Raw genomic sequence first — 56,774 nt, 5'->3', positions numbered from 1 at the left:
TGATCACCGGCGCGGCCGGTCAGCTGGGCCTCGATCTGCAGGCGGCACTCGCCGACCGCGAGGTCACGGCCCTCCGCCGTGCCGACCTCGACGTCACCGATCTGGATGCGGTGCTCGCCGCCGTCGCAGGTCATGACGTGGTCATCAACGCCGCTGCGTACACCAATGTGGATGCGGCGGAGACGAACGAGGACGACGCGTACGCGATCAACGCGACCGGCCCGCAGAACCTCGCCGTCGCAGCCAACCAGCACGGCGCCAAGCTGGTCACTGTCTCGACGGACTACGTGTTCGACGGCCACGGCACCGCTCCGTACGCCGAGGACGCCCCCCGCGACCCGATCAACGCGTACGGCCGCACGAAGGCCGCCGGCGAGGAGCTGGCGCTGGCCGCGCATCCGGATGGGACGTACGTGGTGCGCACCGCGTGGCTCTACGGAGCGGGCGGCGCGAACTTCGCCAAGACCATGGTGAAGCTCGCCGGAAGCCACGAGACCGTGAGCGTCGTCGAGGACCAGCTCGGCCAGCCGACCTGGACGGTCGACCTTGCAGCGCAGATCGTCGCCCTGCTCGACGCCGACGCCCCCGCGGGCGTCTACCACGGCACGAACGCGGGCGAGACGAGCTGGTACGGGTTCGCCAAGGCCGTCTTCAGCGAGGCCGGTTTGAACCCTGATAGGGTCACACCGACCGACAGCGCCGCGTTCGTCCGCCCCGCACCTCGGCCCTCGTATTCGGTGCTCGGTCACGAGGCATGGCGAGCCGCCGGCCTGGAACCCATGCGCGCATGGGACGTAGCACTGGCAGACGCAGCGCGTCACGGAGTTCTGGAGCAGCATGACAACCCTGAGAGTGGTCGTTGATGAGCTCATCGGCGACGCTCCCGGCGGGGCGCGCAGATACACCGAGGAGCTGACCAGGCAGCTCATCGCCACGGCTCCCGCCGGCTGCCAGGTGGAGGGCATCGTCCCCAACGTCTCCGACGAGATCCTCGACGACCTCCGGATGCGCCTGCCCGGCATCGCCGCGATCACCACGCTGCCGATGGGCAGGCGCGAGCTCACGATGGCCTGGCAGTCCGGCCTCAAGCTCGGCGGGGTCAGCGGCATGGTCCACGCCCCCAGCCTGCTCGCGCCGCTCCGCAAGCACGACAGGACGAACACCGGCGACCAGATCGCCGTGACCATCCACGACGTGCTGCCTTGGACGCATCCGGAGTCGCTCGGCTCCGCCGGCACGCTGTGGCACAAGGCGATGGCCAAGCGCGCCCGCAAGCACGCCGACGCGATCGTCGTTCCGACGCACGCCGTCGCGGACAGGCTCAGCGAGTTCATCGACTTCGGCGACAGGGTCCGCGTCATCGGCGGGGCGCCCGCCACCACGCTCAGGCTTCCCGCGGATGCGGACGAGCGCGCCGAGCGTCTCGGGCTTCCTGACCGGTATGCGCTCACGCTGGGCTCGATCATGCCTCGCAAGGGCGTCGCCCCGCTGATCAGGGCCGTCGCGCTTCCGGACGCCCAGGACATCCCGCTCATCATCGCCGGGCAGGACAGGTTCGGCGACGGCTCGGCCACCGGCGTCGCCGCCGCGGCCGGTCTGCCGGAGGACAGGGTCCGCGCCCTCGGCCACCTGGACGACGCCGACCTCGCCGTCGTGCTCGACCGCGCGACGCTGTTCGTCTTCCCGAGCCTCGCGGAGGGGTTCGGCCTGCCGATCGTCGAAGCGTTCAAGTTCGGCCTCCCCGTCATCCACTCCGACGATCCTGCCCTCGTCGAGGTGGCAGGTGGAGCCGGCGTCGTGATCGAGCGGCCGGAGACCCCGGACGATCCTGCGTACGCCGAGCGGATCGCAGCCGCCATCGGCCGCGTGCTCAACGACGACGAACTCCGCGCCAGACTCGGCATCCTCGGAACCGACCGCGCCCGCGCCTTCAGCTGGCGCGACTCGGCCGAGCGCGTCTGGCAGCTGCACGCCGACCTGTAGGCCGCCAGGCCCCGGCGCGCTCCGAGGGCTCACACAGCACCCGATTGCTATCCTGACCCGGTCATGTCTTCCTCTCCTCGCCGCCTCACGTCGCTCGACGGGCTTCGCGGTGTCGCCGCCCTGATCGTGGTCGCGCACCACATCAGCCTGCTGTATCAGCCGTTCGCGGCCACATACATGGGAGGGGACCTCCCCCCGGAGGGCTCGGTGGCCTGGTGGTTCAGCCATTCCCCGCTGAAGCTCATCACGGCGGGCCCGGAGGCCGTGATCATCTTCTTCGTGCTCAGCGGGTTCGTGCTCAGCCTTCCCGTGCTCAGGCCCAGGGAGTTCGACTGGATGTCCTACTTCCCCCGCAGGCTCGTGCGCATCGGCCTTCCCGTGCTGTGCTCACTCGTCCTGGCGGCCGGACTCGCGCTGCTCGTCCCCCAGGTGCCCCGTTTCGGCACGAGCACGTGGGTGGCCGCGACGAGCGTGCATCCGTTGAGCATCGAAGCGTTTCCTCGTCAACGTCGACCCGCTGATGGTGGATGTGTCGCTCAACAACCCGCTCTGGTCCATCTTCTGGGAGATGGCGTTCTCGATGTCCCTCGCCCTGTTCATCGGGCTTGCCGTGGTACTCAAGCGCTTCTGGCCCCTCGTCCTGGCCCTGGCCGTCGCCTCCACCTTCCTCGGGATCGACTCGCAGGCGCAGAGCTTCCGCTACCTGCCCGCGTTCTTCGTCGGCACACTGGCGGCGGTGCTGTTCCCGCGCATCCGGAAACTGGGGTCAGCCGTCTCCGCCTGGCGGCTGGGGCACCTCGTCTGGGCCGTCGCCTTCGTCGGCTCGCTCCTGCTGCTGATCGGCACCTGGCTGTTCCCTGCGCTGTCGCCGATCCCGGCGATGTGGCTCGCCGGATTCCAGCCGGTCGCCGCCGTGATCATCCTGATCGTCTGCCTGGAGTGGGCTCCCCTCGCCTGGCTGCTCTCGGTCGGGCCGCTGCGCTGGGCCGGGAAGATCTCCTTCAGCCTGTACCTCGTGCACGTGCCGATCATCCTGACCTTCTACTACCTGTTCCCGACGCTGTCGCTGCCCGTGGTCGCAGTGCTCGCCGTGGTGACGGCCATCGTCGTCTCCGCCGGGTTCTACTGGCTCGTCGAGAAGCGGTCGCACACCCTGTCGAAGCTCACCGGCGCGGCCGTCGCACGGGGGTTCGCGCACCGCGGGAGCAACGATGACGCTGCCGCGGAGGACGCCGCCGAGAAGCCGGCTGTGCCTCAGGTGGATGCGGCGCCCACCAGCGCGCGAGAACTGGCGTCAGACCCGCGCGCCTGACTCGGCCACGGCCTTCTTGTCGGCCGGCGCCTCCTCCGGCCCGAACCAGGCCCGGTAGCGCTCCGACGCCCACACCCCGACCGCGCGCGACCAGCCGTGGCTGCGCTTCTCGATCAGCCAGGTGAACCCGACGGCGACCAGCAGAGCCGCCGGGATCGCGAACAGCAGCGGGACATACCAGGCCTGACCGGCGAACAGGTAGGTGCTGAAGATCAGGATCGGCACGTGCACGAGGTACAGGCTGAACGAGATGGTCCCGGCGAACTGCAGACCACGGGACTCGAACAGCGCGCGCAGCGGCTTCCAGCCGATCGCGGCGACCACCAGTCCGGCGGCGGCCAGCGGCATCAGGCCCTTGAGCACGGCGACGAGCTCCGGCAGGTCGGCGACGCCGGGACCGAACAGCCACGGCGCAATCATCAGCGCGGCGCTGCCGAGCGTCATCGCCGCCCACGCCACGTGCCGGATCCGGCGCGCGTTCAGGCGCTCGGCGAAGATCCGCACCGAGTCCAGCCGAACGGCGATGACCGCTCCGACGAAGAACGCCGGGAGATACGAGAGGGCTCCCGCGTCGGTGCGCACGCCCAGCCAGGTGAGCAGCACCGCAGCGGCCAGGCCGCCGAGCCACCAGCGACGAACGGCGATGGCGGCGATGGCGAACACCGGGAGGGCGAGCGAGAAGATCAGCTCCCAGCGCAGCGACCACAGCGGGTTGTTGATCTGGCCGTCTCCGCCGAGCAGATCCATCGCCTTGACGATGTAGTCCCAGCTGAAGTTCGGCGTCGACGAGTTGCTCAGCCAGGTCCCTTTCGGCTGCGTGGTGACCTGCGGGATCGCGGCCACGAATCCGGCCGCGAGCAGCACCGACGCGATCACCGGCACCATCAGGCGCACGGCGCGGCGGGGGAAGTACGCGATCCAGTCGAACCCGCGCTTGCGGACCACGGGCAGCGTCACGACCAGCCCGGACAGGACGAAGAAGACGATCACGGACTCCCAGCCGGCGGTGAAGAGCTTCAGCGGGGTGTAGCTGATCCACCACATCGGCGAGCCGGACGGCGCCGTTCCCCCGCCGGGCGTGCCAGGAAAATTCGGGTTCGTGTACATGGCGTGGTGCAGCAGCACGACCAGTGCCGCCAGCCCTCGAAGTCCATCGAGAGAAGCCAGTCGCTCGCTCGTCTTTTTCGTCACCTTCACACCAGTACTCGACATAGGCGTGCCACGGTACCCAGTGCGCCTCAGCAGTTCCTGTGACCTGTTCAGGGGTCACCTGGGAGCTTGAGTCGACCTATTTGCCGGAGGGCGTCGGCGTGGTAGGGGCGAGCGCCTGCGTCACGAGGCCGTGGATCTGCGTGTAATCGGGATTCTGCGGGTCGATCGCCGGCGGCACCAGTTCGAGCTGCTTCACGGGCAGTGACTTGGTTTTCATACCCAGGTCGACGAAGTATCCGAGCATCGACTGCGGGATGTCGGTCTTCATCACCTGCGCGCCCGCCGCCGCGATGTTCTGGAACTTGCTCACCACGTTGACCGGGTTCACCTGTTTGAGAATCGCATCCTGCAGCTGGCGCTGCCTGGCCATGCGGTCGTAGTCGCTCGACCCGTGCCGCGCCCTGGCGTACCACTGCGCGTGATAACCGTCCATGTGGTGCATCCCCGGCTCAATCCACTCGGCGACGCCGTTGAGGTTCTCGTCTCCCCCGATCGGCACGCGCTCGGTGACGTCGATGTCGACGCCGCCGAGCGCGTCGACCAGGTCGGAGAAGCCCTGCATGTCGATGAGGACGTAGTACTGGATGGTCAGTCCGGTCGCGCCCTCCAGCGCATCCCGCATCGCTTCGATGCCCGGCTCACTGTTGTTCTTCTTCGCGTTCGGGTACAGCTCCGGCTTGTACAGTTCGACCTCGGTGTAGATCGAGTTGAGCTGGCAGACGTCGACGTCGCAGCGGTCCTCATAGCCGTAGCCGTCCGGGTAGAGCGTGCGCAGCGGCGACTTCGCCGAGAACGGCACGGGGTTGAGATCGCGCGGAAGACCGATGGTCACAGCCTGCCCGGTGTTCGCGTCGATGCTGACCACGGACATGCTGTCCGGCCGGAGGCCTTCGCGGTCGGGGCCCGCGTCGCCGCCGAGCAGCATGATGTTGTACCGACCGTTGACCGGCGGCTGCGACGGGCCGGCCGAGAAGATGTTGCCGAGGGCGCCCCGCGCCGACCCGGCGACCACGGAGGCGTACCCGGCTGTGCAGGTGAGCCCCACCAGCACGAGCACGGAGAAAGCGGCGATCCAGCCGCGCGCGTTCGGCCGCGCTTTGACCAGCCGCACCAGCCGCAGAGTGTCGAGGGTGAGCACGATCCACAGCACCGCGTACGCGACGAGCAGGATCTGCAGCACCAGCAGACTGCCGGTCTGGGTGAACAGCGTGTAGATCGTCGACGGCGAGATCAGATAGACGACGAGCGTCACGATGGCGAGCAGCCACAGCAACAGCGTGGCGACGATGCCGACGCGGCCGAGCGTCCTGCTTCCGGCGACGACCTGTGCAGAGCCGGGGAGCAGGACGTTCAACGCGACCAGCCACCACGCCCGCTTCGTCATGATCGGGGCGGACGACACATCCGGGTGCCTCAGCGGGGTCGCGATGCTCATAGTTTCGCTTGGAGTGCCCGGTTCTTCTCTTCGACGCTGGCCTCGAGGTCGGCGGCGAACGTCGAGAGGGCGGAGGTGAGCGCGTCGTCGGACGTCGCGAGGATCTTCACCGCGAGCAGGCCCGCGTTCCTCGCCCCGCCGATGGAGACGGTCGCGACGGGGACACCGGCCGGCATCTGCACGATCGAGAGCAGCGAGTCGAGTCCGTCCAGCCTGGCGAGCGGCACGGGCACGCCGACGACGGGCAGTGTCGTGACGGCGGCGAGCATCCCCGGCAGGTGGGCCGCGCCTCCTGCTCCGGCGATGATCACCTTCACGCCGCGCGACGCCGCACGCTTGCCGAAGTCGATCATCTTCTCCGGTGTGCGGTGTGCGGACACGACCTCGACCTCGTGGGCGACGCCGAACTCGGTGAGCAGCCGTGACGCTTCCTGCATCACCGACCAGTCGGAGTCCGACCCCATCACCACGGAGACGAGTGGGTTGGTGGAGGCTGCGGGCATGACCACCATGCTAGAGGCGCGTCGGCCGACCACACGGACGGCACGCCCCGCGAGGCGTCAGTCCGTGAAGAACGCCGCGGCGGCGCGGGCCTGGTACGCCACGTCGTCGAGGTCGTCCCCTCCGACCGTGACGTGGCCGACCTTGCGGCCGGGACGCGGCGCCTTCCCGTACCCGTGGAACTTGGCTGCAGGATGCGCGGCGAGCGCGGCCGGGTACCTGTCCTGCAGCGAACCCTCCGACGGCCCGCCCAGGATGTTGATCATCACCGACCAGTCGTCGCGGGTCTGCGTCGAGCCGAGCGGCAGGTCGAGCACCGCGCGCAGGTGCTGCTCGAACTGGCTGGTCACCGCCCCCTCGATCGACCAGTGCCCGCTGTTGTGCGGGCGCATCGCGAGCTCGTTGACCAGGATGCGGCCGTCTGTCGTCTCGAACAGCTCGACGGCGAGCACGCCGGTCACCCCGAGGCCGTCCGCGATGGTCCTGGCGATCTCGGCGGCCAGGTCCGCGGCACGACCGGCGGAGCCGGGCGCCGGGGCGATGACCTCGGCGCAGACGCCGTCGCGCTGCACCGTCTCGACCACGGGCCAGACGGCCATCTCACCGGATGGGCGGCGGGCGACGAGCTGCGCGAGCTCCCTGCTGAACGACACCAGCTCCTCGACCAGCAGCGCCCCTCCCCTGCCGTCCTCGGCGAGCGCGAGGAACCAGTCGTCCGCTTCCGCCGCCTCCGAGACGACGCGGACGCCCTTGCCGTCGTAGCCGCCCCTCGCGGTCTTGACCACCGCGCGACCGCCGTGGCCGGCGAGGAACGCGCCGAGCTCGTCAGCGGACTCGACGGCCGCCCAGTCGGGGACGGGCAGCCCGAGCTCACTGAGCTTCGCACGCATCTGCAGCTTGTCCTGCGCATAGAGCAGGGCGTCCGGGCCGGGGTGCACCTCGATGCCGCGCGACACCAGTTCGCGGAGGATCGCCGGCGGGACGTGCTCGTGGTCGAAGGTGACCACATCCACTGTCTCGGCGAAGGCGAGCACAGTGTCGAGGTCGCGGTAATCTCCGACGCCGGTCGCGGCGATCTCGGCGCTCATGCCCTCCGCCTCCTCCAGCACGCGGATGTCGATTCCGAGTTCGACCGCAGGCGGGACCATCATGCGGGCCAGCTGACCTCCACCGATAACGCCGACCGTGTTCTTGGCCATCTGATCGTCTCCTCGATACTCTTCAGGATGGGCGGGGGCAACTCCCAGATTGGGGATACCTTTCGCGCGTATGCTCACCAACGCACTCAACTATCTTCGCGCAGATCGGGTTGGACGTATGACGAGCGAGACACAGCCGGAACACCGGCAGTCGCGGCTTCTGCCGCAGCTGGCGAAGTTCGGCGCTGTCGGCGCCGTCGGCGTTCTCGTGAACCTCGCCGTGTTCAACGCGCTGCTGCTCACACCGATGTCCGCATCGCACTGGGGAGCGCTCGCTGCGACCGTCATCGCCAACGCTGTCGCCATCGCCACCAACTACGTCGGCAACCGGTATTGGGCGTTCGCAAAGGAGCGCAGATCGAACGTCGCCCGCGAAGGCGTCGAGTTCCTGATCGTGAGCATCTGCGGGCTCGTCATCCCCGTGCTCTGCGTCTACGTCTCCCGTGTCGTCCTCGGCTACGACAGCCGCCTGGCCGACAACATCGCGAACAACGTGGTCGGGCTCGCGCTCGGCACCGTGTTCCGCTTCGCGTTCTACCGCTGGTGGGTGTTCGCCCCGAACAGGACCCGTCAAGCGGCCGTTCAGCCCGAACCGGCACTCGCCCCGGCGGGTTCGCTACCGGGATCCCCAGACAGTGGTCTCGTCGGAGACTGACTCCGACTGCTGTCTGCGCACGGCGACCACGGTCTGCGAGTGGTCCATCAGGTCGTTCAGCGCACGCTGGACCGCGTCGGCCTTCGGCACGTCTTTGAGCACGACCGGACGCTCCAGGCCGGAGTTGATCCGCACATCCCCAGACCGGAATGCGCTCTGCAGCCAGTTGCGTTTGACCGTGACGTCGTAGCCTCTGCTGTGCAGCAGTTCCTGGCGCACGCGGACGAAGAAACCGTGGCGCAGGATGATGCGCCTGGTCGTGATCGTGTACCTGCGGCTCAGCCAGGAGGCGAGCGGAAGCAGGAACAGCAACAGGATGACCGCGGCCGCCGCCGACCAGAGCAGCACGATCTCCCACACCTCGCCGAACCGTCCGGCGAAGTATCCGAGTGCACCGCACGCGGCGATGAGGACGATGCTCGGCCAGAACATCGCCCGCGCGTTGGAGCGCAGACGCGCCACGATCTGCTCCGGAGGCGCGGCCGGCGCTCCGTCCTGTGGCGTGGTGTTGCTCATGTCCAATTAATACCTCAGGTGGGTCACGTCGCCGGCCGCGACAGCCGTGATCCCGGCATCCGACTCCACCAGAAGTCGTCCGTCGTCGTCGATGCCGACGGCCGTTCCGAGCAGGTCGTCCCCGGACGGCAGGATCACGCGAACCCGGCGACCAATGGTGTGGCACGCCTCCGCCACCTCGTCCCTGACGGCGCTCGCGACCGGATCGCCGCCCGCGGCACTGAACGCGCGGTAGAGGACGATGAGGTGGGTGAGGTACGACGAGAGAACCGCATCCACGTCGATATCGCGCGCGCCGGCGACGAGGAGGGACGTGGACGTGTCGGTGGGCAGCTCGTCGCGCGTCAGCGTGAGGTTGACGCCGGACCCGATCACGAGACCGGACAGGTCTGGCAGCAACTCGGTGAGGATGCCGCACACCTTGGCGCCGTCGATCAGCACGTCATTCGGCCATTTCACCTCGACATCGCCCTGAACCAGCGGCGAGAGCGCCCTGCTCATCGCGAGCCCGGCGATCAGCGGAAACCAGCCGAACGACTCCACCGGCAGGCCGCTCGGCTTCAGCAGGACGGAGATCGCGACGGCCTTGCCGGGCGGCGACACCCACACCCGCCCGAGCCGTCCGCGCCCACCGGTCTGGTTGTCGGTGAGGACGACCGAGAGGTCCGGCAGTTCGGCTGCGCGGGCGACGAGGACGTCGTTCGTCGACCCCGCCTCATCCAGGACGTCGACGACGGGGACGATTTCGCGACTGCGGCGGAGCTCCATTGCCCCAGTCTGCCAGCGCTCGGATCGCGACACCATCGGTTGCGAAAGCCAGTGATATCTGAGACTCTTTCTTCCACATATTAAACGAAGAAGAGGACGAAGATGTTCACCACGTTCACCGCAGCGAGGGCTGCTGCATCCGCAATGGTCGGATGCGCCATTGTCGTCGCGCAGATCAGCATTGCTGGTCCAGCATCAGCAGACGATGCCGGAAGCGAGCGACCTCTCACCGCGACCCGGGAGGACGTCGCTCTCGATCTGGCCACCTTCGAGGGCCCACTCGTCGTCGCAACCCCCTCCGGGGCAGAGGTCGTCGTGGATGTGAAAGCCGGACAGGCTTCCGTCATGGCCGAGACGATCCAGGCAGCAGACATCGACGGCACTCTGGACAGCCTGCCGATCAGGAGCAGTAGAGCCGGCTGCGGCCAGAAAGTGAGAAGCGTGGCCGGAATCGGCAACACGTACGCGACAAGCGTGCAGGGATGCGCAGTGATCGGTTATCCCGGCTATCGGCGGGAGTACGTCTGGGAGAACACCTCGGATGTCTACCTCTGCACACGAGCTCGCGGGTTTAACGCGGGCGTCGCCACCTGGTATTCGACGGGCTGCGGCGGTGGGGCGACATTCCTCGTGCCGTGGGGGAACACGCTTGCGTACACGCAGATGCAGGGCTCATCAATGTCCTGGGCGACAGGTGCCGCCTACGTCTGGCGCGCGTGACCATGAGCGAGCGACCGCGTCCCCGGACGATCCTCGTCACCGGCGTCGTCCTCACCATCGTCGGCGCCGTGCTCCAACTCGTTCTCCCGGCGCTCGGGTACTCCATCGCGAATGCGAGCGAATCGGCGCTCGGGATGGACCAGGACATCCTGCTGGCGTTCGACTTCGCCGTCCGCGCCATCGGGCTGATCGTCACACCGCTGGGCACAGCCCTCATCGGCGCGGGGATCGTCATGGCGCACGGCGACCGCATCGCTGCGGCTCGTCCAGCCCATGCGCATCCATCGGGCGATCACGACGAGACCGCACACGCTGCCGCCGAACTTTTGTAGGGTTTCCTCAACGGCATCGGCCAACTGCTGGCAGGTAGAGTGAACGGCGTGACCGACACAGAACCTGGACAGACGGCCGATCCGCACACCACAGCAGGCAAGCTCGCCGATCTCAAGGAGCGCTTCCACGAGGCCGTGACCGCGAGCGGTCAGTCCGCCATCGAGAAGCAGCACGCCAAGGGCAAGCTCACCGCACGCGAGCGCATCGACCTGCTGCTCGACCAGGGCTCGTTCGTGGAGTTCGACGAGTTCGTGCGGCACCGCACCCACGCGTTCGGCATGGAGAACAAGCGGCCGTACGGCGACGCGGTCGTCACCGGCGTCGGCACCATCCACGGCCGAAACGTCGCGGTGTTCAGCCAGGACTTCACCATCTTCGGCGGCTCGCTCGGCGAGGTCGCAGGCGAGAAGATCATCAAGGTGATGGACCACGCCCTCAAGACCGGCGTCCCGATGATCGGCATCCTCGACTCGGGCGGGGCACGCATCCAGGAGGGTGTCGTCGCGCTCGGCAAGTACGGCGAGATCTTCCGCCGCAACACCGCAGCATCCGGTGTCATCCCGCAGATCTCCATCGTCATGGGCCCGGCGGCCGGCGGCGCGGTGTACTCCCCCGCCCTCACCGACTTCGTCATCATGGTCGACAAGTCGAGCCACATGTTCGTCACCGGCCCCGACGTGATCAAGACGGTCACGGGCGAGGACGTCGGCTTCGAGGAGCTCGGCGGAGCGCTCACCCACAACAAGATCTCCGGCGTCTCGCACTACCTCGCGAGCGACGAGGAGGACGCCCTCGACTACGCCCGCACCCTGCTGAGCTACCTGCCGCAGAACAACCTGGCCGAGCTGCCGGTGTTCGCCGCTGAACCCGAGCTGGAGCAGACGGACGCCGACCGCAAGCTCAACACGATCATCCCGGATTCGCCCAACCAGCCGTACGACGTGAAGTCGATCATCGAAGGCGTCGTCGACGACGGGGAGTTCCTGGAGATCCAGCCGCTGTTCGCGCCGAACATCGTCATCGGGTTCGCGCGCGTCGAAGGCCGCTCTGTCGGAATCGTCGCCAACCAGCCGAACGCCATGGCAGGCACCCTCAACATCGACGCCGGTGAGAAGGCGTCCAGGTTCGTGCGCTTCTGCGATGCGTTCAGCATCCCGATCCTCACCCTGGTGGATGTGCCCGGTTACCTTCCTGGAACCGACCAGGAGTGGACGGGCGTGATCCGCCGCGGAGCCAAGCTGCTCTACGCGTACGCGGAGGCCACAGTGCCGCTCGTCACGATCATCACCCGCAAGGCGTACGGCGGCGCGTACATCGTCATGGGCTCCAAGCAGCTCGGCGCCGACATCAACCTGGCCTGGCCGACAGCCGAGATCGCCGTGATGGGCGGTCAGGGCGCGGTGAACATCCTGTACCGGGGCGAGATCAAGCGCGCGGAGGAGGCAGGCGAAGACGTCGCGGCCGTGCGCACCAAGCTGGCGAACGAGTACACGTACAACGTGGCCAGCCCGTTCCTCGCGGCGGAGCGCGGCGAGCTCGACGGCGTGATCGAGCCCGCAGCGACGCGTGTGTCCGTGATCAAGGCGCTGCGTGCCCTGCGCACGAAGCGCGCATCCATGCCGCCCAAGAAGCACGGGAACATTCCGCTGTGACCTTCGACGCCGAGAACATCCGGTTCGTCACGCGCGGCGTGACGCCGGAGGAGGTCGCCGCGGTGACGGCCGTGCTCACGGCCGCCGTCGCAGAGGCACAGGCGGCAGCACAGGATGCGCGCCCAGAGTCAGGGCCGGACGCCTGGGCACGCAGCCAGCGCGCGCTGCGCACACCGCTCTCGCCCGGCGCGGGCGCGTGGCGTTCGTTCAGCGGCTGAGCCGGGTGTACCCCAGCTCACGGCCCCCCGAGTGTGGGACAAGCCGCATTTCGGGGTGTCTGGCGACCATCGGGGACGGATTGTCCCCCATGTCCTCCAAAATGACGACTTTTGATCTGCTGTGAGAAGCACCACTATAGATAGTGCTAGGTGTCTCTCCTCGTGAGTCACACCGCCAATCACTCGCCGACTAGGGTAAGCGGGCGAGTGTTTTGGGGGCGAGTCAGGGCGATATTCGGGTTGTCGCCCTGACTCGGGGTTTGAATAGGGGCCGACAATTCGGGTGTCGGCCCCTTTCCCCATTTCTGCCGCAGGTCGGCCTTCTGCCGCCGGACCACTCGATGGGAAACGCGCGAGAGCAGGAAGCTCAGGCGAGACGCGAAGCGGCTGCTAGAGCTCGTGGATCGGGCGCGGGATCTCGAGCCAGAGGTCGACTTCGTCGTCCTCTGTGTCGGCGCCGAGTGCGTTCGCGTTGCCGTCGTCCGACATGCGGAGGCCCACCACCGTCACCGCCGTCTTGGACGAGCGGGGGACGGTGCGCACGATCAGCTTGTCCGTGGTCGTGCCACGGATCGCGTCCGCCAGTCGGCGCAGGACGCCGTCCAGGGCGTGCTGGTCGAGGTCGTCGATGCCGCCCTCGTCGAGCAGGCTGACGACGACGCCGCGACGACGCGCATCCATCACCTGGCGGCGCACGTCGTCGTTGAGCAGGCGGCGTCCGCGGATCTCGTCGCGGATCGCGCCCTCCAGGTAGCGGCACTCGCGCCGCTCCGCCTCAGTCAGATCGCCTCCGCGACGCACGATCTCCGCGAGCATGGGAGCCGCCACCCGGTAGGTCTGCCGGAGACGCAGCTGGCGCTCCATGACGTGCGCCTCCTGGGCGGCCTGCCACTCGGTCGCCTCGCGCTCCGCACGGGCGAACTGCAGTGCATCCCTGCCGGCTTTGGCGAGCGAGCCGGAGATGACGACGGCGACACCGACCCACACCACGGAGCCGATCACGCCGAGTCCGGCGAGCGCAGGGACGCCCGCCCAGACGATGGTCTGCACGGCCAGGTAGCCGACGCCCACCCACGCGGCGAACTGCTGCCTGCGCACAGCTGTGATCGTCATCAGCGTTCCGACCGCGGCGACGTACCAGGTGGCGTACCCGTTGTCTTTGGCCGGGTCGAGCTGGCTGGTGACCAGGATGGGGATGGCGACGCAGACTGCGAGGTCGAACGCGGCGAGCCAGAGCGGCATCTTGGTCGGGCTGGTCGGCCACAGGCTGATCACCGTCGCGACCGCATACAGGATCATCGCAGCGATGGGCGGGCCCGGGTTCACCGGCGTGGACAGCGACGACAGGGCGAGGAACAGGTGGTAGGCCGAGAAAAGCGCCCCCAGGCCGAGGAAGAGGAACCGGGGAAGGGTGATCACGCCCGCACCTCCGCATCCGACTCCGACGACGGCCACAGGATGGTCACGGTCGTGCCCTCACCGGGCGCCGACTCGATGCGCGCGTGGCCGCCCACCTTCGACAGACGCTCCCGGATGCTCACCCGCAGTCCGAGACGCTCGGCCGGCACGTCCGCCGCCGAGAAACCGCGCCCGGTGTCCGCCACGACGATGTGCACGGTGGCCTGCGGGCTGCCGCCGCGGATCGACAGCGTGCGCTGCACGTCTTTGTTGCCCGCGTGCTGCATGCTGTTGACCATCGCCTGCACGGTGGCTGAGTAGACGGCCTCGGCCACGTTCACCGGGAGCACATGCACCTCGACGTCGCGCACATCCAGCTCGAACGGGGAGGAGAACGCGTTCGCCGCGGTGAAGATGCGCTCGCTCAGGCGGTCGAGGCCGACCAGCGACTGGTCTTCCGGACTGGACGCCTCCGCGGCGTGCAGGTGGCCGATGGCGTCCGAGGCCATCCGCGCGGCGAGCTCCTTCGCCTCCGGCGTGCGTGCACTGGCGGCGGAGAGCAGAGTGGTCAGCACGCTGTCGTGCACGATCGCATCCACCTGGACGCGCTCGACCTCCGTGGCGTGCTGCCGGACGGCATTGGCGTATTTGGCGAGCGCCTGCGACTGCGCCGTGTCGACGGTGGAGGCGGCCTGCCGCAGCATCGCGATGATCACCAGGATCACGCCGCCCAGGATGATCGCGTACAGGGCGTCGAGACCGGCCAGCTCGGCGCCGACGCCGCCGCCGGCGGGGAGCGCACGCACGATGCCGTATGCGATCGGGGTGATGAACGTGTACGCGGTCGCCAGCCAGAGCGGGAACGCGACGGCGGCGAACGCCGTGAACACCGAGCAGAGGAACCAGACCCATGGCTTGTCCGCCGCGAACGAGTGCGAAGGCAGCGCGATCAGCGGCCACGTGACGATGGCGGCGAAGTAGACGACGGACAGCGTGGCCATCGCGGCCTTCACGAACCGCTGGACGATCGCGAGGAGCACGATGGCGGCGAGGCCGCCGAACACCACAATGATCTCGATCAGGCCCCACGGAGACCGTAGACCAGGAAGCTGGCCGAGCGCCGTCGGGATCGTCTGCAGGCCGAACACCAGCCCGAAGGCGGAGACACTGCGGCCTGCGATGCGCTCGAACCGCTCGCGGCTGATCGGATTGCGCGGTTGGGACGCCTCCGGAGGGGCGGTCCGCGGTGGCGCGCTAGTTGCGCTCATTGCCCGTGTCGGGGTCGAGCCCGGGCAGGATTCCGTCTTCGACGGCACGGCGGAGCAGATCGACCTTGGTCGGGGCGGGGCGACCGACCTCGACGTACTTGACCCGGATGCGGTCGAGGTACTCGCGGGCGGTCGAGTTGGCGATGCCGAGCTGAGCGGCGACCGCCTTGAGCGGCAGGCCGGATGCGTACAGGTGCAGCACATCCCGTTCGCGACGGCCGAGCTGGGCCTTGGCGAAGTCGCTGTCGGCGTCGATCGCGGTGGCCCACTCGAGGTTGTTGAGCACGTCGCCGCTCGCGACCGTCTTGATCGCGTTCATGACCGTGGTGGTCGGCGACGACTTGGGGATGACGCCCGCGGCTCCCGCGGCGAGCGCCTCGCGCACGCTGGCGACCCGGTCGGCGATGCTGTGGACCAGCACGGCAGCGCCGGTTGCCTGGGCGCGCTTGACGTTGTCCGTCACCTTCGAGCCGTCTCCGAGGGAGAGGTCGAGGACGACGACGTCGCACTCCTGCGCACCGAGCAGCGTCACGAACTCGTCGACGGTGGGCGCAGTGACCAGCACCTCGTAGCCGGCGTCCTGACAGGCCGCTTTGAGCCCAAGACGCACGGACTCGTGATCATCGACGATTGCCACCCGCACCATGCTGACCATCGTAGTGGGGCGCGGAGACGCTGACGTGCTCACGGCGCCAGCGTGGCGACGGCCTCGACGTGGTGCGTGTTCGGGAAGAGGTCGAAGGCGCGCAGCGTCCGCAGCGGGTATCCTCGCTCGGCGAACAGCGCGACATCGCGGGCGAGGGCCACGGGATCGCAGGCCACGTAGACGATCTGGGCGGGGGCCAGCGACGCGATCGCATCGACGACAGCGCGCCCCGCTCCGGAGCGCGGAGGGTCGAGGATGACGGTCGCAGCCCGCAGGCGCGCCCGTTCGATCGCCGATGCCTCCCCGGCGAGTCGCTGGACGAATCGTTCTACCCTGTCGGTGACAGTGGATGCGCCGAGCCAGTCGGCGAGGTTCTCCGCCGCGTTGTCCGTCGCCGCCTCGTCACTCTCCACCGAGGTGATGCGGAGCGTCGAGCCGAACCGGTCGCCGAGCGCAGCTGCGAGCAGCCCGACGCCTCCGTAGAGGTCGAGGTTGGCCGCGCGGGGGTCGAACAGCGCCTCATCGACGGCTGACTGCACGGCCTCGGTGAGCGTGGCGGCCGCCGCGCGGTGCACCTGCCAGAAGCCGCGCGCATCCAACTGGAACTCACGGTCGCCGACGATTTCGCGGATGGGGACGGGTCGCTGACGGGGGCGGACGATCCTCCTGCCGCGCTTCACGGGAGCCTCATTGACGAGGAGGTGCGCCGCGCCCGTCCCTGTCGCGACGACGTCGACGGACTCGGCGCCGGGGAAGGTCTGCCCGAACGGGGCCGTCTCGTCGACGAGGGCCGTCGCCAGCGGAAGGCTGGTGGCCGAGACGACGGTGTGCGAGCGGGCGGCGTACGGCCCGACAGCGCCGGAGCCGTCTACTTGCAGCCGCACGCGCGTGCGCCAGCCGGTGCCGTCCTCCGTCTCGCCCGCGACCGGCTCGACCACCACGTCGGTGTCGAGCTTCGCCATGCGCTGCATCGCGTCCGTGATCACCTGGCGCTTGAGCTCACGCTGGTGGTCCAGCCGGATGTGGCCGAACTCGGCGCCGCCCGCCCTGTTGCCGGGCTCCCGGTGGATGGACGCAGCCTCCCAGACGTGCTCCTGGCGCTCCGGGGCGGCGTCGAGCACCTCCAGGGTCTCCGCACGCCAGAAGCTGTCGTGCTTCCGATCGGTGATCCTGGCCCGGATGCGCTCCCCGGGAAGAGTGTCAGGCACGAAGACGACGCGGCCTTCGTGGCGTGCGACGAAGACGCCGCCGTGGGCGACGTTGGTAATGTCGAGGTCGACCTCATCGTTCTGGGGCATCCGTCGAGCATCCCACAGGAACCCATGCGCCTCTACTTGGCATCAACGTCCCCAGCCAGGCTCGCCCTGCTCCGTGCAGCGGGAATCGAGCCGATCGTCGTCCCGTCGCACGTCGACGAACCGGCCGCCGTCCTGGCGGCGGAGGCCGAGCACGGCCCACTGACCCCGGAGGCGATGGTCCACCTGCTCGCCAGGCTCAAGGCCGAAGCGGTGCGCGGCGACCTGCACGGCGAGCCGATCGACGGCTTCATTCTGGGTGGCGACTCCGCGTTCGAGCTCGACGGCGAGATCCACGGCAAGCCGCACCACCCCGAGACGGCGCGCACCAGATGGCTGGCGCAGCGCGGCAGGACGGGCCGGTTGTTCTCCGGCCACTGGCTGATCGACCACAGGAACGGCACGGAGAACCGGGCGCTCGGCAAGACTGCCGTCGCGTCCGTCACCTTCGCCGACGTGTCCGAGCAGGAGATCGACGCGTACATCGCGACGGGCGAACCGCTCGAGGTCGCCGGCGCCTTCACCATCGACAGCCTCGGCGGACCGTTCATCACCAGGGTCGACGGCGACCCGAGTACGGTGGTGGGGCTCTCCCTCTCCACCCTGAGGGGATTGTTCGTCGAACTCGGCGTCAACTGGCCCGACCTCTGGAACCGGCGACTGTAGCCACCCTCTCGTCTGACCCGACCATTTTTGTGGGGATCACCCAAAAGGCTCCCCCGCCTGAGCAATAGGCTAGGAAACTGTGCCACGTATCACCAAGGTCCTCATCGCCAACCGGGGCGAGATCGCCGTCCGGGTCGTCCGTGCAGCGAAAGACAGCGGTATCGCGTCGGTCGCGGTCTACGCCGACCAGGACCGCGACGCCATGCACGTCAAGCTCGCCGACGAGGCGTACGCGCTCGACGGCACGACCAGTGCAGAGACATACCTGGTCATCGACAAGCTGCTCTCCATCGCCCGCAGGTCCGGCGCAGACGCCGTGCACCCCGGATACGGCTTCCTCGCCGAGAACGCCGACTTCGCGCGAGCGGTCATCGCCGCCGGCCTGACCTGGATCGGCCCGTCCCCTGACGCGATCGAGCGCCTCGGCGACAAGGTCTCCGCCCGCCACGTGGCCGAGAAGGTGGGCGCGCCGCTCGCCCCCGGCACCCTGAACCCCGTCGCAGACGCGTCCGAGGTCCTCGACTTCGTCGACATCCACGGTCTGCCCGTCGCCATCAAGGCGGCGTTCGGCGGCGGCGGCCGCGGCCTCAAGGTCGCCCGCACCCGCGACGAGGTCGCCGAGCTGTTCGAGTCGGCGACCCGCGAGGCCATCGCGGCGTTCGGCCGCGGAGAGTGCTTCGTCGAGAAGTACCTCGACCAGCCACGGCACGTCGAGACCCAGTGCCTGGCGGACGCGTACGGCAACGTCGTCGTCGTCTCCACCCGCGACTGCTCGCTGCAGCGCCGGCATCAGAAGCTCGTCGAGGAGGCGCCTGCCCCCTTCCTCACCCAGACGCAGACCGACCAGCTCTACTCCGCCTCCAAGGCGATCCTCCAGGAGGTCGGCTACCAGGGCGCTGGCACCTGCGAGTTCCTGATCGGCAAAGACGGCACCGTCTCGTTCCTCGAGGTCAACACCCGCCTCCAGGTCGAGCACCCGGTGTCGGAAGAGGTCACCGGGATCGACCTGGTCCGCGAGCAGTTCCGCATCGCCGAGGGCGGCGAACTCGACTACGACGACCCCGTCGCCACCGGACACTCCTTCGAGTTCCGCATCAACGGCGAGGACGCCGGGCGCGGCTTCATCCCCTCCCCCGGCCCCGTGCACGTCTTCAAGGCGCCGGGCGGCCCCGGCGTGCGCGTCGACAGCGGCATCCAGGCCGGCGATGTCATCAGCGGCTCCTTCGACTCGATGCTCGCCAAGCTGATCGTCACCGGCGCGAACCGCGAGGAGGCGCTTGAGCGCTCCCGCCGCGCCCTCGACGAGTTCGAGGTCGCAGGACTTCCGACCGTGCTGCCGTTCCACCGCGCGATCGTCCGCGATCCGGCGTTCGCCCCGCAGGACGGCGAGCCGTTCTCCATCTACACACGCTGGATCGAGACCGACTGGCAGGGCGACATCGCCCCGTGGTCCGGCGAACTCGGCGACACGGCTCCCGCCGAACGCCGCAGCAGCGTTGTCGTCGAGGTCGAGGGCAAGCGCATCGAGGTCTCCCTCCCCGCGAAGCTCCTCTCCGGCGGCGCCGACACCGGCGCATCCACTCTGGCGCCCCGCCGCCGTGGTGGCGCGCACGCCGTCGACACGGCCACCGGAAACTCGGTGACGGCTCCGATGCAGGCCACCATCGTCAAGCTGGCGGTCGCCGACGGCGACGAGGTCGTCAAGGGCGACCTCGTGCTGGTCCTCGAAGCCATGAAGATGGAGCAGCCGCTCACCGCACACAAAGACGGCACCGTCGCCGGCATCAACGCCGCGGTCGGCGAGACCGTCTCGTCCGGGCACCTCCTGCTCAACATCGTCTGACGCCGAGCGCGAACGCCGACGTCAGAGTCGGCGTTCGCGTTCGCGCTCGCGCGAACGTCAGCGCGCCAGATCGCGGCGCCGGAATCCGGCGAAGCCGACCGCGACGAGGAACAGCGTCACCAGGCTGATCCAGAGCAACCCCCACCAGTCGGCGTCGCTGAGGGTGACGTTCGGGATGTGCCAGAACGGGCTGATCGCGAGGATCCAGTCCCACAGCTTGAACGTGGGACCGAGCAGCGTGAGCACGAACGAGATGAGCACGCCCGCCCAGGCCGCGATGCTGACCTGAGGCCGGGCGCCGACGACAGCGACGGAGACCGCAACAACGGTCCAGACCGCTGGCACCGTCGCAACCGCCTGCAGGACGGCGTTGCCGAAGTCGACGCCGATGTCGGCGGCCGAAGCGAGCGCGGCGATGACCAGCCCGGCGATGACGACGTACACAGCGGGCGACAGGAGGGCGAGGACCACGTTGCTGGCGAAGTAGCGCTGGCGGGTCACCTTTCCCGCCAGGACGGGCTCGACCCTGTCCTCCAGCTCCTCCGTGCGGAGTTTCAGCATGATCTGCACGCCAGGAATGGATGCGATGATGCCCACCAGGCTGAGGATCGTCACCAGGAACGCCGACACCAGCGCATCCGGAGTGGTTGCCCCGGCCGCGAGGATCTGCGTCACAGCGCTGTCACCGCTCAGGATGTCTGTGATCGACGTCGCGAAGTAGCCGAAGACGACCCCGAGTGCGAGGAACGCGATGGTCCAGGTGATGACGGGACCACGGTTCAGCCGGAGCACGAGCCGCCAGGTCGAGCGGTCCCGTCCGCGCGACGGACCGGGCCGCGGCGCGATCGCGCCGACGCCGAAGTCGCGGCGGGCCTGCAGGACGAACGCGACGCCGAGCAGGACGACGGTGAGCGCGAGCGCATACCAGAGCGGCCACCAGTGGTTCCCCGTGGCGGGATGCGTCTCGGTCATCCAGCCGAGCGGGTTGATCCAGACCGTCCACGACGGAGCTTTGACCGCGTACGCGAAGCCGCGCAGCATGAACAGGACCCCGAGCGTGCCGACCGCGATCGAGTTCGCCGTGCGGGCGTCCGAGCCCAGCTGAGCCGTGACGGCCGCGATGCCGGTGAACATCCAGCCGGTGGCCGTGAACGTCGCGCCGAGCAGCATCGACGACTCCCAGTCGCCGCCGCACAACGCGGTGACGACGCCCGCGACGACGCCGAGCAGCAACGATCCGATCAGAGCGAGCCCTGCGCCCGCGAGCAGACGGCTCGCCCGGCCGAGGACTCCGGAGGCGAGCAGTTCGGCCTGGCCGGAGTCCTCCTGCGCCCTCGTGGCTCGGGTCACAGCGAAGATCGCGCCGAGGGCGGCGAGGAACCCGCCGAGGGCGAGCGCCCGCCAGGCGGTGAAGCCGTCGGTGCTTGAGAGGTCGAAGGCCGGACCGAAGATCAGCCCGAGCGCCGGATTCGCCCCGACCGCCGCCGCGAGCCCTGCGCGATCCTGCTGGCTGGGGAAGATCAACGGGTACAACAGCACCGCCGATGCGGAAAGCACCGTGACGATGAGTATCCAGGGCGCGAAGCTCCGGCCGTCGTGTTTGACGGAGGTGCGCAGCAGGGGGGCAGTGCCGGCGAGAGCAGTGCTCATCGCGTGACCGCCGCATCCTGGTCGGCGTTCTCGTAGAGGCGCAGGAACAGTGACTCCAGCGACGGCGGCTCCACGGTCAGCGACGCGATTCCGAGCGGACTCAGGACGTTCATCGCCTCGCCGACCCTGTTCGAGTCGACCGTTCCGCTGAGCTTCGCGCCGTCGAGCTGCACATCGTGGAAGGTCGACAACTGCTGTTCCGTCGGCGCCGTGTTCAGCACAGCGTGGATGGACGTGCGGGTGTGCCCGCGCAGCTCGGCCAGGGTGCCGTTCTCGACGATGCGGCCGTCGCGGATGATGCTCAGCTGGTCGGCGAGCGACTCCACCTCGGCCAGGATGTGGCTGGAGAGCAGCACGGTCGCCCCGCGCTGCTTGGCCTCGCCGATGACCTCCTGGAACACGTTCTCCATCAGCGGGTCGAGCCCGCTGGTCGGCTCGTCCAGAATCAGCAGTTCGACATCCGAGGCGAGGGCGGCCACGATCGCCACCTTCTGCTTGTTGCCCTTGGAGTACTGCCGGCCGCGCTTGGTCGGGTCGAGCTCGAACCGGTCGAGCAGTTCGGCTCTGCGCTTCTCGTCCAGGCCGCCGCGGAGGGTGCCGAGCAGGTCGATCGCCTCTCCGCCGGTCATGCCCGGCCAGAGCGAGACGTCGCCGGGCACATACGCCAGCCGCCTGTGCAGGTCGACGACGTCTTTCCACGGGTCTCCGCCGAGCAGCCTGACGCCGCCGCCGTCCGCGCGCAGCAGCCCGAGCAGCACCCGGATGGTGGTCGACTTGCCCGCGCCGTTTGGGCCGAGGAACCCGTGGACCTCGCCCTTCCGAACGCTCATGTCGACGCCTTTCAGCGCCTGGAACCGTCCGTAGGACTTGGTCAGCCCCTCGATGTCGATCACCGCGTCAGCGTCCATCGGCCCGCACCTTCCTGTCGATGGCACCAGCGTAGCCTTAACTCCACACGTGGGGATATCCCCGGATGGAGAGTATTCTGGATACATGCCCGATGCCCCGACGACACGAAAGCGCCCGACCGGGCGGCGGGCCGGAGACAGCGGCACCAGAGACGCGATCCTCGACGCGGCCCGCGACCTGTTCGCGGAGCGCGGCTACGACGGAGCGTCCATCAGAGCCATCGCCACCGCCGCAGGGGTCGACCCAGCGCTCATCCGGCACTTCTTCACGGACAAGGACGGCCTCTTCGCTGCCATCGTCTCCGATCGCAGCAGCATCCCCGAGCGAATCACCGCGGCCATGCCCGGCGACCCGGGCAGGCTCGGAGAACGCATCACCGACACCTACCTCCGGATGTGGGAGGAGCCGGACACCCGCCCGATCCTCCTCTCCCTCGTCCGCTCCGCCGTGACGTCCGGCCGCGCAGGGGAGATGCTGATGGAGATCATGGGCGGGCGCCTGCGCAACGACCCGACGCTCGGCCCCATCGACGACCACCGGATGCGCGGCTTCACCATCGCCGCCGCCCACCTGTTCGGCGTCGCCGTCGCCAGGCACGTCCTCAAAATCGGGCCGATCGCCGACCTCTCCCACAGCACTCTCGTCGCCGAGGTGGCCCCGGCCATCCAGCGGTACATCGCCGGCGAACCCGGCGCGACCGAACAGAACAGCACCACCCCAACCAGAGAAGAGCAGCACCCATGAAGATCGCAATCCTCGGCACCGGACGCGTCGGCACCGCCCTCGGCAGCTCGTTCGCATCCGCCGGCCACGACGTCGTCTTCGGCTCGCGCACGCCCGGCGGAGACAAGAACGCCGTCTCGTACCGCGATGCCGCCGACGGCGCCGACGTGATCGTCACGGCCCTGCCGGGCACCGTCGTCGTCCAGACACTCGAAGAGGTCGGTGACGATGTCCTGAGCGGCGCCGTCGTGCTCGACGTCTCCAACGCCTTCACCCCGGAGTTCACGCTCGCATACCCGAACGACAGTGTCGGCCGGCTGATCCAGGAACGCTTCCCCGCCGCCAGGGTCGTCAAATCCCTGAGCACGATGAACACCTCGGTGATGACGAACCCCGCGGCGACGCCGGCCCCGACGACGGTGTTCGTCTCCGGCGACGACGACACGGCGAAGAACGTCGTCCGTACCCTGCTCGGCGACCTCGGCTGGGCGAAGGACTCGATCCTGGACCTCGGCGGCATCGCGACGGCCGTCGGCCCTGAGCACTACGGCCTGCTGTTCTTCGGCATCGTGACTGCGCTGCAGAATCCTACGTTCAACATCGCCGTCGTGCGCTGAGCCTCCGGTCAGGTGACGGGATCGCCCTTCAACTCGATGCTGATCTGGTCGGCGTCGAGGTTGGTCAGGGCACCGAGGAGGAGGTCGGCGCTGAACGCGCCGTCGTCGCGGGCGTCGAGGAGTGCAGTCCGCTGCGCCTCGATGCGAGCGAGTCTCGCCTTCTTCTGGGCGACGAACGCCTCGGGCGTCCGCTCCATCGGCGTCGGCAGCGGCACTGTCTCGGCCGCGTCTCTGAGCAGCGTCAGCAGGCGCAGCCGCTCTTCGCGTTCCAGCTCTGCGTCGACGGGCGCCGGCTTCACCAGGCGCACCACCCAGCCGAGCGTCCCGCCCTGGATGAGCAGCGACGCCGCCGCGACGATGAACGCGATCAGTACCAGCAGCGAGCGGCCAGGCGTCGTCCCCGGCAGCGTCTGGGCAGCCGCTACCGTGACGGCCCCGCGCATCCCGGCCCAGACGACGATCGAGCCCTCCCGCCAGCCGAGCGGCGCGGCCTTGAAGTAGTCGATGTCCGCGAGGGTGCGCCGCACCCTGGTCGCGAAGCGCCCGAGGTCGGCTGCCGTCATCGGGCGCCGACCCTTCGGCCCTCCCTCTCTGGTCAGCGGGGCGTCCTCCTCCGGAGCGTCCAGCCGGCCCTGGATGCTCTCGATGCGCGGCCGCATCTTCTCTCCCCGCCGCGCCCTCCGCGCCAGGATGCCCAGCAGCGGAGCGACGTACGCCGCGCGCACGAGGAGGGTGAGGATCAGCGCGCCGGCGCCGACGAGCAGTGACGGCACGACACCGGCGTGGTCGTTCTGCACGTCGCTGACGATCTTGAACAGTTCGAGCCCCATGACCAGGAAGACGAGGCCTTCGAGGACCAGCTCCACCGTGCGCCAGTTCTGGGCGTCTGACATCCGGTGCTGCGGCGAGAGCACGCGCGGCGCCCTCCTGCCGGTGATCAGCCCGGCGACGACCGCTGCGACCAGCCCGGAGGCGCCGAGCGCCTCCGCGGGGATGGACGCCAGGAACGGCACGGTGAACGAGAGCACGGTGTTGACCGTCGCGTCGGTGACCCTGGCTCGCACGATCAGGTTCAGTCGCCCGATCGCCCAGCCGATCACCAGGGCGACCGCCACCGAGTATGCGAACGAGCCGATGAACCCGCCGAGCGAGAACGACGCGGCGGCCGCGGCGACCGCGGTGCGCAGCAGCACCAGCGCGCTCGCGTCGTTGAGCAGGCTCTCGCCCTCCAAGATCGCCACGACCCTGGGCGAGACTCCCGAGCGTTTCACGATCGAGGTGGCGACCGCATCCGTCGGGCTGACGATCGCGCCGAGGGCGATGCCCCAGGCGATGCCGAGACCGGGAATGACCCAGGCGAAGAACAGGCCGAGGATGACGGCGCTCACGATCACCAGCAGCACGGAAAGACCGCCGATCGCGGTGAATTCGCGCCGGAACTCCATCGCGGGCATCGACACCGACGCCGAATACAGCAGCGGAGGCAGCACGCCCGCGATGATCCACTCCGGCTCGATCGTCAGCGGTGGGACGAACGGCAGGAAGCTGACCCCGATGCCGAGCACAACGAGCACCAGCGGTGCGGCGACGCCGAGCTTCGGCCCGAGTGTCGTCGCGCCGGCGATGGCCAGCAGCACCAAGACGATGACGAGGAGGATTTCCACCCCGCGACCATACCGCGACCCGGCGTCAGAGCACGATGTGCATTGCCCTGGCCGCGTCGGAGATCGACCCGGAGAGCGACGGGTACACCGTGAACGCGCGCGCCACCTGGTCGACCGTGAGGCGGTGCTCCACGGCGAGCGCGAGCGGGAAGATCAACTCGGACGCGCGCGGCGCCACGATCACGCCGCCGATCACCGTTCCGGAGCCGGTGCGCGCGAACAGCTTCACGAAGCCGTCCTTGATGCCCAGCATCTTGGCGCGGGGGTTCGACTTGAGCGGCAGCTTGTAGATGTCGCCCTGCGCGATGCCCTCCTCGATCTGCTTCTGGTTCCAGCCGACCGTCGCGATCTCGGGCTGGGTGAAGATGTTGGAGGTCACGTTGCGAAGCTCGAACGGGTTGACCGCATCCCCCATCGCATGGAACACGGCCGTGCGCCCCTGCATGGAGGCGACGGAGGCGAGCGGGAGCAGGTCGGAGCAGTCTCCTGCGGCGTAGATGTTCGGGATGGACGTGCGAGCGACCCTGTTGACGCGGATGTGCCCGGACTCGGTCAGCTGAACGCCGGCCTCTTCCAGTCCGATCCCGCGCGTGTTGGGCACGGAGCCGACCGCCATCAGGCAGTGGCTGCCCTCGACCGTCCTGCCGTCGGAGAGGGTGGCGACGACGCCGTTCTCGGTGCGCACGATCGATTCGGCGCGCGACTTGGAGAGCACCTGCATCCCGTTGCGCTTGAAGACGTTCTCGATGACCCGAGCTGCGTCGGCGTCCTCGCCCGGCAGCACCTGGTCGCGGCTGGAGATCAGCGTGACCTTGGAGCCGAGTGCCGTGTACGCCGAGGCGAACTCCGCGCCTGTCACACCGGAACCGACCACGATCAGGTGCTCCGGGATGCGGTCGAGGTCGTAGAGCTGCGTCCAGGTCAGGATGCGTTCGCCGTCCGGAACGGCCGACGGCAGGATGCGCGGGCTCGCGCCGACCGAGACGACGAACGTGTCGGCCTCGATCCTGTCGAAGTCCGTGCCTCTCTCTCGGGGGCTGTCGAGACGATGATCGCGCTCGACCCGTCGAGACGGCCTTCCCCGGTGACGATGCGGACACCGGCGCGCACGAGCTCGGCGCGCATGTCCTCGGACTGCTGCCGGGCGAGCCCCATCAGGCGCTTGTTGACGGCGGCGAGGTTCACGGCGACCTCCGGCCGCATCGGCTTGCCGGTCTCGCCCCTGCCGAAGAACTGCACGCCCAGATCGGCGGCCTCTCCGATGGCGTTCGCCGCCTCCGCCGTCGCGATCAGGCTCTTCGACGGCACGACGTCGGTGATCACTGCGGACCCGCCGACTCCCGTGCGCTCCACCAGGGTCACGTCGGCGCCGAGCTGGGCTCCGGCGAGGGCTGCTTCGTATCCGCCAGGCCCACCCCCGAGTATCGCGATCCTCTGCTTGCGCTCGAATTCATAGGCCATGACCTCTATTCTCTCGTATCCCGGCGCACGGATGCGCACCCTGCCTCTCCCTGTGCGCTGGCGGCTCGCTCAGTAGAGTTGGCTCATGCCTGAACCCATCACGAACCCGCTCGACGACCCGGCCACCGACCCGTTCGAGGTCGCACGGCAGGCGGCGGAGCAGCTCGCCGAGAAGACCGGCGTCGCCCAGCACGACATCGCCCTCACCCTGGGCAGCGGCTGGGGCAAGGCGGCCGACCTCATCGGTGAGACGACCGCCACCATCCCCGCCACCGAGATCATCGGATTCGGCAAGCCCGCCCTCGAAGGCCACGTCGGAACCCTGCGCTCCGTGCTGCTGCCGAACGGCAAGCGCGCGCTCGTCATCGGCGCCCGCACGCACTACTACGAGGGCCACGGCGTCCGCCGGGTCGTGCACAGCGTGCGCACCGCGGCCGCCACCGGCGTGAAGACGATGATCCTCACCAACGGCGCCGGCGGCATCAAGGAGCACTGGAAGCCGGGAACGCCGGTCCTGATCAGCGACCACCTCAACCTGACGGCGGACTCCCCGCTGGAAGGTGCGACGTTCATCGACCTCACCGACCTCTACTCGAAGCGCCTCCGCGAACTCGCGAAGACCATCGAACCGAGCCTCGACGAGGGCGTGTACACGCAGTTCCGCGGCCCGCACTACGAGACCCCGGCAGAGGTGCAGATGGCGAAGACCATCGGCGGCCACATCGTCGGCATGTCCACTGCACTGGAGGCCATCGCGGCCCGCCAGTCCGGCATGGAGATCCTGGGCATGTCGCTCATCACCAACCTGGCAGCCGGCATCCAGAAGACGCCGCTCAGCCACCAGGAGGTCATCGAGGCAGGACGCGAGGCCGAGCCGGTCATCAGCGCCCTTCTCGCCCAGATCGTGGAGGCCCTGTGAACGACGACCAGCGGAACGACCAGCAGCCGGACGACCTGATCGAGCGCGCCCAGGCCTGGATCGCTCAGGACCCCGACCCGGAGACGCGCGACGAGCTGAACGCCATCGTCCTGGCGGCGCAGTCCGGCTCCTCCGACGCGGTCTCCGACCTGCACGCCCGGTTCGACGCGCGGCTCGCGTTCGGCACGGCGGGCTTGCGCGGCGAGATCGCCGCCGGCCCCAACCGGATGAACCGAGTACTCGTCGCGCAGGCGGCCGCCGGGTTCGCGCGCTACCTGCTCGACTACGCCGACGGCACGGCGCCGTCCGTCGTCATCGGCTACGACGGCCGCAAGAACTCCGACATCTTCGCCCGCGACACCGCCGAACTGATGGCGGGTGCAGGGGTGCGCGCCGTCCTGCTCCCCCGCCTGCTTCCCACGCCCGTGCTCGCGTTCGCGGTCCGCCACCTCGACGTCAGCGCCGGCGTCATGGTCACCGCCAGCCACAACCCGCCGAACGACAACGGATACAAGGTGTACCTCGGCGGCGAGAACCACGGTTCGCAGATCGTCTCTCCCGTGGATGCGGAGATCGAGTCGCGCATCCTGGAGGTCGCTGCAGGCAGCGTCCTCGACCTCCCCCGGTCGGAGGCGTACGAGGTGGGCTCGGACGAGATCGAGCGTGCATACATCGATGCCACCGCGTCCGTCGCGGAGACGAGCGCGCCACGGGACGCGGTCAGCTACGTCTACACGGCCATGCACGGCGTCGGCTGGCGCACCGCGCGCGACGTCTTCGCCGCCGTCGGGTTCGCCGAGCCGACCGTCGTCGCAGCGCAGATCGACCCTGACCCCGCCTTCCCGACCGTCGCCTTCCCCAACCCGGAGGAGCCTGGGGCGATGGACCTGTCGTTCGAGGCGGCCCGCGCATCCGGTGCCGATCTGGTGATCGCGAACGACCCGGACGCCGACCGTCTTGCCGTCGCCATCCCGGAGGCGTCGAGCGAGGCCGGATACCGCCGCCTCAGCGGCAACGAGGTCGGCGCGATCCTCGGCTGGCGTGCCGCACGGCTCGCGGAGGCGTCTGCGGGCCCCGACCAGGCCGCGTTCGGCGCCCTGGCATGCTCGATCGTGTCGTCGCCCGCCCTCGCGGCCGTCGCGGAGCGCTACCACCTCGACTTCGCGAACACGCTCACCGGCTTCAAGTGGGTCTCACGCGCGCCCGGCCTGATCTACGGCTACGAAGAGGCCCTCGGCTACCTCGTGAACCCGGAGACCGTGCGGGACAAAGACGGCATCTCGGCCGCGACCGCGTTCCTCGACCTCGCCAACAGCCTCGCCGCCGACGGCAAGACCATCGCGGAGCACCTCGACGAGTTCGCCGAGACCTTCGGCTACTTCGCCTCGGACCAGATCTCGATCAGGGTCACCGACCTGTCGCAGATCGACCGCATCATGGCGAGCCTGCGCGAAACGCCGCCGGCGTCGCTCGGCGACGTGAAGGTGCGGCAGATCGACGACCTCAAGGACGGCTTCGCCGACCTGCCGCCGAGCGACGTGCTGCGCATCCTGCTCGCGGACGGCTCGCGCGTCATGGTGCGCCCGTCCGGCACGGAGCCGAAGCTCAAGATCTACATCGACGCGTCCTCCACCGACGGTTCTGTGGCCGAGCGACGCGCCGCCGCGACCGCGGCCGTCGCCGCCCTCGCCGACGCGATGCGCGCGCTCACCGCCTGACGAACGAGCCGTCCGACACGAACGAGTGGTCCCGAATTGCCGCAGGCGCACGCCGCCGCACGGCAATTCGGGACCACTCGTTCATTCGCCGAGCGCCTGGTCGGTCGTCAGCCGAGCGCCTCGTCGAGCTTCTGCTCCAGCTCGTCGAGGTCGAAGTAGTTGTCGACGACGACGATGTCCGCGTTGGTCTGACCGATCTTGCCGACCAGCTCCGGCGAGGTGAGGATGATCTGCGCGTTGGAGGCGGCCGTGGCGAGGCCGGCGATGTCGGAGGCGGTCACGTCCGCGTCGATGTCGAGGCGCTTCAGCACGCGCTCGGCGTTGACCTTCAGGATGCCGGAGGTGCCGATGCCCGCGCCGCAGATGGCGACGATCTTCATCAGGCGGCGCCCTGCTCGCTCGCGGCCATGATCCGCTGCACGGTGTCCGCATCCTGGGCTGCTGCCAGGGCCGGGATCGCCTCCGGATCGTTGAACACGTTCGCGAGCTGGGCGACCGAGGTGACGTGCGCGTCCGGCGACGAGACGGCGAGGCCGATGACCACGGAGACGGGGTCATTGTGCGGGTGCCCGAAGACGACAGGATCGGCCAGCGTGACGACCGAGAGGCCGTCTGCCAGCACATCCGGGCCCGGACGGGCGTGCGCGAGCGCGAGCCCTGGGGCGATCACGATGTACGCGCCGAACTCGTCGATGACCTGGATCATCCGCTCGGCGTAGCTGGGCTCTGTGGCGCCGGAGGCCGCGAGAGCCGCCCCTGCCAGTTCGACCGCTTCACGCCAGTCGGAGGCGTGGGCTCCGAGGAGTATGGCGGAATTCGGCAACGGTGGCAGAGGCATGGCTCAAGCGTAGCTGCCGGCGGGTTACGAACCCTCGAAACCTGCTGTGATGATGTCGGCGAGCTCTTCGCGTTCCTCAAGCGGCAGGAAGGCGGAGCCTGCGGCGTTCAGCTGGAACACCTCGAGGTCGGTGCGGTCGTAGGCGAACGCGTCGGCCAGGATGCTCAGCTCACGCGTCAGCGTCGTGCCGCTCATCAGGCGGTTGTCGGTGTTCACGGTCACCCGGAAGCCCAGCTGGTAGAGCAGGTCGAACGGGTGGTCGAGGATGTCCTCGCCCCACGCAGCGATGGCGCCGGTCTGCAGGTTGGAGGTCGGGCTCGTCTCGAGCGCGATCTCGCGGTCCTTCACCCACTGGGCGAGGTTGCCGAGGGTGACGTAGGTGTTCTCGTCGTCCTGGCGCTCGATCGTGATGTCTTCGGCGATTCGCACCCCGTGGCCGAGGCGCAGGGCGCGGCCGTCGATGAGGGCGCTCCGGATGCTCTCCAGGCCGTCCGCCTCACCGGCGTGCACGGTCGTGGGGAAGAACTGCGAGGCGAGGTAGTCGAACGCGTCGCGGTGGCGCGACGGCAGGAAGCCGGCCTCCGCTCCCGCGATGTCGAAGCCGACGACGCCGTTGTCCCTGTGGCGCACGGCGAGCTCGGCGATCTCCAGGCCGCGGTCGGCGTGACGCATCGCGGTGACGAGCTGGCCCACCCGGATGCGCTTGCCCGTCGCGCGCACGTCCTCGATGCCCTGCTCGATGCCGTCCTGGACCGCATCCACGGTCTCGTCGAGGCTGAGGCCACGGGTGAGGTGCTGCTCGGGCGCCCAGCGGATCTCGCCGTAGACGACGCCGTCCTCGCCGAGGTCCTGGACGAACTCGCGCGCGACGCGGCTGAGGCCTTCCGTGGTCTGCATGACGGCCGTGGTGAGGTCGAAGGTCTTCAGGTACTCGACCAGCGAGCCCGAGTTGGACTTCTCGCCGAACCAGCTGGCCAGCGCGCCGGCGTCGTCCGTCGGCAGTTCGAAGCCCGATCTCCGCGCCGAGCTCGATCACCGTGGCCGGACGCAGTCCGCCGTCGAGGTGGTCGTGCAACGACACCTTCGGCAACTCCTGGATGCTCGTGCCGTCGCTGAGCCTGTACCCGCCGTCTGCTTCTTTACTCATGTTCTTCAATCTATCTCAGCGATGGTCAGGAGATGCGGTCGGCGATGAGGGGGCCGCCGGTGAGGATGGGGTCTCCTGGGGCGCCGATGCGGTATGCGCCGTCGAGTGCTTCGAGCGCGCGCTCGAAGCGGGCGGGCTCGTCGGCGGAGAGCGTGAAGAGCGGGTCTCCGGCGCGGACCGTGTCGCCCGGCTTGGCGTGCAGGTCGACGCCCGCAGCGTGCTGCACCGGGTCCTGCTTACGGGCACGCCCGGCGCCGAGCCGCCACGCGGCGATGCCGAACGGCAGCGCCTGCTGCTCGACGAGCACGCCGTCTCGGTCGGCGACGACCGTGTGCGTCTCCTTCGCCACCGGCAGGGGCGCATCCGGGTCGCCGCCCTGGGCGCGGATGGTCTCGCGCCATTTGTCCATGGCGCGGCCGTCTGTGAGGGCCGCCTCGACATCCACGTCGGTCTTGCCCGCGAGCGCGAGCATCTCGCGCGCCAGCTCGACGGTCAGCTCGATGATGTCGGCCGGGCCGCCGCCCGCCAGCACCTCGACGGACTCGCGCACCTCGTTGGCGTTGCCGATGGCGAGGCCGAGCGGCACGTTCATGTTGGTCAGCAGCGCCGAGGTGGCGACGCCCGCGTCGCGACCGAGGTCGACCATCGTGCGGGCGAGCTCGCGCGACTTCTCGATGTCCTTGAGGAACGCGCCGGAGCCGAACTTCACATCGAGCACGAGCGCGCCGGTGCCCTCCGCGATCTTCTTGCTCATGATCGACGACGCGATCAGCGGGATGGCCTCGACCGTGCCCGTGATGTCGCGCAGGGCGTACAGCTTGCCGTCCGCCGGGGCGAGACCTGAGCCCGCCGCGCAGACCACGCCGCCCACATCCCGCAGCTGGTCGAACATCTCCTGGGTGGTCAGGTTGGCCCGCCAGCCCGGGATGCTCTCCAGCTTGTCGAGCGTGCCTCCCGTGTGCCCGAGCCCGCGCCCCGACAGCTGCGGCACCGCTGCGCCGAAGGTCGCGACGAGCGGCATCAGCGGAAGGGTGATCTTGTCGCCGACGCCGCCGGTGGAGTGCTTGTCGGTGGTCGGCTTGCCGAGGCCCTCGAAGCTCATCCGCTCTCCGGAGGCGATCATGGCCATCGTGAGGTCTTTGATCTCGCGGCGCGTCATCCCGTTCAGGAAGATCGCCATCGTCATCGCCGCCATCTGCTCGTCGCCGACGTATCCGCGCGTGTACGCGTCGATCAGCCAGTCGATCTGCGGCGTCGACAGCTCTCCGCTGTCGCGCTTGGTGTGGATGAGGTCGACGGCGTCGAACGCCTCGACCGTCCCTGCGATGTCGCTCATGTCTTCTTTCCTACTTCGTGTGCTCTGCGGCGTACTCGGTCAGCTGGCGAGGGCCGAACGCATCCGGGAGCACTTCGTCGATGGTGCGGAACCCGGAGACCGTCTCCAGCACCATGCCCTCTGCCGAGTGCTCGTAGAGCAGCTGACGGCACCGGCCGCACGGCATCAGGACGTTGCCGTCGCCGTCCACGCAGGTGAAGGCCACCAGGTGTCCGCCGCCCGACATGTGCAGCGACGAGACGAGCCCGCACTCTGCGCACAGCGTGACGCCGTAGCTGGCGTTCTCCACGTTGCAGCCGGACACGATCCTGCCGCCGTCGACCAGCGCTGCCGCGCCGACGGGGAAGCGCGAGTACGGGATGTACGCGTGCGTCATAGCCTCGCGGGCAGCGGTGCGGAGAGCATCCCAGTCGATGTCCCCGCCGATTTCCGACGGTCCGGTCATGATTTGATGTACGGTTTGCCGTCGGCGGCAGGAGCCCGCGAGATGCCGACCAGGCCGGCGACCGCGAAGATCGTCACGACGTACGGCAGCATCAGCATGAACTCGCTCGGCACCGGTGCGCCGATGATCCCGAGCGTGGTCTGCAGGTACGACGCGAAGCCGAACAGCAGGGCGGCGAGGGTGGCCCTGATCGGGTCCCAGCGGCCGAAGATGACGGCGGCCAGGGCGATGAAGCCCGCGCCGTTCGTCATCTCTTTGCCGAACGCTCCGACCGAGGCGAGCGTGAAGTACGCGCCACCGAGACCGGCGACGGCGCCCGCGAGGGAGACGTTCCAGAACCGGGTGCCGTTGACGTTGATGCCGACGGTGTCCGCTGCCTTCGGGTGCTCGCCGACGGCACGGACGCGCAGACCCCAGCGGGTCTTGAACAGCCCGAACCAGACCAGGAAGACCGCGATGTACATCAGGTAGACGATGATCGTCTGCTTGAACAGCACCGGGCCGATGACGGGGATCTCACTGAGCAGCGGGATCGGCAGGCGCTCGAATCGGGGCGGGTTGTTCAGCACCGGGATGTTGTTCGACAGCACGGTGGAGAACAGGAAGCTCGTGAGTCCAGTGACGAGCACGTTGAGAACGACACCGACGATCACCTGCTCCACCAGGTATTTGATCGCGAACGCGGCCAGCACGAACGACACCAGGACACCGGCGATCATCGCGGAGAGCATACCGATGATGAGCGCGGCGACGACCGGCAGATGCCAGACATGCTGGGCGACGGAGGCGATGAACGCCGATACGAAGGCGCCGGCGAGCAGCTGGCCCTCGATCGCGACGTTCACGACGCCGGCCCGCTCGGAGATGACGCCGCCGAGCGCGCCGAAAACGAGCGGCACGGAGAGGCTGACGCTGCCGAGCAGGAGGCCGGTGAACGGCACGGTGTGACCGGCCGCCGCCCAGGTGAGGAACCCGAACATGAACACCAGCGCGAAAACGATCGCGTACCAGATCGGCACCTTGCGACCGGAGGCGATGTAGAAATAGGACCCGACCGCCAGGAGCACGCAGAGGATGGCGCAGACGATGCTCGTCGCCTGCGTCGGCACCGTCAGGAGCGGGATGGCGAAGAAGTCGCCAGGGTCCGCGAAGCGGAAGCTGCTCTCGCCCTGCCTGGGCAGGAACACGAACAGCACAACGGCGAGCAGGGCGAACACTCCGAGGGAGATCGGTGCCTTCCAGCTCTTGATCTGGGTGCGCTCGAGGACGATCTGGTCACTCGACGGGATACCTGGCTGGGTCTCGGTGACGGTGCTCACTTTGCTGCCACCTCCTTGCTGACGATGGGAAGAGCGGACTTTTTGGACGGGACGCCCGGAGTGGGCAGCCGGAAGATCGCCCGCACAAGCGGCGGCGCCGCGATGAACAGCACGATGAGGGACTGCACGACGAGCACGATGTCGATCGGGATGTCGTTGGCCGCCTGCATCGCGAAGCTTCCGGCTTTCAGTGCGCCGAACAGCAGACCGGCGACGAACGTGCCCCACGGCCGGGAACGACCGAGCAGCGCGACGGTGATCGCGTCGAAGCCGATGCCCGCATCCAGGTCGGAGGTGATGCCCTGCGGGAAGGTGCCGAGCGCCTGGTTGACGCCGGCGAAGCCGACGAGACCACCGGCGATCAGCATGGCGACGAAGTAGACGTTCTTGACGTCGATGCCCGCGACACGCGCCGCGTTCGGGTTCTCACCGACCGCCTTGAACCGGAAGCCCATGGCCGACCTGTTGAGCAGCCACCACACGAAGACGGTCAGCGCGATGACGATGACGAACGCCCAGGTCAGGTTGTACTGGGTGCCGAAGAGCGGCGGCAGGATGGCGTTCGGCTTCACCGGCGGTGACTTCGGGTTGCTCGACCCCGGCATCTGGAACAGGCCGGGTGTGCGGAGGAAGTACGCGAGCAGGTAGAACGCGATGTAGTTCAGCATGATCGTGACGATCACCTCGTGGGCGCCCGTCCTGGCCTTCAGGAGGCCTGCGATACCGCCCCAGATCGCACCACCGGCGATACCGGCCACGATCGCGAGCAGCAGGTGCAGCACGGGGGGCAGGTTGAACGTCCAGCCGACCCATCCTGCGGCACCGGCGGCGATCAGCATCTGTCCGCGGCCACCGATGTTGAACATGCCGACGCGGAACGCGAGGGCGACACCGAGACCACCGGCGATCAGCGGCGTCGCGAATGTCAACGTCTCGGTCAATGGCCGGATGCCCGCCTCGAACGTCGGGCGGCGGAAGTTGTAGATCGACCCCTGGAACAGCGAGACGTATGCACTCGAAACCGAGTTCCAGATCGCCTGGAGCGTGTCTCCCGGGCGTGCGAAGAAGTACCCGGAGGCCTTCTGCACGTTCGGGTCGGTGATGGCGATCAGGATGGCGCCGATCACCAGGGCGATGACGACGGCGAGGATCGAGATGACGACGCTGCCGCCGGCGATGTCGCGCATGGCGACCTGCCAGCGCGAGGGCGGCTCGGCGCCGGTGGCCGGGGTGGGCTCCGGTCCCTTGGTGGGCTCGGGAGCCTGGGCGGTCTGGCTCATGCTGCGAGCTCCACATCCGCCGGCAGCTCGCCGGCCATCATGAGGCCGAGCACGGCACGCGAGGTGTTGCCCGGCACGATTCCTACGATTCCTCCGCGGTACATGACCGCGATCCGGTCGGCGAGCGCCGCGACCTCGTCGAGTTCGGTGGAGACGACGATGACGGGGATTCCCGCATCCCGCGTCGCCACGATGCGCTTGTGCACGAACTCGATGGACCCGACGTCGAGACCACGCGTCGGCTGAGCGGCGACGAACAGGCTGAGCTCGCGGCTCAGCTCGCGCGCAAGCACGACCTTCTGCGCGTTGCCGCCGGAGAGCTTGCCGACCTTCGTGTCAATGCCCTGGGCACGCACGTCGAACTCCTTGATCTTCTCCTCCGCGAACTCGGCACGGTAGCCGAGCTGAAGGTTGCCGCCCTTGACGAACGGTGCGCTGCTCGACCGGTCGAGCATCAGGTTCTCCGCGATGGTGAACTCGCCGACAAGTCCGTCCTCGTTGCGGTCCTCCGGGACGAATCCGACACCGGCGTCGAGCACGCGGCGGACGCTGTGACCCTGGATGTGCTTGCCGTCCAGTTCGATCGTGCCCTCGACACGCGGCTGCAAGCCGAGGATCGCCTCGGTGAGCTCGGTCTGGCCGTTGCCCTGCACGCCCGCGATCGCGAGGATCTCGCCCGCCTTCACGTCGAAGCTGACGTTGTTGACGACGAGCTGGCCGATCGGGTCGATCACCGACAGGTCGCGCACGATCAGTGCGGGGGCTCCGGGATGCGCGGGCTCCTTGTGCACGGTGAGTTCGACGGCGCGGCCGACCATCATCGATGCCATCTCGGTGTTCGTGGCGGTCGGCTCGGTCTCGCCGACGACCTTGCCGAGGCGGATGACCGTGATGCGGTCGGCGACCTCACGCACTTCGCGCAGCTTGTGGGTGATGAAGATGATGGCCGTGCCCTGCTCCTTGAGCTGGCGCATGATCGCCATCAGCTCGTCGGTCTCCTGCGGGGTGAGCACAGCGGTCGGCTCGTCGAACACGAGCACCTTGGCGTCGTGCGAGAGCGCCTTGATGATCTCGACACGCTGCTGGACGCCGACGGGCAGGTCTTCGACCAGCGCATCCGGATCGACGTCGAACCCGAAGCGGGCCGAGATGTCGCGCACACGGGCGCGGGCGGCGTTCAGGTCGAGGCGTCCGGCGAAACCGGTCTCCTCGTGACCGAGCATGACGTTCTCAGCGACCGTGAACACCGGGATGAGCATGAAGTGCTGGTGCACCATGCCGATGCCCGCCTTCATGGCGTCGCCGGGTCCGGCGAACTGCTGGACGGCGTCGTCCAGCAGGATCTCGCCCTCGTCGGCCTGGTAGAGGCCGTACAGGACGTTCATGAGGGTGGACTTGCCTGCGCCGTTCTCGCCGAGCAGACAGTGGATCTCGCCAGGTTCGACCGTGAGGTCGATGTGGTCGTTTGCGACCAGGGCACCGAACCGTTTGGTGATGCCGCGAAGTTCGAGCTTCATTCGGGTGGGGTTCCTTCTCTACTCGCCCGGGTGGAGCGATGACGCGCGGGAAAGGAGGATGGCCTCGATGCGCGTCTTCACCCTACCTTTTTGCACATATGTCAGTGTGTGCTCAGTTGAGCAGCTGTCACAAGGGCCAAAAGACCGGGGAGGCCAGCGCGAGCTGACCTCCCCGTTCGTGCACTGTCGCTTCTACTGCTTGGGCGACGACGGCGACTCGACCGTGATCGAGCCGTCGATGATGCCGGCCTTGATCTTGTCGAGCTCGCCCTGCAGCCCCTTGTCCACCTTCGACTCGAAGTTGTGGAAGGGGGCCAGCCCGACGCCGTCGTTCTTCAGCGTTCCGACGTACGGCGTGTTGGTGAACTTGCCGTTCGCGGCATCCTTGACCACCGAAGCGGTCGCGGTGTCGAGGCCCTTCATCACCGAGGTGAGCAGGATGTCCTTGACGCTCGGGTCGGAGATGAAGACGTCGGTGTCGACGCCGACCATCGCGATGTCCTTACCGGAGTCCTTGATCGCCTGCGCAGCCGACTGGTAGATCGGACCACCGACGGGCATGATCACGTCAGCGCCCTGGTCGATGATGCCCTGAGCCGTGGTCTTGGCCGTGTCGTTGGCGTCGAAGCCGCCGGTGAAGGCGCCGTTCTGAGCCTTGACATCCCAGCCGACGACCTTGACGTTCTTGCTCTTCTGCTGGTTGTAGTACGCGACGCCGTCCGCGAAGCCGTCCATGAAGATGGTGACCGTCGGGAACTGCATGCCACCGAAGGTGCCGACGATGCCGGACTTCGAGAAGCTCGCAGCCGCGTAGCCGCCGAGGAAGGCGGCCTGAGCGGTGTCGAAGATGATCGGGCGCACGTTCTTCGCCGTGATCTCGTTGTCGTCGACCGTGGCGAAGTTGATGTCCGGGTTGGCCTTGGCGGCCTTCTCCGTCGCGTCCTTCAGGTTGAACCCGACCGAGATGATCAGGTTGCAGTTCTGGTCGACCATGCTCTGGATGTTCGGGCTGTAGTCGTTCGCGTTCTTCGACTCGGCCTTCTTGTACTTGATGTTCAGGCTCTTCGTCGCGTTGACCATGCCGTTGTAGCTGGTCTCGTTGAACGACTTGTCGTCGAAGCCGCCGGCGTCGGAGACCATGCAGGGAAGGAAGTCGCTCTTCGCGGCTCCCGTGGTCGAAGTGTCCGACGGTGCAGCCGAACACGCGGCCAGCATCGACATGACGCCGACCGCTACCAGGCCGAGCACTCCGGCCTTACGGGCTGTGATTGTCAAGGTGGTGTCCTCCAAGATGCAGGCCTCCGCGGGTGAAGGAGGCCGTTTGCTGTTCACGTTACCGAATGTGACGAACGGCTCCGTTCGAAAAATCGGCTTCTTCATGTAAGCGTTACAAATGCACGCCTGTTTGGCACCTGCTCATTTGAGCAATCTGTCCCTCGCGTCTACCCCCTAAAACCGCCCCTACAACCACCCGCGCTTCTTGAACACGAAGTACAGCAGTCCGCTGAGGCCCAGCATGGCCAGGACCGCCATCGGATATCCGAACGTCCAGTCGAGCTCCGGCATGTGGGTGAAGTTCATCCCATACACACCGGCCACGAGCGACGGGGCGAACAGGATGGCCGCCCACGACGAGATGCGCTTGACCTCCTCGCCCTGCCGATGCGACGAGCGTGCGAGGTTCTCCATCTCCTCGTTCCTTCGCTCGGAGACCAGCGTGGAGTTCACCGTCAGGATGTCGCGCAGCAGCTGCCGGAAGCCGTCGACGCGCTCGTTGACGACCGTGAGGTGGTCGGCGACGTCGCGCAGGCCGCGCTGCAACTCCTGGGTCACGCCGTACTTCGACGATCCGTGCTCCAGCGCATCCATCACCGCTGTCAGTGGATGCGTCGCCCTCTGGAAGTCGATGACCTCGCGGGACAGCTCGTAGATGCGCCGCGACACCAGTGCGTCTCCGCCGAACACCTGCGTCTCGATCTCGTCGATGTCGTTGGCGAGCCCGGCGACGACCGGGCTGTACGCATCCACCACCGCGTCGATGATGGCGTAGAGGATGGCCTGGGTGCCGAGGGCGAGCAGCTCCGGCTCCCTCTCCATCCGCTGCCGCACATGGGAGAGGTCCGGCGACTCGCTGTGCCGGACGGTGATCACGAAGTTCGGCCCGACGAAGAGGTGCAGCTCTCCGAAGTCGACCTCCTCGGGGACGTCCAGGTAGTTGGCCGCTTTGAGCACGACGAACAGCACGGTGTCGTACCGCTCCAGCTTGGGACGCTGGTGGGCGACGATCGCGTCCTCGATGGCGAGCTGGTGCAGGCCGAACTCGTCGGCGAGCGACATCAGTTCATCGGCGCTCGGACGGTAGAGCCCGATCCAGGCGACGCCGTCCTCCGTCGCGTCGAGCGCGCGGTAGGTCTCGGAGAGGCTGCGGGGGGACGCCACCCGGTGGCCGTTGGAGTAGATGGCGCTGTCGACCATGCTCGCGCGGGTCTGGCGCGCAGGATTCTGCTCGGACGACGTGGACTCGGACGGAGGGTCCACCCGGCGGGAGCGGGAGACGAAGGGCATTGCGATGCCGCGTCGATTGGTGTTCGAGGCCATGAGTCACCTCCGAGGTGGTGCGTACGGGTGGACGGGCCATGCGCGCACGGCCACCTAACTGTACGCGCGCTGTCTGCCCGGGCGCTGGACCCGCGTGCGATGACCGGCGATCACGCTCTGGTAGTGCCCGACGAGCTCCGAGCAGATCGACTCCCAGCTCCTGCCGAGCACCGCGCGCCGACCGGCCTCGCCCATCCGGAGCCGCAACGGCGCGTCCGCCGCGAGCATCTTCACGGCGGCCCGCAGCCCCCTGTCGTCGGACGGGGGCACCAGCAGGCCGTCGACGCCGTGCTCCACCAGGTCGATCGGCCCTCCTGCCCTCGGCGCAACGACCGGGATCCCGGAGGCGTGCGCCTCCTGGATGGTCTGGCCGAACGTCTCCTCCGTGCCGGCGTGTACGAACATGTCAAAACTCGCATATGCCGCCGCGAGGTCGGCGCCGCCCAGCCTGCCCAGCCAGCTCACCGGCATCCCGCGCAGTTCGGAGGCGACCGATGCCCTGGACGGACCGTCCCCGACGATGGCGAGCTGCAGACCCGGTATGCCTTTGAGAGCACGGAGCCGTTCGACCTGCTTCTCCGGCGCGATGCGTCCGACGTACCCGACGACCAGTTCGCCGTCCGGCGAGAGCTGGTCGCGCAGCGCGATGGCGGGAGCGCTTCTGCGGTTATTGGGGTGGTAGCGCTCCAGGTCGACGCCGCGGCCCCAGCGGGCGAGACTGCGGACGCCCGCCGTCCGCAGGTCGAACTCGGAGGCCGCGGACGGCACGAGCGTGAGGTCGGCGCCGTCGTGCACCCAGCGCACGAACTTCCACGCGATCGCCGACGTCATGCCGAGGCCGTTGCGCCTGGCATATCCAGCGACGTCCGTCTGGTAGATCGCGACGGACGGAACGTCCAGCCTGTTCGACGCCGCGATGGCCTGCGCGCCGAGAAGGAACGGAGAGGCCGCGTGGAGCACATCCGGCTCGAACTTGGCCAGGATGCGCTGCACCTGCGGACTCGGAAGCCCCACCGGGAACTGCCGGTACGCGACCGACGGCACCTGGTGGATGCGGAAACCGGCGTACTCGGCGGGTGCGCCGGCGTCCGGGCACACCACGATCGCCTCGTGGCCGTGCGCCGCCAGATGGTCGAGGACCATCCGGACGCTGGTGGTGACCCCGTTGACTGTGGGGAGGAAGCTCTCGCTGACCACCGCTACGCGCATACCGCCAGGCTAGGCAGCCGCGATGACACGGGCGTGAACAGCCGGTGTCCTGGAGCGCTCGGTAGTCTTTCGGCATGGCACACACCACCAGCGCGCTCGACCGCTTCTACGCGGTGATCCCGGCGGGCGGCATCGGGTCCCGGCTCTGGCCGCTCTCCCGTGCGGACGCACCCAAGTTCCTGCACGACCTCACCGGCTCCGGCCAGACGCTGCTGCGCGACACCTGGGACAGGCTCGCCCCGCTCTCCGGCGAGCAGCGGATCATGGTCGTCACCGGCCGCGCCCACCGGGCGGCCGTCGAGACGCAGCTGCCGACCCTCGCCGACCACAACGTGGTCCTCGAGTCCGAGCCGCGCGACTCCACCGCCGCGATCGGCCTGGCCGCCGCCATCCTGGAGCGCAGGGAGCCCGGAGTGATCATCGGCTCGTTCGCCGCCGACCACGTCATCAAGAACCTGCCCCTGTTCGGCGCCGCCGTGCGCGAAGCCGTCGCCTCCGCCGATGCCGGTTACATCACGACGATCGGCATCAGGCCGACCGAGCCGGCCGTCGGCTTCGGCTACATCCGCACCGGGGACGCCCTCGTCATCGACGGTGCGCCGAGCGCCCTGTCCGTGACCGAGTTCGTCGAGAAGCCGGACCTCGAGACGGCCGAAGGCTACCTGTCCAGCGGTGCATACCTCTGGAACGCGAGCATGTTCATCTCCCGCGCCGACCGCCTCCTGGAGGAGATCGGCCGGTCGAAGCCGGAGCTGCTGGCCGGGCTGCTCGAACTCGCCGAAGCGTGGGACGACCCGGCCACGCGTGGTCCAGCCGTCGACCGCATCTGGCCGGGGCTGGAGAAGATCGCCATCGACTATGCCGTGGCGGAGCCCGCGGCCAGCCGCGGCGTCCTCTCCGTCATCCCCGGCTATTTCGACTGGGACGACGTCGGCGACTTCGCCTCGCTCGCCAAGCTCAACTCGGGCGGACGCAAGTCCGACCTCGCGATCCTCGGCGAGAACGCCCGCGTGCTCTCTGACGCCTCCAGCGGCATCGTGGTCAGCCAGTCCGGCCGCGTTATCAGCCTCATCGGCGTCAAAGACATCGTCGTCGTCGACACCCCGGATGCACTGCTCGTCACCACGAGCGAGAACGCCCAGCGAGTGAAGGCCGTCGTCGACGCGCTCAAGCTGACGGGGTCGAGCGACGTGTTGTAGTTCGACGGTCATTCCGATGCGCTAGCGTGCGCTACGGCACCGGTCGTCACCCGAAGATCCCGGCCGGTCGCCAGGGGGTGGATTCCGGTGTTCGACGCTGTGCTGATGGCCGATGTCATCGAGGGGCCGGTCATCGTCGCGGTGCTAGCCGTCGCTGCGGCCGCGCTGATCTTCCTGGTGCTGCGGCGGCCGACGCGCCGCTGGCTGGTGACCGGTCTGGCCGCCGTGGTCGCCGGGCTCCTGCTCTCCGTCGCGCTCTGGCTCGTCACCGTGCGCTGGCTCGACCTGTTCGGCACGTCGCTCGGGATGGTGAACTATCTCTGGATCACTGCGACGTGCTGCGCCGTCGCCCTCGCGGTGGTCAACCTGTGGCGCTCCCCGGTGTGGCGCAAGATCGTGGCCGTCGCGTGCATCCCGGTGTTCATCGCCGCAGGCACGCTGGGGGTGAACGCGACGTTCGGCATCAACAGGACGCTCGGGAACCTCCTCTCGATCTCCACCGACAAGCCGATCCGGCTGACGCCCCCGACTGCGGTGACCGGCTACGACACGCAGCTCTGGAAGCACTGGAAGCCTCCGGCCGACCTGCCGGAGCGCGGGCGGACGGGAAGCCAGGTCATCCCGAACGACGAGTCCGGGTTCGGCTCCCGTCCTGCCGGGATCTACCTTCCTCCCGCCGCGCTCGTGAAGAACCCTCCTCCACTGCCCCTCGTGGTGCTGCTGATGGGGCAGCCTGGCAACCCTGACCCATACGAGGCGGCGGCCGCGCTCGACCCGATCGCCGCGAAGCACGGCGGCCTCGCACCGATCGTGATCGTCGCCGACCAGCTCGGCGACCCTCTCACAGACCCGCTCTGCCTCGACACGAAGCAGTACGGCAAGGCACAGACCTTCCTCACCCACGATGTGGTCGAGTGGGCGAAGAAGCACCTCAACGTCACCACCGACCACCGGTTCTGGACGATCGCCGGATACTCCAACGGCGGCCAGTGCGCGCTGTCCATCGCGGTCAAGCGGCCGGACCTCTTCTCCAACCTGATCGACATCTCCGGTGAGGAGTTCCCCGGCTCCGATCACGCGAACGCCGTCCTGCACGACGTGTTCGGCGGAGACGCTGACGCGTACGACGCGCAGAAGCCGCTCCGCATCATGCACGGCAGAGACTTCCGGCACACCACGGCCGTGTTCACCGTCGGCTCCGACGACGCGATGTACCGGCCCGTCGCCCTCCGGGTGGCCGCCGCGGCACGCGAGGTCGGGATGAACGTGGACTATCACGAGGTCGTCAACGGCGGCCATGTGCAGAAGGCGCTCACCGGCGGCCTCATCGAGGGCTTCCGGGTCCTGTATCCCGTGCTCGGACTGGCCGCTCCGTCCTAGCCCGCTGGGCATGCATTTGTCTCGACGTCGAGATACTTAGGCCCGCCTAAGCAGCATCGGGATGGCAGGCGGCATAGACTGGTACGGCGCTTCAGCGCGTCAGCAAGCGATCACAACCAGGGAGGGTTGTTCGTGCCAGACCAAGCGGCAGGAACCCTGCAACCGACCAAACACAGGCCGGGCGGGACACTGTACCGGGGCCGAGAGGGAATGTGGTCGTGGGTGCTGCACCGCATCACCGGCGTCGCCATCTTCTTCTTCCTTCTCGTGCACATCCTCGACACCTCGCTCATCCGGGTCAGCCCGGAGGCGTACAACGCGGTGATCGGGACGTACAAGAACCCCATCATGGGACTCGGTGAGATCGCCCTCGTCGGCGCCATCATGTTCCACGCCTTCAACGGCATCCGGATCATCCTCATCGACTTCTGGAGCAAGGGCGTCAAGTACCAGAAGCTCATGTTCTGGATCGTCATCGTCATCTGGGTCGTGCTCATGGCGGGCTTCGTGCCGGTGCAGCTCATCCACATCTTCGGAGAGGCCGGCTGATCATGACGACCATCGAAGCTCCCCGCACCCCGTCCCGCCCAGCCCGCAAGGGCGTCAACTGGGAGAAGTGGGGCTGGATCTACATGCGGGCCTCCGGCCTGGTGCTGATCATCCTCATATTCGGCCACCTCTTCGTGAACCTCGTGATGGGCGCCGGCGTCAAGCAGATCGACTTCGCCTTCATCGGCGGCAAGTACGCGACGCCGTTCTGGCAGGTCTGGGATCTCCTGATGCTCTGGCTCGCACTCATCCACGGCGGCAACGGGATGCGCACCCTGGTCAACGACTACTCGTACAACCGGGTGGTCAACCGCATCCTGAAGGGCGCGATCCTCGCCGCCGTCGTGGTGCTCGTCGTCCTCGGCACGCTCGTGATCTTCACCTTCGAACCCTGTCCTGCAGGCGCACCGGCCGATCTTCTGCCGTCGTTCTGCCCGGTCAAGTAATCACCTAGTAGCCAACGACTACGGAAAACGCTGTGACAACTGAAACCTCTGAATCGACCGTCATCGACGGCGTCCACTACCACGAGTTCGACATCGTCATCGTCGGCGCAGGCGGCGCCGGGATGCGCGCTGCGATCGAAGCCGGGCCGCACGCCAGGACCGCGGTGATCTCCAAGCTCTACCCGACCCGCTCCCACACGGGAGCAGCGCAGGGCGGCATGGCCGCAGCGCTGGCGAACGTCGAGGAAGACAACTGGGAGTGGCACACCTTCGACACCGTCAAGGGCGGCGACTACCTCGTCGACCAGGATGCGGCGGAGATCCTCGCCAAGGAGGCCATCGACGCGGTCATCGACCTCGAGAACATGGGCCTGCCGTTCAACCGCACGCCTGAGGGCAAGATCGACCAGCGCCGCTTCGGCGGTCACACCCGCGACCACGGCAAGGCGCCCGTTCGCCGTGCCTGCTACGCGGCCGACCGCACCGGCCACATGATCCTGCAGACGCTGTTCCAGAACTGCGTCAGGCTCGGCATCAACTTCTTCAACGAGTTCTACGTGCTCGACGTGATCATGAACGAGGTCGACGGCGTCGACCAGCCGGCCGGCGTCGTCGCGTATGAACTGGCCACCGGCGAGCTGCACGTCTTCCACTCGAAGGCGATCATCTTCGCCACCGGCGGCTTCGGCAAGATCTACAAGACCACCTCCAACGCCCACACCCTCACCGGTGACGGCGTCGGCATCATCTGGCGCAAGAAGCTGCCGCTGGAAGACATGGAGTTCTTCCAGTTCCACCCGACCGGGCTCGCCGGTCTCGGCATCCTCCTCACCGAGGGCGCCCGCGGTGAGGGCGCGATCCTCCGCAACGCCAGCGGTGAGCGTTTCATGGAGCGGTACGCCCCCACGATCAAAGACCTCGCGCCGCGCGACATCGTCGCCCGCTGCATGGTCCAGGAGGTCGCGGAAGGGCGCGGCGCCGGCCCGCACAAGGACTACGTGCTGCTCGACTGCACCCACCTGGGCGCCGAGGTCCTCGAGCCAAGCTCCCGGACATCACGGAGTTCGCCCGTACATACCTCGGCGTCGACCCCGTCGTCGAGCCGGTGCCCGTCATGCCGACAGCGCACTACGCGATGGGCGGCATCCCGACCAACACGGCCGCCGAGGTGCTGCGCGACAACACCACCGTCGTCCCCGGCCTATACGCGGCCGGCGAGTGCGCCTGCGTCTCCGTGCACGGCTCCAACCGCCTCGGCACCAACTCGCTGCTCGACATCAACGTGTTCGGCAAGCGCGCCGGCAACAACGCGGTCGAGTACGTCAAGACCGCCACCGCCGTCCCGCTGCCGGAAGACCCGGCCAAAGCCGTCCGCGACCTGATCGACGGGCTCCGCAACGGAACCGGCACCGAGCGCATCGCAGCCATCCGCAAAGAACTGCAAGACGAGATGGACAAGAACGCCCAGGTGTTCCGCACCGACGAGTCGCTCGCCAAGGTCACCCAGACCATCCACGGGCTGCGCGACCGCTACCGCAACATCGTCGTGCAAGACAAGGGCAAGCGCTTCAACACAGACCTGCTCGAAGCGGTCGAGCTGGGCTTCCTGCTCGACCTCGCCGAGGTCGTCGTCTTCTCGGCCCGCAACCGTCAGGAGAGCCGTGGCGGCCACATGCGCGACGACTTCCCCAAGCGCGACGACGAGAACTACATGAAGCACACCATGGCGTACCTGTCGGGCGACCCGCACTCGTCCGACGCCGCCGACCACATTCGACTCGACTGGAAGCCGGTCGTCGTGACCAACTACCAGCCGATGGAGAGGAAGTACTGATGTCGAACGCCGTGCTCGAGACTCCGCCGGCCCCCGAGGCGCCGATCCAGTCGTTCACCGTCACGCTCATCATCCGCCGGTTCGACCCGGACGTGGACACCGAGCCGCGCTGGCAGGACTTCGACGTCGAGATGTTCCCGACCGACCGCATCCTGGATGCGCTGCACAAGATCAAGTGGGAGCAGGACGGCTCGCTGACCTTCCGCCGCTCCTGCGCACACGGCATCTGCGGTTCGGACGCCATGCGCATCAACGGCCGCAACCGCCTCGCCTGCAAGACGCTGATCAAAGACCTCGACATCTCGAAGCCGATCTACGTCGAGGCGATCAAGGGCCTGCCGCTCGAAGAAAGACCTCATCGTCGACATGGAGCCGTTCTTCGCCTCCTACCGCGAGGTGCAGCCCTTCCTGGTCGCGAACAGCACGCCTCCGAAAGACAAGGAGCGCATCCAGTCGGTCGCCGACCGCGCCCGCTTCGACGACACCACCAAGTGCATCCTGTGCGCGGCGTGCACCTCGTCGTGCCCGGTGTTCTGGACCGACGGCCAGTACTTCGGCCCGGCCGCGATCGTCAACGCGCACCGCTTCATCTTCGACTCCCGCGACGACAACTCGCAGGTGCGCCTCGACATCCTGAACGACAAAGAGGGTGTGTGGCGCTGCCGCACCACCTTCAACTGCACCGACGCGTGCCCCCGCGGCATCCAGGTGACGCAGGCCATCGCCGAGGTCAAGCAGGCCATCATGCGGGGCAAGCGCTAGGAGCTCGCCCCGCCACATCGAGTGGTCCCGAATCGCCGTGTGCGCTCCAGCACGCACGGCAATTCGGGACCGCTCATTTAACGCGGACCCGCCTCGATAAGCTGGCGTCGTGGCCAAGAAGTCGAGATCGGATGTCGCACCCGTGCGGCCGGATCCGGCGCTGCAGCGCGCGGAGGGGACGATCGAGCCGGAGTCCGACTCTTTCAAAGACCGGATCACCGAGGCGACGGAACCGCTGCGCGAACGGCTGGAGAAGCCGGTAGCGCGGGTCACCATCTGGGCCAAGTGGGTCAAGGCACTGCGGCCGTACCGGGTGTACATGAACTTCTCGTACAGCGACGGGAATCTGCGCGCGGCCGGCATGGGATATCAGTCGTTGTTCGCCGTGTTCGCCGCGATCTGGGTGGCGTTCTCGGTCGCCGGCATCTGGCTCACGGGCAATCAGGATGTGCTGGACGCGCTGACCACACTGATCAACCGCGCAATCCCCGGCCTGATCGCCACGGAGACGCAGCCCGGCGCCATCCAGCTGTCGCAGCTTGAAAGTGCGACCTCGTTCGGCTGGACGGGCATCGTCGCCGCGATCGGCCTGATCTGGACCGCGATCGGCTGGCTGTACTACACCAGGCAGGCCGTCCGGGCGGTGTTCGGGCTGACCAGAGACACCACCAACTACGTGCTGCAGAAGGTCAGGGACCTCGGCCTCGCCCTGCTGTTCGGCGTCGTGCTGCTGATCTCTGCTGTGCTCACCATCATCAGCACCGAGGCGCTCACCTTCGTGCTCGACCTGATCGGGCTCTCCGACACGTTCTGGACGAACGTGGTGGCCCGTATCTCCGGGCTGTTCGTCTCCGTCCTCCTGAACATCGTCACCCTCGGCGCAATGTTCCGCGTGCTCGCGCGCGTGGCCGTCCCGTGGCGCAACCTCTTCTTCGGCACCCTGCTCGGAAGCCTGACGCTCGCCGGGCTGAGCACCCTCGCCGGCGTCTTCCTCGGCGGGGCGACGAGCAACCCGCTGCTCGCGACCTTCGCGGTGTTCATCGGTCTGCTGCTCTGGTTCAACTTCGTGTCGCGCGTGATGCTGCTCTCCGCATCCTGGATCGCGGTCGGCATGTTCGACAGAGGCCTGTCGCCGCGCATGATCACGCCGGAGCAGGCGGCGGCCGAGAAGGCAGCCGCCGAGCACAGCGCCCGCGTCGTGGTCGCCAAGGCTGAGCTGGAACACGCGAAGCAGACGCTCGCCTCGGCCCGCTGGCTCGGCCGCCTGCGGGCGCAGTGGGCGGTCGAACGCGCGCAGAACGAGCTCAACGACGTGCTCGACGAGGGCACCGTCGGTCGTCCCCGGTAGGCTTGATCCATGCCTTCGAAGCCCGTGCGTATCGCCACGATCAACACCAACGGCATCCGCGCCGCCTTCCGCAAGGGCATGGGAGCGTGGCTCGACACGCGCGACGTCGACATCCTCGCCATTCAGGAGGTGCGCGCGTCCACGGAGGACATCCAGGCGCTCCTCGGCGACGAGTGGGACATCCTGCACGACCCGGCAACGGCCAAAGGCAGGGCGGGCGTCGCCATCGCGAGCAGGCACCGTGCCTCGATCCATCGGGTCGAGCTCGGCGCGGAGGACTTCGACAGCGCCGGCCGCTGGCTGGAGGCCGACTACGAGGTGGGCGGCACGGTCATCACCGTGGTGAGCACCTACGTGCACTCCGGCGAGGCCGACTCCCCCAAGCAGGTCGAGAAGTACAAATTCCTGGATGCGATGGAGGCTCGCCTTCCCGAGCTGCAGAAGCACAGCGAGTACGCCGTCGTTCTCGGCGACCTGAACGTCGGGCACCGCAGCCTCGACATCCGCAATTGGAAGGGCAACGTCAAGCGCGCAGGCTTCCTGCCGGACGAGCGGGCATACTTCGACCGCTTCGTCGGCGCCGAGGGCGACGACGACTACAACGCCGGCGGAGGTCTCGGCTGGGTCGACGTCGGGCGCAAGTGGGCCGGTGAGGTCGACGGCCCGTACACCTGGTGGTCGTGGCGCGGACAAGCGTTCGACAACGACACCGGATGGCGCATCGACTACCAGCTGGCCAGCCCCGCTCTGGCGGCAACGGTGAAGCACTACGCCGTCGACCGGGCGGAAGCATACGACGAGCGATGGTCGGATCACACGCCTGTGGTCGTCGACTACGCCCTCTGATCCGCTTCTCACCCCTCCGACTTTCAAGGACACCCTCATGACGTCACTCCCCCGCCTCTATTCGGGCATGCAACCGTCCGCCGACTCGCTGCAGCTCGGCAACTACATCGGCGCTCTGCTGCAGTGGAAAGAGCTGCAGACCACGCACGACGCGTTCTTCTCCGTCGTCGACATGCACGCGATCACGGTCGCGCAGGAGCCGGCCGAGCTGCGCGAGAAGACGCGCAGGACCGCGGCGCAGTACATCGCGGCGGGCATCGACCCGTCCGCCTCCACCCTCTATGTGCAGTCGCACGTCCCCGCGCACGCGGAGCTCGCCTGGGTGCTGAACACCATCACCGGGTTCGGCGAGGCGTCGCGGATGACCCAGTTCAAAGACAAGTCGGCCAAACAGGGGGCCGAGGCGACGTCGGTCGGCCTGTTCGCGTATCCGGTGCTGATGGCCGCCGACATCCTGCTCTATGGTGCGGAGGTGGTGCCGGTCGGCGACGACCAGCGCCAGCACGTCGAGCTCACCCGCGATCTCGCCGAGCGCTTCAACAGCCGCTTCGGCGACACGTTCGTGGTGCCGCAGGCGATGATCCTGAAGGAGAGCGCCCGCATCTACGACCTGCAGACCCCCACCGCCAAAATGTCCAAGTCGGCGGAGTCGCAGGCCGGGGTGGTGTGGCTGCTCGACGAGCCCAAGGTCACCCAGAAGAAGATCATACGGGCTGTGACGGACACCGACGGCGTCGTGTCGTTCGACAGGGAGGGCAAGCCGGGCATCTCCAACCTGCTGTCCATCTACTCGTCCCTGTCCGGCCGCAGCGTCGAATCGATCGAGGTGGAGTACGACGGCAAGGGATACGGCGACTTCAAGAAGGGGCTGGCCGAGGTCGTCGTCGAGACGTTCTCGCCGATCCGCGAGCGCGCTCTCGAACTGCTCGCCGACCCGGCGGAACTCGACCGCATCCTGGCCAGGAACGCCGCCCGCGCCGAGGAGGTCGCCGAGGCCACCCTCGCGACCGTGTACGACCGCATCGGCTTCCTGCGCCGCGTGCGCTGAGCGTCCGGCATGACCACCGCATCCACGCGTGAGCCCGTCATCCTGACGGGCGCCCGCGTCGTGCTGTCTGTGCCCGGCGTCGCAGACATCGACCGGGTGGCGGAGTTGTGCACCGACCCGTCCATCGCGCGCTGGACGACCGTGCCCTCCCCGTATTCACGGGACAACGCCGAGGGGTTCGTCCTCGATGTCGTCCCGGCGGCGTGGCTGAGCGGAAGCTCCTGCACGTGGGCCATCCGCGAGGAACTCGACGGCCGGCTGATCGGAATGATCGGTCTCGACGGCATCCGTGACGGCGAGGCGGAGCTCGGCTTCTGGCTGGCACCGGAGGCGCGGGGCCGCGGGTTGATGTCGGCCGCTGTCGCGCTGGTGGTCGACCACGCTTTCGCTCCGGCGCCCCGTGGTCTCGAGATCGAGCGTCTCGTGTGGCGAGCGTTCGTCGGCAACGCCGCCAGCGCCTCCGTCGCCCGTCGCGCCGGATTCCGGTTCGAGGGCACCCGGCGGGCGGGAGGCTCCCAGCGCGGTGTCCGGCTCGACGACTGGCAGGCCGCATTGCTGCGCGACGACCCGCGTGAGCAGGCGGGCGACTGGCCGGACACCACGTACGTGCAGGCGGGCGACGAGTGAGAACGCCGGCTGTCACGCCCTCCGTCGTCCTGTTCGACCTCGACGACACGCTGTTCGCCCATCGGGCGGCTGTGGCGGCGGGCATCCAGAAGCACGTCGCAACGCTCGGCGCTCCGTACGGCGGCCTCGACGCCGACACGACCGTTTCGTACTGGCACGACCTGGAGGAGACGCACTATCACTCCTATCTCGCCGGCCGTCTCGACTTCGAGGGCCAGCGCCAGGCACGCGCCCGCGACTTCGCCGCCCGCCACGGGGTCTCCCTCGACGATGCGGCGGCGAGCGTGTGGTTCGCGACGTACTTCGAGCGCTACGTGGAGTCCTGGGCGCTGCACGACGACGCGCTGCCCTGCCTGGATGCGCTGAGCGCGCGCATCCCCGGGGTGCGGTTCGGGCTGATCACGAACGGCGACCTCGCCTTCCAGACCCGCAAGGTGACCACGGTGGCGCTCGACGAGCGTGTCGAGCACGTCATCGCCTCCGGTGAGCTCGGCGTCGTGAAGCCCGACCCGGCGATCTTCCTGCACGCGTGCGACGTCTTCGGGGTCTCCCCCGGCGATGCGGCATACGTCGGCGACCGTCTGCGCACGGACGCGATCGGGGCGGCGCAGGCCGGCCTGACCGGCGTCTGGCTCGACCGCACGGGCGAGACGCCCGACCCGGCCGACGCCGCCGACGCAGCAGCCTCCGGCGTGCTCCGCATCGCGTCGCTCGCCGAGCTGCCCGCTCTGCTGGCGCCCTGACCGCCCGCCGCACACGCGCGAGCGCCGCACGCCCCGGAGGGCGTACGGCGCTCGTGTGATGCGGGATCAGGCGTTCTGCACGTCTTCGTCGACCCAGTCGAAGGTCTTCGTGACGGCCTTCTTCCAGAGGCGGAGCTGGCGGTCGCGTTCGCCGGCCTCCATCTTCGGCTCCCAGCGGCTGTCCTCCTGCCAGTTCTTGCGCAGGTCGTCCAGGTTCTCCCAGAAGCCCACCGCGAGACCGGCTGCGTACGCGGCGCCCAGAGCGGTCGTCTCCGCGACGACCGGACGGATGACCGGGACGCCGAGGATGTCGGCCTGGAACTGCATCAGCGTGTTGTTGGCGATCATGCCGCCGTCCACCTTGAGCTCGGTAAGGTCGACACCGGAGTCGGCGTTGACCGCATCCAGCACCTCGCGGGTCTGGAAGGCCGTGGCCTCCAGGGCCGCGCGGGCGATGTGTCCCTTGTTCACGTACCGGGTGAGGCCGACGAGCGCACCGCGTGCGTCCGACCGCCAGTACGGCGCGAACAGGCCGGAGAACGCTGGCACGAAGTACGCGCCACCGTTGTCCTCGACCGTCTTGGCGAGCTCTTCGATCTCCGGGGCGCTCGAGATGAGGCCCAGGTTGTCGCGGAGCCACTGCACCAGCGAACCGGTGACGGCGATGGAACCCTCGAGGGCGTAGTGCGGTTTGGCGTCGCCGAGCTTGTAGCCCAGCGTCGTCAGCAGACCGTTCTTCGAATGGACGATCTCCTCACCCGTGTTGAAGATGAGGAAGTTGCCCGTGCCGTAGGTGTTCTTGGACTCGCCAGGATCGAACGCTGCCTGGCCGAACGTCGCGGCCTGCTGGTCGCCCAGGATGCCGGCGACCGGCACCTCGCGGAGCAGGCTGGACGCCTCGACGGCGCCGTAGACCTCGGAGGAGCTCTTGATCTCGGGGAGCATCGACTTCGGAACGCCGAACACCTCGAGGATGTCGTCGCGCCAGGTCAGCGTCTCCAGGTCCATGAACAGGGTGCGGGAGGCGTTGGTCACGTCGGTGGCGTGGACGCCGCCGTCCGGGCCGCCGGTCAGGTTCCAGAGAACCCAGGAGTCCGTGGTGCCGAAGATCAGGTCGCCTGCCTCAGCGCGCTCACGGGCGCCTTCGACGTTCTCCAGGATCCAGACGATCTTGGTGCCGGAGAAGTAGGTCGCCAGCGGAAGGCCGACGATCTGCTTGAAGCGCTCGACGCCCCCATCGGCGGCCAGACGGTCGACGATCGGCTGCGTGCGGGTGTCCTGCCAGACGATGGCGTTGTAGACGGGCTCGCCGGTGTTCTTGTCCCAGACCACCGCGGTCTCGCGCTGGTTGGTGATACCGACGGCGGCGATGTCGTGGCGGGTGAGGTCTGCCTTGGAGAGGGCCTGACCGATGACCTCACGCGTGTTGTTCCAGATCTCGACGGGGTTGTGCTCCACCCAGCCGGCCTTCGGGAAGATCTGCTCGTGCTCCAGCTGACCGGACGAGACGATCGATCCGGACTTGTCGAAGATGATCGCGCGGGTACTGGTCGTACCCTGATCGATGGCGACAACGTACTCGGCCATAGGTAACTCCTTTGTTTGGGGGGGGGTGGGACTGATGCGGGCCGGTCCGAGAACGGACCGGCCCGCAGGCACTACTTGAGGATGGGGAGCAGGACGAGGGCCAGCCAGCCGGCGAGCAGACCGCCGATGATCGGGCCGACGACAGGCACCCAGGCGTACGACCAGTCGCTCGACCCCTTGCCCTTGATCGGGAGCACGGCGTGGATGATGCGCGGGCCGAGGTCACGGGCTGGGTTGATGGCGTACCCCGTCGGGCCACCGAGGCTGGCGCCGATGGCGATAACCAGGAGGGCGACAGGCAGAGCACCGAGAGCGGCGAGACCGGCTGCAGTCCCCGGCTGGTGGCCGAACGCGATCACCACGAACACCAGCACGAAGGTGCCGATGATCTCGGTGACGAGGTTCCACGCGTAGCTGCGGATGGCAGGGCCGGTCGAGAAGACGCCGAGCTTGTTGGCAGGCTCAGGCTCCTCGTCGAAGTGCTTCTTGTACGCCAGCCAAGTGAAGACGGCACCGATCATGGCGCCGACCAACTGGGCCAGGATGTACAAGGTCACGGATCCGAAGTTGACCGGAACCAGCGTGTGCGCCGCTGCCGAGCCGAACGCCTTGGCGCCGTTGGCGACAAGGCCGAGCGTCACTGCGGGGTTCAGATGGGCGCCGGAGTTGTACGCGACGACAACACCGGAGAAGACCGCGAGGCCCCAGCCGATGTTCACCATCAGGAACCCGCCGTTGAAGCCCTTGTTCTTGATGAGTGCGACGTTCGCCACAACGCCGGTACCGAGGAGGACGAGCATTGCCGTGCCCACCATCTCCGACAGGAAATCTACACCGATATTGTCCACGTTGACCTTCCAGTTGTTCAGTTGACCCGCACCCTGTTGTGCGATGTGGTGTGGTTCTTGTCAGGGTGGGCAATTGAACGCTATTAGCGCCTGCTCACCGAGACAAGAACTGTGCTATGCACGTTCGTGCATCATCGGAGCGCCGCGGCTTCGCTGCCGTCCTCCGATTCGAGGTGCACCCGGTGGGCGTCTGCGAGTTCCGCTATGAATGCATCTTCCTCCTCAGACCGCCGATTTGGCGACCATCCGAGCGCGTTCGCCGTGATTTCGCCGATCTCCCGCACCAGCGCGCCGCTGATCCCGCCGACGAACGCGATGCTCGTGCGGCGCAGGATCACATCCGAGAGATGCACGACGTGTTCAGTGCGCACCAGGTAGTCGATCTCGGCGCGCGAGTATTCGCTCGAGCTGGCGAGGCGCGTGTCGTCGTCGTCGCTGCCGGCGATGGCGTCGATCACGAAGGTCGCCTTGGTGCCGTAGCGGTGCAACAGCTGGGATGCGCGCTCTGTCCCGACGTCGGCGCCGTAGCGGGCGACCCAGTCGCGCTCCGCGGTGGGGGTGGCCGGGAAGCCGACGCCGCCGCCGATGGCGAGACCGGCGGTGGAGACCGTGCGGGTGACGCCCAGCGCATCCAGTGTCTCGGTGGCGAGGTGCTCGCTGAGCGCGCGGAACGTGGTCCACTTGCCGCCGACCAGGCTCAGGATCTTGGTGCTGCCGAGGCCGTCGATCGTACCGGGGACGATGCGGTAGTCCCGGGACACGAAGCCGGGGGCGGTGTCGTCGTGGTGCGGCAGCGGACGCACGCCGGAGAAGCTGTAGACGATCTGCGACCGGGTGACGGGGATGGTTGGGAAAACGTGCGAGACCAGTTCGATGAAGTAGTCGATCTCGTCTTCCGTGCACACCGCGCGCTCGGACATGTCGGCCTCGAGGTCGGTGGTGCCGACCATCACGCGCCCCTTGAGCGGGTAGATGAGGACGATGCGTCCGTCGTTGTTCTCGAAGAACATCTCGCGGCCCTTGCAGGCCTGGAGCAGCTCGTCGTTGTCGAGGACGATGTGCGAGCCCTTCGTGCCGCCCATGAACTCGGTGCTGCGGCCGAGGGCCGCGTTGGTGAGGTCGGTCCACGGTCCCGAGGCGTTGACGACCACGTCGGCGACGATCGGGAACTCCTCCCCCGTCTCCCTGTCGCGGACGAGCACTCCCCCGTCGCGCACGCCGATCGCCTCGACGTAGTTCGCGGCGCGGGCGTGCGGGCCGGCGGCGAGACCGTCGGCGAGCACATCCAGAGCCAGTCGCTCTGGGTCGTGGACGCTGGCGTCGAAGTAGGTGGCCGTGTACTTGATGCCGGGGTTCAGCTCAGGCTGGGTCTGCAGGGACTTCTTCTTACCATTGAACTGGTGGCGCGGAACGCTGCCGCCGTCGCGGGAGAAGGAGTCGTAGATCGTCAGTCCGGTCTTGATGAGGAACGCGCCGCGCTCCTTCGGCTTGCCCTGCTTGTGGGTGAGGAACCGCAGCGGTGCGGCCAGGATGCCCGAGAAAGTCGAGAAGATCGGGATGGTGGTCTGCAGCGGCTTGACGTAGTGCGGCGCGATCTTCAGCAGGCCGTTGCGCTCGGTGACCGACTCCTTGACGAGACGGAACTCGCCGTTCTCCAGGTAGCGGACGCCGCCGTGGATCATGTGGCTCGACGCGGCGGAGGCTCCGGAGACGAAGTCGTTGCGCTCGACCAGCACCACGTCGACGCCCTGCAGGGCCAGGTCGCGGAAGGTGCCGATGCCGTTGATGCCGCCGCCGATGACGAGGACCTTGGCGTTGGGCCGCTCGCGCAAGCGTTCGACCTCTGCGCGGGTTGCGTTCGACTTCGTTGCCACGACTACTCCTGATGTTTTGTGCTTGGTGCGGACTTCTGCCAGCTATAGTTTTCGATGCCCGGACACTTTGTTCAAGCTGGGTGCACATACGTGCAGCCGTAGCTCGACGAGAGAAGACCACACCCGATGCCCACCCAAGAAACCGAGAACCTGCCGGAGAAGACGCGCGACGCTCTCAAGGCAGGACACCTGTATTACATGCAGGACCTGACGATGGAAGCCATCGCCCACGAGATGCACACCTCGCGGTCCAGCGTCTCCCGCCTGCTCAGCTACGCGCGCGCCTCCGGACTGGTCACCATCCAGATCGCGACGCCGCACGAGGGTGCCACGCGCATCCAGCAGGACATCCACGACCGGTACGGCATCGCAGCACACATCGTGCCGATGCCGAGCGCCATCAGCGACGTGGACAGGCTGGAGCGCGTCGGCATCTCCGCTGCACGAATTCTCGACAGGTTCATCGACTCCAATCAGACCGTCGGGATCGCCTGGGGCTCCACGATGAGCGCGCTCAGCAGGCACCTCATCCCGAAGGACCTGCACAACCTCGAGTTCGTGCAGCTCAACGGTGCGGGCAACACGTACACGACCGGCGTGCTGTACGCGTCCGAGATCCTGCGCCGGTTCGGCGACACGTTCTCCGGCACCATCCAGGAGTTCCCCGTCCCCGCGCTGTTCGACGACCCGCAGACCAAGACGGCGATGTGGCG

51 protein-coding genes and 5 pseudogenes (2 of these 56 cut by a window edge) are annotated in these 56,774 nt (G+C 68.1%); 28 read left to right on the top strand and 28 right to left on the bottom strand.

The window, feature by feature from the left end; genetic code table 11:
- The 4 genes and pseudogenes from rfbD to AC37TH_RS15890 all read left to right on the top strand — a co-directional run.
- Positions 1-863, top strand: the 3' portion of a protein-coding gene (gene rfbD / locus AC37TH_RS15905) for a dTDP-4-dehydrorhamnose reductase (protein WP_490765321.1). The gene continues 13 nt to the left of window position 1, outside the view; 863 of the gene's 876 nt are visible here — the last part of the coding sequence; its start codon lies off the left edge, out of view; it ends in the stop codon at positions 861-863.
- Positions 838-1,983, top strand: a complete 1,146-nt coding sequence (locus tag AC37TH_RS15900) for a glycosyltransferase family 4 protein (RefSeq protein WP_490765320.1) — start codon at positions 838-840, stop codon at positions 1,981-1,983. Before rfbD ends, AC37TH_RS15900 begins: the two co-directional genes overlap by 26 nt.
- Positions 1,984-2,046: 63 nt before the next feature.
- A pseudogene (locus AC37TH_RS15895) lies at positions 2,047-2,439 on the top strand (acyltransferase family protein); the annotation flags it as partial.
- Positions 2,440-2,503: 64 nt separating this feature from the next.
- A complete protein-coding gene (locus AC37TH_RS15890; RefSeq protein ID WP_490765319.1) occupies positions 2,504-3,295 on the top strand; it encodes an acyltransferase family protein in 792 nt (263 codons plus the stop codon).
- On the opposite strand, the gene AC37TH_RS15885 is transcribed toward AC37TH_RS15890, so the two are convergent.
- The 4 genes from AC37TH_RS15885 to AC37TH_RS15870 form a co-directional block, all read right to left on the bottom strand.
- On the bottom strand, positions 3,278-4,492 hold the full coding sequence (locus AC37TH_RS15885) for an acyltransferase family protein (RefSeq protein ID WP_490765318.1): 1,215 nt from the start codon (positions 4,490-4,492) through the stop codon (positions 3,278-3,280). The genes AC37TH_RS15890 and AC37TH_RS15885 overlap by 18 nt on opposite strands.
- Positions 4,493-4,583: 91 nt before the next feature.
- Entirely contained in the window at positions 4,584-5,942 is a 1,359-nt protein-coding gene (locus AC37TH_RS15880; RefSeq protein ID WP_490765317.1) for an LCP family protein, read from the bottom strand.
- Complete coding sequence (gene purE / locus AC37TH_RS15875) at positions 5,939-6,454, bottom strand: 5-(carboxyamino)imidazole ribonucleotide mutase (protein ID WP_490765316.1); 516 nt, start codon at positions 6,452-6,454, stop codon at positions 5,939-5,941. Before purE ends, AC37TH_RS15880 begins: the two co-directional genes overlap by 4 nt.
- Positions 6,455-6,502: 48 nt before the next feature.
- The gene (locus tag AC37TH_RS15870) at positions 6,503-7,642 is read right to left on the bottom strand and encodes a 5-(carboxyamino)imidazole ribonucleotide synthase (protein ID WP_490765315.1); all 1,140 of its coding nucleotides are present in this window, start codon (positions 7,640-7,642) and stop codon (positions 6,503-6,505) included.
- A gap of 118 nt (positions 7,643-7,760) precedes the next feature.
- Between AC37TH_RS15870 and AC37TH_RS15865 the strand changes: the two genes are divergently transcribed.
- Positions 7,761-8,297 (top strand): GtrA family protein, encoded by a 537-nt coding sequence (locus AC37TH_RS15865; protein ID WP_490765314.1) that lies wholly within the window; start codon positions 7,761-7,763, stop codon positions 8,295-8,297.
- Here AC37TH_RS15865 and AC37TH_RS15860 read toward each other — a convergent pair.
- Entirely contained in the window at positions 8,259-8,813 is a 555-nt protein-coding gene (locus AC37TH_RS15860) for a PH domain-containing protein (protein ID WP_490765313.1), read from the bottom strand. The genes AC37TH_RS15865 and AC37TH_RS15860 overlap by 39 nt on opposite strands.
- Positions 8,814-8,819: 6 nt before the next feature.
- Positions 8,820-9,581: a biotin--[acetyl-CoA-carboxylase] ligase gene (locus AC37TH_RS15855; protein WP_490765312.1), complete on the bottom strand. Its 762-nt coding sequence runs from the start codon at positions 9,579-9,581 to the stop codon at positions 8,820-8,822.
- Positions 9,582-9,683: 102 nt separating this feature from the next.
- On the opposite strand from AC37TH_RS15855, the gene AC37TH_RS15850 reads away from it, so the two are divergent.
- From AC37TH_RS15850 to AC37TH_RS15835, 4 genes are read left to right on the top strand one after another with little or no spacing between them, the layout of a single operon-like run.
- Positions 9,684-10,301 (top strand): hypothetical protein, encoded by a 618-nt coding sequence (locus AC37TH_RS15850; RefSeq protein WP_490765311.1) that lies wholly within the window; start codon positions 9,684-9,686, stop codon positions 10,299-10,301.
- Between the two features lie 2 nt (positions 10,302-10,303).
- The gene (locus AC37TH_RS15845) at positions 10,304-10,633 is read left to right on the top strand and encodes a hypothetical protein (protein WP_490765310.1); all 330 of its coding nucleotides are present in this window, start codon (positions 10,304-10,306) and stop codon (positions 10,631-10,633) included.
- A 39-nt stretch (positions 10,634-10,672) separates the two neighbouring features.
- Entirely contained in the window at positions 10,673-12,286 is a 1,614-nt protein-coding gene (locus AC37TH_RS15840; protein WP_490765309.1) for an acyl-CoA carboxylase subunit beta, read from the top strand.
- Entirely contained in the window at positions 12,283-12,504 is a 222-nt protein-coding gene (locus AC37TH_RS15835) for an acyl-CoA carboxylase epsilon subunit (RefSeq protein WP_490765308.1), read from the top strand. Before AC37TH_RS15840 ends, AC37TH_RS15835 begins: the two co-directional genes overlap by 4 nt.
- A gap of 390 nt (positions 12,505-12,894) precedes the next feature.
- On the opposite strand, the gene AC37TH_RS15830 is transcribed toward AC37TH_RS15835, so the two are convergent.
- The 4 genes from AC37TH_RS15830 to AC37TH_RS15815 are packed head-to-tail and all read right to left on the bottom strand — an operon-like array spanning position 12,895 to position 17,114.
- Entirely contained in the window at positions 12,895-13,923 is a 1,029-nt protein-coding gene (locus AC37TH_RS15830; protein ID WP_490765307.1) for a DUF8320 family protein, read from the bottom strand.
- The gene (locus tag AC37TH_RS15825) at positions 13,920-15,170 is read right to left on the bottom strand and encodes a sensor histidine kinase (RefSeq protein ID WP_490765306.1); all 1,251 of its coding nucleotides are present in this window, start codon (positions 15,168-15,170) and stop codon (positions 13,920-13,922) included. Before AC37TH_RS15825 ends, AC37TH_RS15830 begins: the two co-directional genes overlap by 4 nt.
- Positions 15,157-15,816 (bottom strand): response regulator transcription factor, encoded by a 660-nt coding sequence (locus tag AC37TH_RS15820; protein ID WP_055890744.1) that lies wholly within the window; start codon positions 15,814-15,816, stop codon positions 15,157-15,159. Before AC37TH_RS15820 ends, AC37TH_RS15825 begins: the two co-directional genes overlap by 14 nt.
- Before the next feature lie 38 nt (positions 15,817-15,854).
- A complete protein-coding gene (locus tag AC37TH_RS15815; protein ID WP_490765305.1) occupies positions 15,855-17,114 on the bottom strand; it encodes a class I SAM-dependent RNA methyltransferase in 1,260 nt (419 codons plus the stop codon).
- A 24-nt stretch (positions 17,115-17,138) separates the two neighbouring features.
- Between AC37TH_RS15815 and AC37TH_RS15810 the strand changes: the two genes are divergently transcribed.
- Both AC37TH_RS15810 and AC37TH_RS15805 read left to right on the top strand, forming a co-directional pair.
- Positions 17,139-17,777: a Maf family protein gene (locus AC37TH_RS15810; RefSeq protein WP_490765304.1), complete on the top strand. Its 639-nt coding sequence runs from the start codon at positions 17,139-17,141 to the stop codon at positions 17,775-17,777.
- A gap of 79 nt (positions 17,778-17,856) precedes the next feature.
- Entirely contained in the window at positions 17,857-19,620 is a 1,764-nt protein-coding gene (locus AC37TH_RS15805; RefSeq protein WP_490765303.1) for an acetyl/propionyl/methylcrotonyl-CoA carboxylase subunit alpha, read from the top strand.
- A gap of 57 nt (positions 19,621-19,677) precedes the next feature.
- On the opposite strand, the gene AC37TH_RS15800 is transcribed toward AC37TH_RS15805, so the two are convergent.
- On the bottom strand, positions 19,678-21,270 hold the full coding sequence (locus tag AC37TH_RS15800) for an ABC transporter permease (RefSeq protein WP_490765302.1): 1,593 nt from the start codon (positions 21,268-21,270) through the stop codon (positions 19,678-19,680).
- Entirely contained in the window at positions 21,267-22,178 is a 912-nt protein-coding gene (locus AC37TH_RS15795) for an ABC transporter ATP-binding protein (protein WP_490765301.1), read from the bottom strand. Before AC37TH_RS15795 ends, AC37TH_RS15800 begins: the two co-directional genes overlap by 4 nt.
- 85 nt (positions 22,179-22,263) lie before the next feature.
- On the opposite strand from AC37TH_RS15795, the gene AC37TH_RS15790 reads away from it, so the two are divergent.
- The gene (locus AC37TH_RS15790) at positions 22,264-22,923 is read left to right on the top strand and encodes a TetR/AcrR family transcriptional regulator (RefSeq protein ID WP_490765300.1); all 660 of its coding nucleotides are present in this window, start codon (positions 22,264-22,266) and stop codon (positions 22,921-22,923) included.
- The gene (locus AC37TH_RS15785; protein WP_490765299.1) at positions 22,920-23,519 is read left to right on the top strand and encodes an NADPH-dependent F420 reductase; all 600 of its coding nucleotides are present in this window, start codon (positions 22,920-22,922) and stop codon (positions 23,517-23,519) included. Before AC37TH_RS15790 ends, AC37TH_RS15785 begins: the two co-directional genes overlap by 4 nt.
- Before the next feature lie 8 nt (positions 23,520-23,527).
- Here AC37TH_RS15785 and AC37TH_RS15780 read toward each other — a convergent pair whose 3' ends face one another.
- On the bottom strand, positions 23,528-25,183 hold the full coding sequence (locus AC37TH_RS15780) for a cation:proton antiporter (RefSeq protein WP_490765298.1): 1,656 nt from the start codon (positions 25,181-25,183) through the stop codon (positions 23,528-23,530).
- Between the two features lie 25 nt (positions 25,184-25,208).
- Positions 25,209-26,644 (bottom strand): annotated as a pseudogene (locus AC37TH_RS15775) (NAD(P)H-quinone dehydrogenase).
- A gap of 85 nt (positions 26,645-26,729) precedes the next feature.
- Here AC37TH_RS15775 and AC37TH_RS15770 point away from each other — a divergent pair.
- Both AC37TH_RS15770 and AC37TH_RS15765 read left to right on the top strand, forming a co-directional pair.
- Complete coding sequence (locus AC37TH_RS15770; RefSeq protein WP_490765297.1) at positions 26,730-27,563, top strand: purine-nucleoside phosphorylase; 834 nt, start codon at positions 26,730-26,732, stop codon at positions 27,561-27,563.
- On the top strand, positions 27,560-29,281 hold the full coding sequence (locus AC37TH_RS15765) for a phospho-sugar mutase (RefSeq protein WP_490765296.1): 1,722 nt from the start codon (positions 27,560-27,562) through the stop codon (positions 29,279-29,281). Before AC37TH_RS15770 ends, AC37TH_RS15765 begins: the two co-directional genes overlap by 4 nt.
- Before the next feature lie 107 nt (positions 29,282-29,388).
- Here the strand turns inward: AC37TH_RS15765 and AC37TH_RS15760 are convergent, their stop codons facing one another.
- The 11 genes and pseudogenes from AC37TH_RS15760 to AC37TH_RS15710 all read right to left on the bottom strand — a co-directional run bounded on the left by AC37TH_RS15760 (position 29,389) and on the right by AC37TH_RS15710 (position 40,970).
- Positions 29,389-29,661: a PTS sugar transporter subunit IIB gene (locus tag AC37TH_RS15760; protein WP_490765295.1), complete on the bottom strand. Its 273-nt coding sequence runs from the start codon at positions 29,659-29,661 to the stop codon at positions 29,389-29,391.
- The gene (locus tag AC37TH_RS15755) at positions 29,661-30,119 is read right to left on the bottom strand and encodes a PTS sugar transporter subunit IIA (protein ID WP_490765294.1); all 459 of its coding nucleotides are present in this window, start codon (positions 30,117-30,119) and stop codon (positions 29,661-29,663) included. The genes AC37TH_RS15760 and AC37TH_RS15755 overlap by 1 nt, the downstream gene beginning before the upstream one ends.
- Positions 30,120-30,143: 24 nt before the next feature.
- Positions 30,144-31,266 (bottom strand): annotated as a pseudogene (locus tag AC37TH_RS15750) (adenosine deaminase).
- 25 nt (positions 31,267-31,291) lie between these two features.
- Complete coding sequence (locus AC37TH_RS15745) at positions 31,292-32,602, bottom strand: thymidine phosphorylase (RefSeq protein ID WP_490765293.1); 1,311 nt, start codon at positions 32,600-32,602, stop codon at positions 31,292-31,294.
- A 10-nt stretch (positions 32,603-32,612) separates the two neighbouring features.
- Positions 32,613-33,047, bottom strand: a complete 435-nt coding sequence (locus tag AC37TH_RS15740; RefSeq protein WP_490765292.1) for a cytidine deaminase — start codon at positions 33,045-33,047, stop codon at positions 32,613-32,615.
- Entirely contained in the window at positions 33,044-34,366 is a 1,323-nt protein-coding gene (locus AC37TH_RS15735; protein WP_490765291.1) for an ABC transporter permease, read from the bottom strand. The genes AC37TH_RS15740 and AC37TH_RS15735 overlap by 4 nt, the downstream gene beginning before the upstream one ends.
- Positions 34,363-35,646, bottom strand: coding sequence for an ABC transporter permease (locus AC37TH_RS15730; RefSeq protein WP_490765290.1), 1,284 nt, complete (start codon positions 35,644-35,646; stop codon positions 34,363-34,365). Before AC37TH_RS15730 ends, AC37TH_RS15735 begins: the two co-directional genes overlap by 4 nt.
- Positions 35,643-37,163, bottom strand: coding sequence for an ABC transporter ATP-binding protein (locus tag AC37TH_RS15725; RefSeq protein ID WP_490765289.1), 1,521 nt, complete (start codon positions 37,161-37,163; stop codon positions 35,643-35,645). Before AC37TH_RS15725 ends, AC37TH_RS15730 begins: the two co-directional genes overlap by 4 nt.
- A 192-nt stretch (positions 37,164-37,355) precedes the next feature.
- Positions 37,356-38,438, bottom strand: coding sequence for a BMP family lipoprotein (locus tag AC37TH_RS15720; protein ID WP_490765288.1), 1,083 nt, complete (start codon positions 38,436-38,438; stop codon positions 37,356-37,358).
- A gap of 186 nt (positions 38,439-38,624) precedes the next feature.
- Positions 38,625-39,761 carry a magnesium and cobalt transport protein CorA gene (locus AC37TH_RS15715; protein WP_490765287.1) on the bottom strand — a complete coding sequence of 379 codons (1,137 nt, stop codon included), beginning with the start codon at positions 39,759-39,761 and terminating at the stop codon, positions 38,625-38,627.
- 54 nt (positions 39,762-39,815) lie between these two features.
- Positions 39,816-40,970, bottom strand: a complete 1,155-nt coding sequence (locus tag AC37TH_RS15710; protein ID WP_490765286.1) for a glycosyltransferase family 4 protein — start codon at positions 40,968-40,970, stop codon at positions 39,816-39,818.
- 74 nt (positions 40,971-41,044) lie between these two features.
- On the opposite strand from AC37TH_RS15710, the gene AC37TH_RS15705 reads away from it, so the two are divergent.
- The 12 genes and pseudogenes from AC37TH_RS15705 to AC37TH_RS15650 all read left to right on the top strand — a co-directional run bounded on the left by AC37TH_RS15705 (position 41,045) and on the right by AC37TH_RS15650 (position 51,752).
- Positions 41,045-42,169, top strand: coding sequence for a mannose-1-phosphate guanylyltransferase (locus AC37TH_RS15705; protein WP_490765285.1), 1,125 nt, complete (start codon positions 41,045-41,047; stop codon positions 42,167-42,169).
- A 105-nt stretch (positions 42,170-42,274) separates the two neighbouring features.
- Complete coding sequence (locus AC37TH_RS15700; protein WP_490765284.1) at positions 42,275-43,549, top strand: alpha/beta hydrolase; 1,275 nt, start codon at positions 42,275-42,277, stop codon at positions 43,547-43,549.
- A 156-nt stretch (positions 43,550-43,705) separates the two neighbouring features.
- Entirely contained in the window at positions 43,706-44,098 is a 393-nt protein-coding gene (gene sdhC / locus AC37TH_RS15695; protein ID WP_490765349.1) for a succinate dehydrogenase, cytochrome b556 subunit, read from the top strand.
- A gap of 2 nt (positions 44,099-44,100) precedes the next feature.
- The gene (locus tag AC37TH_RS15690) at positions 44,101-44,544 is read left to right on the top strand and encodes a succinate dehydrogenase hydrophobic membrane anchor subunit (RefSeq protein WP_490765283.1); all 444 of its coding nucleotides are present in this window, start codon (positions 44,101-44,103) and stop codon (positions 44,542-44,544) included.
- A 122-nt stretch (positions 44,545-44,666) separates the two neighbouring features.
- Positions 44,667-45,754 (top strand): annotated as a pseudogene (locus AC37TH_RS15685) (FAD-binding protein); the annotation flags it as partial.
- A 24-nt stretch (positions 45,755-45,778) separates the two neighbouring features.
- Positions 45,779-46,378 (top strand): hypothetical protein, encoded by a 600-nt coding sequence (locus AC37TH_RS15680; protein WP_490765348.1) that lies wholly within the window; start codon positions 45,779-45,781, stop codon positions 46,376-46,378.
- Positions 46,378-47,140: pseudogene (locus AC37TH_RS15675) on the top strand (succinate dehydrogenase iron-sulfur subunit). The gene AC37TH_RS15680 and the pseudogene AC37TH_RS15675 overlap by 1 nt, the downstream one beginning before the upstream one ends.
- Positions 47,141-47,249: 109 nt before the next feature.
- Positions 47,250-48,488, top strand: a complete 1,239-nt coding sequence (locus AC37TH_RS15670; protein ID WP_490765282.1) for a YihY/virulence factor BrkB family protein — start codon at positions 47,250-47,252, stop codon at positions 48,486-48,488.
- Positions 48,489-48,497: 9 nt separating this feature from the next.
- Entirely contained in the window at positions 48,498-49,334 is an 837-nt protein-coding gene (locus AC37TH_RS15665; RefSeq protein WP_490765281.1) for an exodeoxyribonuclease III, read from the top strand.
- A 37-nt stretch (positions 49,335-49,371) separates the two neighbouring features.
- The gene (gene trpS, locus AC37TH_RS15660) at positions 49,372-50,382 is read left to right on the top strand and encodes a tryptophan--tRNA ligase (RefSeq protein ID WP_490765280.1); all 1,011 of its coding nucleotides are present in this window, start codon (positions 49,372-49,374) and stop codon (positions 50,380-50,382) included.
- 9 nt (positions 50,383-50,391) lie between these two features.
- Positions 50,392-51,009 carry a GNAT family N-acetyltransferase gene (locus AC37TH_RS15655; RefSeq protein ID WP_490765279.1) on the top strand — a complete coding sequence of 206 codons (618 nt, stop codon included), beginning with the start codon at positions 50,392-50,394 and terminating at the stop codon, positions 51,007-51,009.
- Entirely contained in the window at positions 51,006-51,752 is a 747-nt protein-coding gene (locus tag AC37TH_RS15650; RefSeq protein ID WP_490765278.1) for an HAD family hydrolase, read from the top strand. The genes AC37TH_RS15655 and AC37TH_RS15650 overlap by 4 nt, the downstream gene beginning before the upstream one ends.
- Before the next feature lie 66 nt (positions 51,753-51,818).
- On the opposite strand, the gene glpK is transcribed toward AC37TH_RS15650, so the two are convergent.
- The 3 genes from glpK to AC37TH_RS15635 all read right to left on the bottom strand — a co-directional run bounded on the left by glpK (position 51,819) and on the right by AC37TH_RS15635 (position 56,061).
- Positions 51,819-53,339 (bottom strand): glycerol kinase GlpK, encoded by a 1,521-nt coding sequence (gene glpK / locus AC37TH_RS15645; RefSeq protein WP_490765277.1) that lies wholly within the window; start codon positions 53,337-53,339, stop codon positions 51,819-51,821.
- Between the two features lie 71 nt (positions 53,340-53,410).
- The gene (locus AC37TH_RS15640; protein WP_490765347.1) at positions 53,411-54,139 is read right to left on the bottom strand and encodes an MIP/aquaporin family protein; all 729 of its coding nucleotides are present in this window, start codon (positions 54,137-54,139) and stop codon (positions 53,411-53,413) included.
- Between the two features lie 179 nt (positions 54,140-54,318).
- Positions 54,319-56,061 (bottom strand): glycerol-3-phosphate dehydrogenase/oxidase, encoded by a 1,743-nt coding sequence (locus AC37TH_RS15635; protein ID WP_490765276.1) that lies wholly within the window; start codon positions 56,059-56,061, stop codon positions 54,319-54,321.
- 126 nt (positions 56,062-56,187) lie between these two features.
- Between AC37TH_RS15635 and AC37TH_RS15630 the strand changes: the two genes are divergently transcribed.
- On the top strand, positions 56,188-56,774 hold the 5' portion of the coding sequence (locus AC37TH_RS15630) for a sugar-binding transcriptional regulator (protein ID WP_490765275.1). It continues 391 nt past the right edge of the window; the window shows 587 of its 978 coding nt (coding positions 1-587); it begins with the start codon at positions 56,188-56,190; the stop codon falls past the right edge of the window.

Source organism: Leifsonia sp. McL0627 (genome assembly GCF_058244615.1).
Note: the sequence above shows the minus strand (reverse complement) of the source record. Positions and strands in the feature narration are given on the sequence as shown.

Bases quoted from the DNA above. Each gene is read 5' to 3' on its own strand.
- AC37TH_RS15900 (WP_490765320.1), top strand. From the start codon at position 838: ATGACAACCCTGAGAGTGGTCGTTGATGAGCTCATCGGCGACGCTCCC.
- AC37TH_RS15890 (WP_490765319.1), top strand. From the start codon at position 2,504: ATGGTGGATGTGTCGCTCAACAACCCGCTCTGGTCCATCTTCTGGGAG.
- AC37TH_RS15880 (WP_490765317.1), bottom strand. From the start codon at position 5,942: ATGAGCATCGCGACCCCGCTGAGGCACCCGGATGTGTCGTCCGCCCCG.
- purE (WP_490765316.1), bottom strand. From the start codon at position 6,454: ATGGTGGTCATGCCCGCAGCCTCCACCAACCCACTCGTCTCCGTGGTG.
- AC37TH_RS15870 (WP_490765315.1), bottom strand. From the start codon at position 7,642: ATGGCCAAGAACACGGTCGGCGTTATCGGTGGAGGTCAGCTGGCCCGC.
- AC37TH_RS15865 (WP_490765314.1), top strand. From the start codon at position 7,761: ATGACGAGCGAGACACAGCCGGAACACCGGCAGTCGCGGCTTCTGCCG.
- AC37TH_RS15860 (WP_490765313.1), bottom strand. From the start codon at position 8,813: ATGAGCAACACCACGCCACAGGACGGAGCGCCGGCCGCGCCTCCGGAG.
- AC37TH_RS15855 (WP_490765312.1), bottom strand. From the start codon at position 9,581: ATGGAGCTCCGCCGCAGTCGCGAAATCGTCCCCGTCGTCGACGTCCTG.
- AC37TH_RS15850 (WP_490765311.1), top strand. From the start codon at position 9,684: ATGTTCACCACGTTCACCGCAGCGAGGGCTGCTGCATCCGCAATGGTC.
- AC37TH_RS15845 (WP_490765310.1), top strand. From the start codon at position 10,304: ATGAGCGAGCGACCGCGTCCCCGGACGATCCTCGTCACCGGCGTCGTC.
- AC37TH_RS15825 (WP_490765306.1), bottom strand. From the start codon at position 15,170: ATGAGCGCAACTAGCGCGCCACCGCGGACCGCCCCTCCGGAGGCGTCC.
- AC37TH_RS15820 (WP_055890744.1), bottom strand. From the start codon at position 15,816: ATGGTGCGGGTGGCAATCGTCGATGATCACGAGTCCGTGCGTCTTGGG.
- AC37TH_RS15815 (WP_490765305.1), bottom strand. From the start codon at position 17,114: ATGCCCCAGAACGATGAGGTCGACCTCGACATTACCAACGTCGCCCAC.
- AC37TH_RS15810 (WP_490765304.1), top strand. From the start codon at position 17,139: ATGCGCCTCTACTTGGCATCAACGTCCCCAGCCAGGCTCGCCCTGCTC.
- AC37TH_RS15800 (WP_490765302.1), bottom strand. From the start codon at position 21,270: ATGAGCACTGCTCTCGCCGGCACTGCCCCCCTGCTGCGCACCTCCGTC.
- AC37TH_RS15795 (WP_490765301.1), bottom strand. From the start codon at position 22,178: ATGGACGCTGACGCGGTGATCGACATCGAGGGGCTGACCAAGTCCTAC.
- AC37TH_RS15790 (WP_490765300.1), top strand. From the start codon at position 22,264: ATGCCCGATGCCCCGACGACACGAAAGCGCCCGACCGGGCGGCGGGCC.
- AC37TH_RS15785 (WP_490765299.1), top strand. From the start codon at position 22,920: ATGAAGATCGCAATCCTCGGCACCGGACGCGTCGGCACCGCCCTCGGC.
- AC37TH_RS15770 (WP_490765297.1), top strand. From the start codon at position 26,730: ATGCCTGAACCCATCACGAACCCGCTCGACGACCCGGCCACCGACCCG.
- AC37TH_RS15760 (WP_490765295.1), bottom strand. From the start codon at position 29,661: ATGAAGATCGTCGCCATCTGCGGCGCGGGCATCGGCACCTCCGGCATC.
- AC37TH_RS15755 (WP_490765294.1), bottom strand. From the start codon at position 30,119: ATGCCTCTGCCACCGTTGCCGAATTCCGCCATACTCCTCGGAGCCCAC.
- AC37TH_RS15745 (WP_490765293.1), bottom strand. From the start codon at position 32,602: ATGAGCGACATCGCAGGGACGGTCGAGGCGTTCGACGCCGTCGACCTC.
- AC37TH_RS15740 (WP_490765292.1), bottom strand. From the start codon at position 33,047: ATGACCGGACCGTCGGAAATCGGCGGGGACATCGACTGGGATGCTCTC.
- AC37TH_RS15730 (WP_490765290.1), bottom strand. From the start codon at position 35,646: ATGAGCCAGACCGCCCAGGCTCCCGAGCCCACCAAGGGACCGGAGCCC.
- AC37TH_RS15725 (WP_490765289.1), bottom strand. From the start codon at position 37,163: ATGAAGCTCGAACTTCGCGGCATCACCAAACGGTTCGGTGCCCTGGTC.
- AC37TH_RS15715 (WP_490765287.1), bottom strand. From the start codon at position 39,761: ATGGCCTCGAACACCAATCGACGCGGCATCGCAATGCCCTTCGTCTCC.
- AC37TH_RS15710 (WP_490765286.1), bottom strand. From the start codon at position 40,970: ATGCGCGTAGCGGTGGTCAGCGAGAGCTTCCTCCCCACAGTCAACGGG.
- AC37TH_RS15705 (WP_490765285.1), top strand. From the start codon at position 41,045: ATGGCACACACCACCAGCGCGCTCGACCGCTTCTACGCGGTGATCCCG.
- AC37TH_RS15700 (WP_490765284.1), top strand. From the start codon at position 42,275: ATGGCCGATGTCATCGAGGGGCCGGTCATCGTCGCGGTGCTAGCCGTC.
- AC37TH_RS15690 (WP_490765283.1), top strand. From the start codon at position 44,101: ATGACGACCATCGAAGCTCCCCGCACCCCGTCCCGCCCAGCCCGCAAG.
- AC37TH_RS15665 (WP_490765281.1), top strand. From the start codon at position 48,498: ATGCCTTCGAAGCCCGTGCGTATCGCCACGATCAACACCAACGGCATC.
- trpS (WP_490765280.1), top strand. From the start codon at position 49,372: ATGACGTCACTCCCCCGCCTCTATTCGGGCATGCAACCGTCCGCCGAC.
- AC37TH_RS15655 (WP_490765279.1), top strand. From the start codon at position 50,392: ATGACCACCGCATCCACGCGTGAGCCCGTCATCCTGACGGGCGCCCGC.
- glpK (WP_490765277.1), bottom strand. From the start codon at position 53,339: ATGGCCGAGTACGTTGTCGCCATCGATCAGGGTACGACCAGTACCCGC.
- AC37TH_RS15640 (WP_490765347.1), bottom strand. From the start codon at position 54,139: ATGCTCGTCCTCCTCGGTACCGGCGTTGTGGCGAACGTCGCACTCATC.